Here is a 57,671-nt window from a genome sequence, read left to right on the forward strand (position 1 = left end):
TTGAAGGTTAAATTCCAATGAAGCAAATTCGATTTCCAGACTGTTGTGGTCGTAATCCAAATTGATCTTGTCTTGATATGCAATCTGCTTTTGTAAGATAACTTTGTCCAATACTATGTCTTGTGGGGATATTTCCTTATTCAGCACCTTTAATTTTGTAAATACAGGTGATTTGGGGCTAGTATAGGCAGATATTTTTTCAGGATAAAATGCATTCATTCCGTTGGTTCCTCCAAAATAAAGCCTTCCCTGATTGTCCTTAAAAGCACTTCCAAGGTTGAATTCATCAGATTGAAGGCCATCTTCTTCTCTGTAGTTTTTGAAAACTTCTGATTTTAGGTTGAATGCTGCCAGACCATTTAAGGTACTGATCCATAATTGACCATCACCATCTTCCAGAATTCCTTTTATAACATCACTGGGTAATCTGTCTTTTTCTCTGTAAACCACTGTTTGATGAGATAGAGGATTAATTTTATTCAAGCCACCTCCAAAAGTTCCCGCCCAAATAAAGCCATTCCTATCTTCGAGGATGCATGTAATAATGTCGTGACTGATGTTTTTTTGTGAATTATTACTCTGGTAATATTCAAACTCACCAGTGTCAAGGTTCATTTTATTGAGGCCACCACCATATGTTCCTATCCAAAGGTTGTTTTTACTATCAATTAATAATGATCTGATATCATTGAAACTTGGGGTATTCGCTAAATTAGTTCCAGAAAGGAAATGTGTAAAAACTCCAGTTTTTGGGTTATACTTGTTAAGACCGCCACCATTGGCTGTACCTATCCATATATTACCATTTGAATCTTCAGTGATAGCCCAGACTTCGTTTTTGCTCAAACTGTTTTTTTGACCATCATGAATCAAATAACTGACTTTTCCAGACTTGGGCTCAAATATATTAATACCACCTCCATCTGTTCCGATCCATATTTTGTTGTCTTTGGCCTGGAATATCACCTGAACATTATCATGGGATAATCGCCCGTTTTTTGTTGTGAAATACTGGAATTGTTTTTGTCCATTTTGAAGCAAGTTCAGACCACCATTAAAAATTCCTACCCAAAGATTATTGTCTTTGTCCATTAAAATGGATTTAACCATTCTTCCAGATAGTCCTTTTTCCGATCGGGGGTCAAAGCGGTAATGTTCAAAATACTGTTGGCTTGTATTGGTTTTATTAAGGCCTTCCCCGGAATACATTCCAAGCCAAATTTGATGGGACCGATCTTTGAAAATGGAATATACTGAATTACCCTTAATACTGTAGGGATCAACAGGATCATCGCTGTACTGTTTCAAAGATTCATTTATCGGATCATAAATAAAAAGTCCATTGCCTAAAGTGCCTATCCAGATATTTCCATATTGGTCCTGCTCAAAATCTGTGATATTAAGTTTGGGACTAAAACCATTTTGATAAAAGTGTCTTAAATTGAATGGTTCATAATAATCTTTTCCCTTGTCTTTTTTCCAAACGCCATTTTTTTCTGTACCGACCCACAAAACCCCATAACTGTCTTCATAAAATGCCTTTATGGAAGAAATCCCTTTTTGAATAAAAAAAGAAATTCTTTCAGGTTTTCCAGTGCCAAGGGGTATAAAGTAAGCACCTCCATCTAATGTGCCGATATAAATATTTCCCTTCCGGTCTTCAGTTACTGTCCAGATTTTATTATCTGTAAAACTTGAGTTTTTTGTATTGAAAAATTCTGTGTTTAGTTGGTTGAGATAATCTTCAAGATTTGAATATTTCAAATCCTCAAAACCATTGACCTGAATTAGACCATCGCCTTGAGTGCCAATCCAAAGTCTGTTACTTCGGTCCAAAAAGATACTTGAAACTTTATTGATCAAAAGATCATTCTTATTTGGATCATGAAAATTGAACCTTTGGAAATTTTCTGTTGTCGGGTCTAAAACATTTATTCCTCCTCCTTCAGTCCCGATCCACAAAAAACCGTTTGGATCCTGCACTATAGCTCTGATCACGTTATTGTTGATACTGTTAGGGTTTTGGGGATTGTGCCTGAAATTTCTAAATCCATATCCGTCAAATCTGCTCAGACCATCATCAGTTCCCATCCAAAGAAAACCCATATAATCCTGGGTGATGGCCAATACCGAATTTTGGGGAAGTCCGTCTTTGGAACTGTAATGGCTAAATTTAAATACTGATTCTCCTGGCATTTCCTGGGCTTGAATGGTGGAAATAGTCAGGAGTGTAAATAGCAATAGGTAAAGTTCCCTAATGCAAGGATGATTTTTGGATATTTTATAAGCGGGCAATTTTTTCACTGATTTTAATCTTGCGTGTCAAAATTAATTGATATAAGTAAGTGGGTAATGCAAAATCTTTTTAAATCGAAATTTTGGATGATTTTATCCCAATTTACGGACAATTTTTTACCTCATGGACAGATGTGGTCCTCATTTTGGATTTTTATTATACCGTTGATTATCAAACAGTTTTGAGATTTGTGACAAGAGTATGTCCCAGGTTTAGATGCTCATGTAGCTCTAAGACTGTATGTGCTTTTAAATACAATTATCTATAAACCTAACATAAACATTATGAAGAAATTCGACCCAATAGCTTGGTTGATTCTGTCCTTATTGTTGAGCTTCTCCATTATGGTCCAAGCCCAACAGCCGATCCAGATATCGGGAAAGGTAACAGATGAGAATACAGGGGAATCAATCCCCGGTGTAAATATATTGGTAATGGGGACCAATAAAGGTACTGCGACTGATATAGATGGAAACTATAGCCTGACTGCAAATCAGGGGGATAGGTTAAGATTTAGTTTTATAGGCTACTCTGTTCACGAGGTGGTTCTTTCCAACCAAACCTTGCTGAATGTTGCTTTAAGGTTGGACTCTCAGACCCTCAATGAGGTACTGGTTATTGGTTTTGGTGAACAGTCCAGGGAAACATTGACCTCAGCAGTATCCAAGGTGGATAAAAGAGTTTTGGAAAATGTTCCTTTTGCCAATGCTGCATCAGCTCTTCAGGGTACTGTGGCAGGGGTGCGGGTACAGACTACCTCTGGTCAGCCCGGTGCTGCCCCAAGAGTTATTGTTAGGGGGGGAACCTCTATAAATAATCCTGATGGGGCTCAGCCACTCTACATCATCGATGGGGTGATCCGTAATAATATGAATGATTTAAACCCTGATGATATTGAAACATTTCAGGTGCTCAAAGATGCTGCTGCTACAGCCATTTATGGCGCCAGGGGATCAAATGGTGTCGTGATTATTACTACAAAGACTGGAAAAGCAGGTAAGACATTAGTTAATTACAGATATACTGCCGGGGTTTCAGAACAATGGAACCAATATGAAATGGCTTCAGCTAGGGATTATATCTACTTCAACAGAATGGGGATTTTGAGACTTTCTGAGAAAACCTCAGGTCAATTGTTCAGGCTAAATCAGGCAAATGGTTTTGGTGTAGGTAATAACCTGCTCAATAATACGGCTTTCACTCCTCAGTATTTAAGCCCGGAAAATGAGCATAAGCTAAATGAAGGTTGGCAATCCATGATTGACCCAGCTGACCCTACTAAAACCATTATCTTTGATGAGGTGGATTGGCAGTCTATCTTGTTTAGACAGGCAGTAACGCATAACCATAATATTCAGATTTCCGGCGGTTCTGAAAAAGCCAGGTTCGATATGGGACTTGGATACCTTGACAATCAAGGGGTAGCGATCAACACAGATTTCAAGAGATTTACTGTGCGGATGAACGGTGATATTGAAGTCAACAAGAAATTGTCGGTTTATGGAAGGGTAAATTTCACCAATTCATCTAACACGCAAGTGTTTAATGAGAATGAAATCTTCCAAAGGGCATTAGGTTTGCCTCCAACCGCCAAATTCAGGTATGAAGATGGAAGCTTGGCACCGGGCCAAAACCGTTCCATGGGAAATCCAGTCTATCATTTGGGGAGATCAGATGCTTTGAATGCCACCAATAGACTGACCTTATTGGCAGGGGCAAATTGGGAAATTTTACCGGGCCTTACATTTGAACCAATAGGTTCTTTGTTCTTGGTACAATCTACAAGTAATTCTTTCCTGAAGTCTTATTTCAATACACCTACCCAATTCATAGACAATAGACCGGCTTCTGCTTCAAATTCATTATTTTGGCAAAAGCAGTTTGATGGTGTTTTTACCCATAAAAAGTCCATAGGATTTCACAATTTTCAGACAAAAATCGGGGGCTCATATTTTGATAGAGTCAGCTATGTAGCCTCAGCTTCAGGCAGAGGGGCTGCTTCTGATCTAATTCCTACATTGAATGCCTCTGCGGAGCCTACGGCTGTTTCTTCCTCCCACACACAGCTGAGAATTCTAGGATACTTTGGAAGGTTTAATTATGACTTTGATCAAAAGTACCTTTTCTCTGCATCTGCCAGAGTGGATGGAGCTTCCAATCTTGGGAAGAATAATTATTGGGGAATTTTCCCTGGTGTATCTGCGGGCTGGAATATCCATAAGGAAGATTTCTGGTCAAATGTACCATCACAGATTTCTTCATTTAAGGCAAGGGTAAGTTATGGTGTCAATGGAAATGTGGGCAATCTTACCGATTTCCATGCCCAAGGTCTGTACGCTGTCGGTGAAAGGTACAATGATAGGGCAGCCATCCTTAACAATAGAATGGCGAATCAGGATTTAAGATGGGAAAGATCCAAAACATTTAATGCAGGATTTGATATGGGCTTGTTCAATAATAAGATCAACCTGACCGCAGAATTTTATAACAGGTTAACAGATGACCTGCTGACAGATCTTCAACTTCCCCAATCAACAGGTTTTTCGTCAATTCTAACCAATCTTGGAGCATTCAGAAATGAAGGCTTTGAAGTAGAAATCGGTGCGACGCTGATGCAGAAAAACAATTTTAACTGGTCAGTAAGTGCCAATGCGGCTTATAATATCAACACTATAGTGAGGCTGCCTGATAATGCTAACGAAAATAACAGGATAGGAGGTGTGTTTGTATTTAATCCAAGGACGGGTAGATATGAATGGCTTGGAGGTCTTCAGGAAGGAGGCAGATTGGGAGAAATGTTTGCATACCAGCATTTGGGTGTATATCCAACTGATGAAGCTGCGGCTAACGGACCATTGGATTTATTGGTTCCGGGCAATAATAAGTCAAAGTTTGGAGGGGATGTTATTTGGGCAGATCTGGATAAGAATGATACAATTGATAGCCGGGACAGAATCAGGGTTGGCAATATGTTCCCCAAATGGACAGGTGGGTTTACCAATATTCTGAATTACAAAAGACTTAGCCTTACAGTAAGAACTGATTTTGCTTTGGGGCATACGATTTACCATGAAACCAGGGCAAGGTTCAATGGCCAATATCAAGGGGATATCGGAATTTTAAAAGAAACTACCAAATCTTGGCAAAATCAGGGAGATATTACAGATTTTCCAAGATTTATGTGGGCAGATCAATTGGCACAAAACAACTCTTTCCGAGGAAGTTCTTTCTTCCATGAGAAGGGGGATTACCTGGCCTTAAGGGAGGTTACACTCAGCTATAATTTCCCACAAAGCATTTTAAGACCTCTAAGGTTACCGTCTCTTCGGGCCCATTTCACCGGATCCAACCTTTATTATTTTACCAAATACACTGGTTTAAACCCTGAATTGGGGGGTACGGATTCAGGTAGATATCCAATTCCAAGGAGCTACTTGCTAGGGATCAATGTGTCATTCTAAAAAAATTAAAGCAAGAAAATCATGAAAAATTTAAAATACAGAATTTTCTTCCATTTTGTTTTGGCAATGGGTTTACTGACAGGTAATTCCTGTACAGACATGCTGGAAGTGGAACCGATCAGCACCATTACTGCAGCAGGTTTCTGGGTCAACGAAGACAATGCCATTGGGGCTTTGAGCGGGATGTATGTAAGGTTCAGAGAACAGGCCAATACTAACCTTTTCATTTGGGGAGAGGGTAGGAGTGAAACCTTGAATTATGGTCTTCAAGGTTCCGAAGGTTTGGAAAGATATTTTCTAAATGATCTTGATCCCACATTCTCAGGGCCAGTTTGGTTAAGGATGTATACTGTGGTGCATGATGCAAACCTTATCATCAAATATGTACCCAATATCACTTTCAGTAATGCAGCCAATAAAAACCGGATGTTGGCTCAAGCATACACCATGAGGGCCTTTCTTTATTTTACTATGGCCAAGACCTGGGGGGGAGTTCCACTTATTACTGACCCTACAGAGGGATATAATGCAGAATTGACCTATAGGCCAAGAGCAACAGTGGAAGAAGTCCTATCGCAGGTCAAAGAAGATCTTGATAGGGCAATACAATTGTATCCTAATAATGCACTTGCCACGGGAAAGGCCTTTTGGTCAAAACCTGCCGCCAATGTATTAAAAGCAGAAGTTTACCTCTGGACCGGTAAGGTAATGGGCGGTGGACAAACTGATTTTTCTACTGCACTGACAGCACTCAATGAAGCCCAAGAAGGCAGTGGACTTTCTCTACAGAGCAATTTTGATAACATTTTCCGCTACAATAATAAGGGAAATAGTGAAATCATATTTGCAGTAAGATATTTGGATCTGGAAGCCGGTGCCAATTACAATGCAAACATGTATATCCGTGACGATGAAATTCCACCTGCTGCCTCACCCGCTGTCAAAGCAAAACTTGGCCAAGGTGGGGGACTCAATAGGTGGGCTCCATCTCAAACCCTCAGAAGCCAGTTTGATAGCAAAGACAGCAGGAAGGATGCAACGTTTGTGGAGATTACTATTCCGAATGCCAATGGTATTCAAACCTATTACGGCTCTGTTGTAATGAAGTATAGGGGATTCTTAGATCCTTCAGGTAGAAGGTTTATTGATGATATCGTGATTTATAGGTTTGCAGATGTATTGTTATTGAAAGCAGAAGCCAAGAATGCTTTAGGCCAGGATCCAAGTCCGGAAATAAACCTCATCAGGCAGCGTGCTTATAAAGAACATTTTGAGGAATTCAGATTTGTAAACGGAACAAAAGAGCAAAATGACGAGGCAATTCTTCAGGAAAGACTCAGAGAATTTGCATTTGAAGGAAAAAGGTGGTGGGATTTAGTAAGGTTCGACAAAGCTTTTGAACTAGTGCCATCTCTAAGGGGAAGAGCGGGTCAGAGGCATCTGCTTTTATGGCCAATTTCACTTTCAACGATTAGTTTAAATTCTAAAATAGTACAAAATCCCGGCTATGGGAATTGATTGGGTAATAGTTGTTTAGAAAGGGGCCGGTAAATCCGGCCACTTTTCTCCATATACTGAATACCTCACAAGTATTGTACTTCTTATGAATTAATAGCAATACCATCAATTGCAGTCCTTTATCTACAATAATATGAAATTTGAAAAAATAGAAGGGTTGATTGCTGCTACATTTACACCATTTGACAAAGATGGGGCACTTCAGCTTGGTATAATTCCGGAATATTACAGCATTATCAAAAAGCACAAGGTAGTGGGTGCATTTATCTGTGGAACAACAGGAGAAGGAGCCGCCCTTACTTTTAAAGAAAAATGTAAAGTACTTGAGAGTTGGGCCCCTTATTCAAGCCAGGATTTTAAGGTAATCAGTATGGTCTCCGGAACGAGCCAAAAAGAAGCCATAGCTTTGGCTAAGCTTTCATCCGAACTTGGTCTTTATGGCATTTCAATGAATGCTCCTTATTATTTTAAACCCTCAAATATCGATGCTTTATTGGATTTTATAGATCCAATAGGTGAAGCCGCACCAAATTTGGCCTTATATTATTACCATATACCACTTTTGACCAATGCTTACCTTTCTATGTTGGAGTTATTGGAAAAAGCTGAAGGAAGGATCCCAAATTTTGCTGGAATTAAGTATACCCATAATGACCTTATGGATTTTAACCGCTGTTTGCGATTTGGAGAAGGGAAGTTTGATATCCTTTGGGGGTGGGATGAAACCTTTTTGGCGGGATTGACCATGGGAGCAAAAGGAGCAGTAGGAAGTACTTACAATTTTGCCGCACCTCTTTACCATAAAATTATAGATGCTTATCAGAAGGGGGATTTTACAGCTGCCCTCAGTTACCAGGAAAAATCAATTGATTTTGTGTCTTTATATGGAAAATATGGGGGCAGTGCTACAGGAAAAGCCATTATGAAACTCTGTGGCCTGGATTGTGGATCTTTTAGACCACCAATCAAAATTTTAAGTGAAAAAGATGAAGTCAGCCTTTTGAGTGAACTTAATCTGCTCAAATTTTTCGAATACGCTATAAGAAACACTATCCAATAAAATAATTTCCTCAATTAGCCAAAATTAAACCTGTGAAAAACCTATTGTTGTTCTTTTTGTTATTGCTGTATTTTTCGACCCGGATTTTTGGTCAGAATTCAAGTGATAATTCATTGCTTTATTGGGGTGTTCCATTAAATCTGCCACCAATAGAAGGATCAGACCATTCACTTGGGTATGCGGGAATGTACGCCGGAATCCATAATGATGTGGTGATTTTGGCGGGAGGCGCAAATTTCCCTGAGAAGCTTCCTTGGGAAGGTGGGCAAAAAAAATGGTGGGATGTTATTGAAATACTCCAAAAAGATAAGGATGGATATAAATGGAACCACCAAAAAGTAAGATTACCAAAGAATTTGGCCTATGGCGCAGTAGTATCTACAGAAGAGGGTGTGATCGTATTAGGCGGAGAGAATGAAGATGGACCCCAAAAGGATGTTCTTCGCCTTTCTTGGATCAGTGACAAAAAGGAAATTTTCATAGAGAGATTACCTGATTTACCAAAGGCCATATCTCATGCAGCAGCAACCTATTACAATGGGAAAGTCTACCTTGCCGGAGGAATTTCTGATGAAACTTCTGGGGATTTTTTTGTGCTTGATTTGAAAGGCAGTGAATTGAAATGGGAAAGCTTACCTACGTGGCCAGGGCCGGAGCGCTCTCATGCCCTTTTGTTGGTTCAGACTGGAGGTGAATATGAAAATCTATATTTTTTTGGAGGAAGGAGGAAAACGCCTGGTGGCATCAGTGAGGTATTAAGTGATGTATACAGGTTTGACACAAGAAAGAACAAGTGGGAGAAAATTGGAAATATAGAGGATGGAGCGGGTAATGTATTGCCATTATCAGCCTTTGCAGGCACAGCAGTGGGTTCTGGACATATTCTACTATTTGGAGGAGTGGAGGAATTGCCTTTCAATTCATTGGAAGAAATTGCCGTTTTGCTATCTAGGGATAGCCTTGGATTTTCCGAAAGAGACTCCCTTTTGTTGGAAAGGGACCGAATCATCAATTCGCATCAGGGTTTCCAAAATCAAGTACTCGCATTCCATACGGTTACCAAAGCCTGGACAGTATTAGAGGAACTTCCATTTCCTGCCCCTGCGGATTTTAATGTCGTCAATTTGGGAAGTGATATCCTTTTGGTTTCAGGAGAAACATCGCCCGGAGTAAGAAGCTCAGCTATTCAAACCCTTTCTATACAAAACCATCAAAGGTTCGGCACCCTCAATTACATTGTGCTTGGAGGTTACCTTACTATACTGGTGATTATGGGCTTTTTTATTTCCAAAAAGCAACATAATGTTGCTGACTTTTTCAAGGCTGGTGGAAGAGTGCCTTGGTGGGCAGCCGGAATCAGTGTTTTTGGCACCCAGCTCAGTGCCATAACCTTTATGGCAATACCTGCTAAAACATTCTCCACTGACTGGACACTTTTCTTCCTTTTGATGACCATAATAATGATTTCACCTGTCATAATTGCTTGGTTTTTGCCCTTTTTTAGACGCCTTAATTTGACGACAGCATATGAGTACCTGGAACTAAGATTTAATAGGACTGTCAGGAATATTGGAAGTCTTATTTATGTAACCTTACAGTTCGGTAGGTTGGGAATTGTTCTGTTATTGCCTTCATTGGCTCTATCTGTGGTCACAGGTATGAGTGTGGAGCTTTGTATATTGATCATGGGAGTCCTTAGTATCCTTTATACTGTCCTTGGTGGGATTGAGGCAGTTATATGGACAGATGTGGTTCAGGTCTTAGTCCTTTTGGGTGGAGCATTGGTTTCTTTGGTTTTGATGTTGTATTCAATGGACATGGACTGGGCCACTTTTCAAAAACAGGCTTGGAATTCAGGAAAAATGAAAGTTTTTGATACTTCATTTGATTTTTCTGGTACAGCAATTTGGGTAGTGTTGATTGGAGGGTTGGCTTCCAACTTGGTACAGTATGGGAGTGACCAGACTGTAATCCAACGATACCTTACTACAAAGGACGAAAAAACTGCAGCAAGGGGCATTGTAACAGGTGCCTGGTTGGCATTGCCCTCTGCCCTGATTTTCTTTGCCATTGGCACTGCTTTGTACCTCTTCTATCTACAGCGGCCAGAAGATCTTTCTCCCGTCATTCAAAATACAGACAGTATTTTTCCTTGGTATATCATTACCCAATTACCGCAAGGCGTTTCAGGATTATTGATTGCTGCTGTTTTTGCGGCAGCCATGTCAAGTCTTGATAGCAGTATGAATTCTGTAGCTACAGTGATCACAACAGACTTTTATAAGCGCTGGTTTCCAAAACAAGAAAAAGAAGGAAAGCAGCTTGGGTTTGCCAGATGGACAACCATTGTTGTTGGGTTGGGAGGAACAATATTAGCTTTAATGATGGCAAAAATGGGCATTCCTTCCTTGTGGGATCAGTTCAACATGCTTATAGGATTGTTTGCAGGTGGACTGGGTGGAATTTTCCTAATAGGCATTCTATCAAGATCAGCAAATGGCCAAGGTGCTATATTGGGTTTTTTGTCAAGTGCAATTGTGCAGATTTTAGTCAAATATCAAACCGCACTCAGCATTCATATGTATGCATTCACAGGATTGGTAAGTGCGATGTTGTTTACCTATCTTTTCAGCATGCTTTATCAGAAACCTAAAGGCAAAAGCTTAGAAGGATTGACGATTCATTCTCTAAAAAAAGGAAAGGAAGAAAAGGAGTTTGAAGGTGTGATGGCTTATAGAGGGAAATGATCAATACAATTGAAATAAGTGGAAATAAGTAGAAATATATAGAAATAAAGGAAATATGAAAAAGCATAAGGCATTTGGATTGTTGACGATGATCATAGGCATGATGCTCAGCATCTCTTGCCAGTCTCAGAAACTGGAAAGTGGAAAGGCTCTCTCTTACGAACCCCGCTATGTGCCGCTCCTTCAGGGAGGGTTCAGCCATGTGGGGAGTATTCTACTGGAAGAAAATACCCCTGCTGACAAAGGTCAATTGACTTTGACAATTGTTGGGAATCAAGCGATGGACAGCGTAAAGCTTGTAGCGAGAGTCGGAGAAAAAGAAACGCAAGTGCTGGCCAAAACGGCTAAGGTCAAAGGCAAGACTACTTTAGAGTTTGAGGACTTACCTTCCGGAACACAATTCTTGGAAGTTCATGTCAAGGCCAATTCCGCACATGACCTGAAGGACAAGGTCACTATTTCGGTAGATAGTATAATGCTGGATAAAAAGAAGATTGCTATAAACAGCACCAAACAAGTTCCTGCCTACAGACTTGCTACAGCCTTGAGAAGTTACGGTTTTGAAGGCGTACATTCTTACAGGATACCTGGACTGGTTACTACCCCAAAGGGAACTATGTTGGCTGTGTATGATATCAGAAGAAAAAGCTCTGTGGACTTGCAGGGGGATATAGATGTGGGACTTAGCAGAAGCACGGATGGTGGAAGAACTTGGGAGCCCATGAAAGTAATCATGGATATGGGTGAATGGGGAGGCCTGCCTGAAGATCAGAACGGTATAGGTGATCCGGCCATTTTGGTAGACCATGAAACTGGCCATATCTGGGTTGCTGCTTTATGGTTGCATGGCAAGCCCGGGAAAATGGCCTGGAATTCATCTGAACAGGGTATGAAGCCAGAGGAGACCGGTCAGTTTATGCTCGTCAAGTCTGAAGATGATGGTCTTACCTGGTCTGAGCCCGTCAACATCACCCAACAGATGAAAGACCCTAAATGGCACCTATTTTTCAACGGCCCGGGTAAAGGCATTACCATGCAGGATGGCACCTTGGTTTTTCCGGCACAATACAAGGACGAAAATAATATGCCTCACAGTACCATTATTTACAGCAAAGATAAAGGCAAGACCTGGTCTGTAGGTACAGGAGCAAGATCCAATACTACGGAGGCCCAGGTGGTCGAGCTTGCTGACGGTACTTTAATGCTCAATATGCGGGACAACCGTGGAGGTTCACGAGCTGTTGCAGTTACCAATGATTTTGGGAAAACCTGGACAGAACATGCTACTTCCAGAAGAGATTTGATAGAGCCTGTATGTATGGCCAGCATCATTGATAATCCTTACATAGACCAAATGCTGCTATTCTCCAATCCTGCACATGAAAAAAGAAGGGTCAATATGACCATCAAAGCAAGCAAGGATGAAGGCAATACCTGGCCGGAAGGCATGCAGCTGCTGTTGGATGAAGGACAGGGCTGGGGCTATTCCTGCCTGACCATGATCAATGAAAAAGAGGTAGGGATTCTTTATGAAAGCAGTGTGGCCAATATTACTTTTCAAATAGTGGATTTGGATGATGTTTTGAAGCAAAAATGAACCAATACGCAAGAATATACAGAGATGCCCTTTTGAATGATGTGGTACCTTTTTGGGAAAAGCATTCGCTGGATAGGGAATATGGAGGGTACTTTACCTGCCTTGATAGAGAAGGGAAAGTCTTTGACACGGATAAGTTTGTGTGGCTGCAGGGCAGACAGGCCTGGACCTTTGCCATGTTGTACAACAAGGTGGAAAAGAATCCTGCCTGGTTGGAAAGTTCGCGTTTGGGTATAGATTTCCTGAAAAAACATGGGATGGATGAGGAGGGGAATTTCTATTTTTCTTTAGATAGAAAAGGATCTCCTCTGGTAAAGCCTTACAATATATTTTCAGATTGCTTTGCGGCCATGGCCTTCAGTCAGTATGGTCAGGCTTCCGGAGATCAGGAAAGTTTGGATTTGGCAGTAAGCACATTCAACAATATCCTCGAAAGGCAGCATAACCCAAAGGGTAAGTATTCCAAAATCATTTCCGATACCCGGACTCTGAAAGGCTTCAGCCTTCCGATGATATTGAGCAATCTTTGTCTGGAACTCGAGCCTCTGCTGGAAAAAAGCTTGGTGGAAAAAACCATTGATGCCTGTGTCAAGGAAGTAATGGAGGTGTTTTTGGACAGAGAGAGCCTGATGGTCTACGAAAACCTGCTGGAAGACGGCAGTCTGAGTGACAGTTTCGAAGGCAGGCTGATCAATCCCGGACATGGGATAGAAGCCATGTGGTTTATGATGGATATCGCAAAGAGACGGGGAGACAAAGCTTTAGCTACTCTGGCTAAGGACGTTACCCTGAATTTATTGGATTACGGATGGGACAAGGAATTTGGAGGGATATTTTATTTTCTCGATAGAAAAGGCCATCCACCGCAGCAATTGGAATGGGATCAGAAACTCTGGTGGGTCCACCTTGAAACACTTGTTGCCCTGGCCAAAGCGTATCAGATGACAGGAGACGCTGCCTGTATGGATTGGTTTGAAAAAGTTCACAATTATAGCTGGAAGCATTTTGCAGATCCTGAATTTGGGGAGTGGTATGGTTACCTGAATAGGAGGGGAGAGGTCCTGTTGCAGCTCAAAGGTGGCAAATGGAAAGGATGTTTTCATGTTCCAAGAGGGATGTTTCAAGTATGGAGAACTTTGGATAGCTGTGATTAGATCAAGCGATCCTTAATTCTTTCTACATAGGAACCTAAGTCTGAAAAGATGATTTGGATCACCTTTGCTTTATTGGAAGTTAGGTGGAAAATCAGGATAAAATTTATTGGACATTATAAATCCTTTTTATTGGAATCACAAGGCCTTTTTTTATAAGGACACTTTCATCTGTAACAGCCCAGATAGTGGTATTGATAAAAAATTTATTACTAAAATCTTCAAAGAAAATCTTTACTTTCACTTGCTCCAAATTACCTAATGACATTGCTCTTTCTAATTCAATTTGCCTTTGGATTTTTTTCTTTTCAGTATAGAGAACATCCTGATCTGGAAAGCTTAACTCACCTACAAACTCTTTATCAATCTCCTTGAATTCCGGTTTCATAATTAAATTTTCATTAAAGGTTAATGGTCATTTCAATTTTGCTTTTACCTGACTTTTTTATTCCATAATTGATTAGAACAAATTACCACTGGCCGGTGGAGTAAGAACTATTGCGCTTGCCACTTACTGGGTTGGTTCTTTAAAGTTTCTAAGGTTTTTCCTCCAGTTGCTATTGTTGAAATGTTTATTTCCATTACAATGTGATTTAATAATACCAATTTGATGATAAGTTTTATTTGAATTTTTGATTCTGGCCTGAAAAACTGTTTGTATGTAATAAGGCGGTTAAAAACTGTAACAAATAAGATTTAGAACTTTCTGAGAACGGAATCTTGAATAATGAATGTATTTTGACCAATCGGCTAAATTTATATTATGGATTTACTTTTTGATAAGTTTTCTGGTACATCCTATGGAATACCCGTTTATTCTTACTTTAAGCAGATCTGCTTATTAACTCACATGCATAACAAATGCTGGCTAAATCATGATAAATGGTCAGAGAAATTCATACTTAGCCCAATGTCTAATCAATTGTTGAAGATGAAAAAGCAAAATTGATGTCAGGTTAAAGGAGATATTTGGGTTATACCTATGTAATACAATTTGATTTATTCCAGATTATGCTGAAAGGAAAGAAATTTTCGAAAAAGAATTGCAAAGTAGGCCTGCATCCGGGCTGATATAATCTTATATAGCTCAGCTGAACAGGTCAGTTATTGTATTTCACTCTCAGGAGGGGGTATTTTGATATTTGATACCTCTGAAAGGGACGCAATCTCCTTATGCTTTTTGATAGTTTCGATTTTTTTTTCGTCAATGGTACCTGTAATGACACCAAATTCATAAATATCAACTATGTCCAACCCTTCGTTGCTAAGCATCTTGGCTATTTTTTCTCTCTGGCCAATGTATTCTTCAGAAAGCGTAATTATTAAATTCTTTTTCATAGTTAACAATTTATGGTGCAATAGACAAGCCCACACCAACGTCAATGCTTTGTAGAGGTAACCTTCTTGCGATGTTCTTTAATTCATTTGATATTTGATAAGCAGTCGCATTGGGATATTTTTCCCAGAGTAAAGCCACAATTCCTGCAACATGGGGCGTTGCCATACTGGTCCCTGAAATTGTCCGATATCTTGTAGGCATTGTCCAAGACGAATATACCATTACTCCTGCAGAAGCAATATCAATTTGGCCACTTGGGTTAATCGAACGATTTGAAAAATCAGCCACATTTAAATTTAAATCTAGTGCTGCAACAGCAAGGATGGATGGACAGTCTGCAGGGCTACTTACAGGACGGAACTGATTCAATGATCTCCTGCTATCATTTCCTGCAGCGGCAACCACCACAGTTCCGTTGGAGAGTGCAAACTGTGCAGCTCTTTCATAAGCCAAATCATAGGATTGTCCTGGAAAAACACGGGAACCCAATGACATGGAAATTACTTTACAGCCATTGTTGACAGCCCAAGTCATTGCATTTAATATCCAGGATTGTGCACCGCTTCCCTGATTGTTGAGCACCTTTCCAACATAAATGATAGCATCTTTTGCCACTCCATACCTCAGATTGTTATTGTCTATATCTCCACAGGCAGTCCCTATACAATGGGTTCCATGTCCATGGAGGTCTTGAACTGCTTCATTTGGAACAAAAGAGCAGGAAAAAATATTTCTATTATTGAAATCAGGATGGCTTAAATCAAGTCCCGTATCCAAAACAGCAACTTTGACATTTTTCCCGGTGTATTTGGAATTAATGACATTTGTTACATTAATGCCCCAAGTTGAGGGAGAATTTAATGATGCAGGTGCATCATCTGGTATATACACGATTTTTTCGGGTTCTAGAATGAAACCATTTGATGTTGATTCCAATAATCTGATTTGCTCACCTTCTCCACTCACTAAGGCGACTCCAAGTTCCTCGTAAATAAATGCATCAGCATCTTTTATTTTCGCTTCTGTTATTTCTTCGTTTTTGAAATCAGTTGAATTTGCAATTTTGAATCCCAATTTTGATTCAAATAATTTTTTGACATTTTCAAAAGTCTTACCTTCAGTCAGACAAATCAGGTACCTCCCAGTATATAATGGCTTTTCATCATTTTGACTCTCATAAACTTCCTTCATGAATTTTTCAAATGACTGTACATTATTGTTGTTTTCTTTGAGAAAAGTCTGCTTTCCTAGTATGGGCCTTTTCATGACTTTGAGTTTTGAAAGTTAGAGCACTTTACTTTTTTACGGGGTCAATTTTTTCAATATAGCTTAGGTCAGGTTTCCATGTGATTATTCCATTCTTTGAGCCTAAATCATAATTTATTAACTAAAGGCTAAAATAACTTATGTACTTCTATGAACGAGTATGGGCCAAGAAATGGTATCCAAATTAATTTTAAATCACCCATGGCAGGCTTTTCTCGGAAATTAGTGGTTTATAAACTGAATAAATTATTCTGGAAGTTATAATGTTATTTTTTTTGGTGCATGTTGTCTTTTATAGGACTAAAACCATATGCCTGCCCTTGAAATGTATTTGAGGAGGACTTTTATTGATTTTTATTCAAGACTGGAAAACTTATTCGGTAAATAATTTTTTTGACGGGTATTTTTTAATTCATTATCAGCATTAGATTAATCTTTCAAAAGTTTATTCTTATCCAAAAGAAAAATTTATTGAAAAAATTAATTTGGACCAATTCTGAACTTCATCGAAAAATAAAAAAATAAAATTCAGAAGATTTGGTCATTGATATATCAATCTTGCAGGCGGTGTTAATTACCAGGCTCTAATTGCAAATATTCATTTATCTCCTGAAAATATATGAAATTTTATTAGCCTTAATCCTTTTACTTAATTCCAATCGACAAATAATCTACTAAGCCCTTATGTTGACTAGGTAGATACTAGGAAGCTTTTTGAGAAAAGAAATTTTGAGAAACTCTTAAACTCATTAGTTTATTAGGGTTTTTGAATAATTCGGCCCTAAAAGGAACTAAAGTTTTTTCCTCTTTAAGGTAGTTAGTTTGAATTTGGAAAAAAATCACCTGTACAGGGGATTGTCCTTCTAACATATTTTTTAAAAATTACAAATCATAATCAATTGCAGAAATTTTGACAATTGGTGTCAATTATTTGATTTCCTAATTCATAAAATATAGATTGCCTAAAACATATTGTTATGAGGTTCAAAATCAATCTTTTCAAAACAGGAAGCCGGAATTTTCTTCCTATCAATTATCAATATGAGTTGTCCTCAGTTGTTTATAAAATCATCCATCAGGCGGACAGTGATTTTGCAAAATTTCTACATGGGCAAGGTTATCTAATTGGAGGGAAAGGCTTCAAATTTTTTACATTTTCCCACCTTAAGTTTGACAGATTCCAAGTCTATCCAAATGAGCAGCGAATTGAACACCATGGTGATTATGCCTATTTCTATATCAGTTTTTTGATCGATAAGGCTGCGGAAGAGTTTATCAAAGGTCTTTTTATCAAACAAGCTTTTGGTTTGGGGGATAAAATCTCCCAAGTGGACTATGAAGTCAGCAGTATAGAGGCATGTGCGCCACCGGTTTTTAAAGAAAAGATGATTTACCGCTGTCTTTCTCCTTTCCTTTTAAAGGAAAAGAGGGCAGATGGAGGCGAAAATTACCTACATCCTGAGCATGCAGACTATCTAAGATTACTAATAAATAACCTTAGCAGTAAAGCGCAGGCTTTGGCTCTGGCTGTTGACACTATGCCTTTGCCAGAAGAATTACCCGATGCATCCATTCAGGTTTTGAGCAAGGTGTACAAAAAAGGCGTGCGAATAAAGCAGCATACCCCTCAAGCCACCCAATTGATTGGCTATATGTATGAGTTTGAACTCAGTGCCCCGGTAGAACTGCACGAAATAGGCTACCATGCCGGTTTTGGGCATCTGGGTAGTCAGGGATTTGGCTGTGTTGAGGTGAGAGGAGGTGGAATATGATGGAGTTAAATGGATTTTTTGATGATGAGGGCAATAAAATTGACCCAATGACAGTGAAGAAGCCGAGTCTTTGCTTGCTATGCAAAAACAATGATACATCGGATAAAATCGAAAATACACTTTGTATGATGACAAGGTACGACCAAAGAAATGAAGAAAATTTTGAATGTGGAGCTTTTGACGAGGCTCTTAATTAATCTATATCCTTATGATTAAAGAACTAACACAATTCATAGATACTGTTCCAGATGTAATTAAAGAACGTGCGCTTGAGCCCAAGGCAGGTCTTCATATTCTCATAAAATTTGATCAGGAAGGTAATGCTGATATTCTTGGTAGTGAACGCTACCTAGGGAAAAAGCACGGTGAAACATCGCAATTCTTAAAGGAATGTACTAGAAAGCAGGAAGCAGCGTGGATGATAGATACTAATAAGTGTTTTGACTTACCTGCCAAAGGCATTCACTCTGCTAGCCCTTTTTGTGTAGCATTTAAAAGAGAATCTTGGATTGGTGGTGAGAAATACCCAACTGATAGTTCGAAACCTAATGTTTTAGAGCGCTTGGAAGGGTACTTTGCTAAAACATTCGATGAAAAGTTTAATCTGGATGATGCAGAGAGACAAAAGGCTATACAGTTCAAAAATTTCCTACAAAAGCAGTTAGATGAAATTATAAATAAACTACCAGCATATAAGGAGCTGGATGCTAGTGATTATATAGTTTTTTACAAAGATGAACCAATTGGAAAGTACATTGAATTTAAAGAACTATATATTGCTGACGGTCTTTTCAATACTTCTGAGTTCAATATTGAAGTAGAAGGACAGATATTGGGTACAAGTAATTTTTATAATGGATTTAATAGTAAAAAACCTTTTTTGACACATCAAACTGCAGCTTTCGATATCACCTGTAGAATAAGTAACCAAGAAGCCAAAGCACTTACGGAGTTCCAACTTTATGCCAACAAAAGGTTGTTACCTAATCCATTACCTATATTTATTGATGAACCAGAATTAACTCAGGATGCCATTAATATTTTCCACCGTGATGAAAACATTAAGCCTAATCATAGAGAAATCATTTCCGAACTATGGAAGAGAAAGGGAGACCTTGGTAACTACTATCTAATTTATTTTGCAGGAGGGGCAATCAAAGATTTTGATTTTGTTTCCAAGTTTAATTACCACCTCAATAAAGAAAAAGAAACTGATGGTAGCAATAAGCCTTGGAAGGTTGAAAATGTAACGGAAATAAAAGATAAAAACAAGTCGATGCAATCGACCATTGAGTTGCACTCAGTTTTTGACTTTGAGCGGGTGGTAATTCGGCAGCTTTTCAATAACTCGTTGGTCAAGGTGGATGAGAAGAAAAATGAAGTCTCTATGAGATACTTTGATGATATTGATGCAAAGTATTATCGTCCTGCCCTTTACACTTTAATTTTAAAATACAGAAAACCCATATACGATTTCATCTACAAATCCATGCGCAATGGGATTGGCAGAGTACAATTCGAAGATATCTGCATGACAGGTATTATGGATGACCTCAAGGAAAACAAAGACTATTCAATCAAGGCTAAGCTAAATTTATACTTTAGTCTGTATCAATATTTTGACACTAATAAAACAACTCAAATCATGCCAAGTAAGATAGAAGATTTAAAGCATCAACTGGCAAAAACACTAGATGATGTAGATGCCCATATTCAAACAGATGACCAATATGCTTTTGGGGCAGGGCAATTAATTTATTATTTATTATCAAAAAGTGAGGCTGGTGAAAGGACACATGCTGTGCTTGAGCCCTTCCTGCAAAAAACGAATCATTCACATTTTAATGAAGCAATTGCCAATACCTTAATGAGGTATAAGCATGCCATTGGATTTGACCAGAAAAGATTTAACAAGTTATCTTCTGAGATTTTGGGGTACATTCCAGAAACAGGGTTGCAAGTATTAAGACCCTTATTATTGGCAGGCTATTTCTGTCCAAATATTTTCTACACTAAAAAAACTGAATCACAAAACTAAAAATGTAAAATTATGAGCAAGTTTAATAAAAGAGCCTACGGAGCTGCCGTAATAAAAAGCATCAACTCCAATTACAATGCTGATTTCACCCATCAACCAAGAACTTTGCCTGACGGCCGTGTATATGCAACAGATAAAGCCTTGAAATATCTAGTAAGAAATTATCTTCAGCACGAGAGTGGGGAAAAAATTTTCTATTATAAAACGCTAAAGGAAGACACTCTTAACCCAAGATCTCTAGATGAAACCTATGTGAAATATTTTGGAGAAATTCCTAAAGGTGAAGGGAAAGGCGCAGAAAAAGATGCATCGGTAAAAAGGAAAATGCTAGGTAACCTGCTCCAATGTCTTGATGTAAGGCTTTTTGGAGGAACCTATGCTGGAGCTACTAATCTATCCATGCACGGACCTGTGCAATTTACACATGGCATTAATCAATTTGTAAGGGGAGAGATTTATTCTGAACAAATCATGTCTCCTTTTAGAAATTCTAATGATGACAAAGCAGACTCTGCTATGACTACCCTGGGTTCACAGTCAAAACTTAGAGAAGGTCATTATGTACATGGTGTATCGGTTAATTCAAAAAACCTTGAAATGCTTACACAGCTTTCGGGTACTGAAAATCATTTAAGTACGGATGATATTGAGAAACTTAAACTTGGACTGAGATGTGGAGCTACTTACTACAATTCCTCCGCAAAAGCTGGTACCGACAATGAGATGCTTGTGTGGGTTGAACTAAAAGAAGGTTCTAAACTGGTACTTCCTTCTTTTACTGAGTTGATTCAAGTAAAAGATAATGACAAAAGGGATATAGATTTAGCTGACCTATCCGGTTTATTAGAACAAAAGCATATTCTATCAGAGATTGAAAAAATTGAGGTTTTTTACAATAAAGCGACTACCTCAGTTATTAACCTTCCCAACGGTTCTATTGAACTAGATCTTTGATTATGGAAAAATTAGTTTCTATAGATTTATATGCCGATTTTGGATTCTTAAGGAAGCCTGATACCAATGACGGGATAGCAATGAGTTATAATATGCTCCACAAACCTGCTGTTATTGGGATATTTGGTGCTATCCTCGGATTGGAAGGCTATCAGAAAAGAGGTGAACTGCCCCAATACTATCAAGTACTTCATGACCTAAAAATAGGAATTGAGCCAATTGGTGCTGAAAAAGGAAATTTCCCCAAAACTACCATAGTATATACCAACACCGTAGGCTATGCAAATAGGGATGGGAATTTTATTGCCTATGAAAATACTTTGATAAAGCCTTGCTATAGAGTTTATATTTCTTTACCATCCGATCATTCGCTATATGACTACCTTAAAAGCGGTAAATCTGAGTATATCCCCTATTTAGGGAAAAATGAATTTCCAGTATGGTGGTATAAGGATAGTTTCAAGGAATATGACCTAAAACCTTTTGGCTTTGATCGAGAATTTCAAGTGAAATCACTTTTTCGTAAGCATGAAGGTGATATAAGCCAAAAAAACCAAGCAAAGTCTGGAACTTTCAGCTTGATATCAGAACTCTCTGCAATTAATGACGCATTTTTCTATTTTGAGCGCTTACCCATTGGTTTTCATGAATTTAAAACCAAAAGAGGTAAAGAATATCAATATGAAATGGCTTCATTTGTATTCTCAAATGCGAAGTTTGCTTCAGATTACAAACTCGAAAATCTCTACTCGATTAATTCGAGTGAGGTGGTTCAATTAAACTGATATGCGATCTTTCTCAAAATTGATATTGGAGCTAAAAGTCAAATCGGTATTGAAGGATTGGGAAAAGTATTTGGCTCACACTCCGGATGAAACATTGAGTGACCATATGGAATTGGTCGCACAATATTTTCAATTACTTATTGAAACCCATGGATTAGAACCCTTATTAAATAAGCAGTTTTCTAAGTTGGCAAGCAATGATGAAAATGTTGCTCAAATTGCTAAAAATTTATTTTGGCAAGCTATTCTGTATCATGACTTTGGAAAGGTAAATGAAAATTTTCAACGAAAACTTGAAAACATTGATTTATTCCCATCACAAAAAATTAATGGCATACAAAGTCAACACTCCGTTTTGAGTGCGTTTATTTTTGTTGTTCATCAACTTTCGGAATTAGCAAAAATTGAAAAAGAGTTAGGTGAACAAAATTTAAAATTACTTATTAAATGGATTATCGCACTTGCCCATAATATCATAAGACATCATAGCCCTCGTCTAGATGACTTGTCCAAAAAAGAAACCTTTTCCTCCTTGAACTTTGAGCTATGTACAAAATTAACTACATACTTAGATTGTTATCAATTCGAATTCAATCAAAGAATAATTGAAAACGTACCGCTAATTACTAACCAAATTGTTTCATTCCAAGAGTTAGGATTTGAGTGGTTTTCATTGATTCGCTTAAATTTTTCCCTGCTCACGGCATCTGATTATTATGCTACCTCACACTACTGCAATAAATGGTCAAAGTTATATAGTGAGTTTGGAGTACTATCTACTGAACAAAAAAATCGGCACTTTCAAAATTTGCAAGAAACCCAACCCCATAATAGGAATCTCTATTTAAAAAAGAAAGATTTTTACAGCCAACTATTGGATGAACTTCAGGAGCCTTCAAATACCAACCTAAACAAGCTGCGCTCTAAAATGGCTGCTGAAACGATTGAAAATATACGAATAAATGCAGATAAGAAACTTTTCTACATTGAAGCACCAACGGGAGGAGGAAAGACCAATATGGCTTTTATAGCCACTCAAGAATTACTCCAAGTGAATCCAGAATTGAATAAGGTTTTCTATGTGTTTCCTTTTACAACTTTAGTCACTCAAACACAGAAATCAGCAATTCAAACACTAGGACTGCAATCAGATGAATGGATGGAGTTGCATGGTCGGGCTGTATGGAAACAAAAAGAAGATCCTGAAAAAGATAAAGATGGACTGTTTGGTAACGAGCGACTTGACGATATCCACAATCAATTTGTAAACTATCCATATACCTTTCTCAGTCATGTTAGATTTTTTGATATTCTAAAAGCCAATGAAAAGAGCAGTATCTACTTAATGCACCGACTTGCAAATAGCATTGTTGTAATTGATGAAGTCCAAGCGTACAACCCTATACTTTGGGACAAAATGGCATATTTACTTCGAGAGTATGCAGAAGCTCTTAATATAAGATTCATTGTAATGTCTGCAACTTTGCCAAAGATTGGTGAACTAGCTGCTTCTGAATTCTGCTACCTTATTCCCAATGCCATCAAGCGTTTTTTTGTGAATCCAAATTTCGCTGGTCGGGTATGCTTTAGTGATGAACTACTCCAAAAAAAGCGTCCTGAGAAAGAAGAAAGGGAATCATATCTTGATTGGTTGGCAAAGGTAGTTTTTGAAAAGTCGGAGCAATACAGACAAACTAATGGTCAAGTTCGAACAATCATTGAGTTCATATTTAAAAAATCTACAAGTGAATTTGCAGTCATAGCAGAAAAATTTTTTCAAGATTATGAAATCAAAATTTTGAGTGGAACTATTCTAGAGCCGAGAAGAAAACAAATTATCGAAGAGCTTAAAAACGAAGAAAATAAAAGCAAAAATGTTCTTTTAATTACAACTCAGGTAGTTGAGGCGGGAGTGGATATTGATATGGATCTCGGTTTTAAAAACCGTTCCATTATAGACTCAGAGGAACAATTGGCAGGCAGAGTCAACAGAAATGTTAATAAGAAAAACTGCATTGTTTATCTCTTTGAACTTGATGATGCCTCAGTTATTTATGGTAAGGATAGAAGGTTTAAGGAAACAAGATCACATCTTGAAGATGAATACTTCGATATTCTTAAAAACAAGAGCTTTGATAGGCTTTATGAAAAAGTTAAGGAATGGCTAGGTAGTACCAATCAAGTAAGTAATTTAGCCGGAACAGCCTCTTCATATGAGAAAGAGTTAATAGGGAAACTAAATTTCCCAAAGATTGATGAAGAATTTACGCTGATTGGACATTCGAATACAAGTGTCTTTGTTCCACTTGATCTACCTGATGCATCTTCAGTTTTTTCGGATCAACAATTACAATTTTTAGAAGAATTTGGGGTAGAAATTTATGAGGATAAACTTTCCGGAGAAGCGGTTTTTAATCTTTACAAAAATTTGATTATCAGTTACTCAGAAAGTTTAACTTCTAAAAAAAGAAATCTGAAAATCCTTCAATCAATAATGTCTATGTACACATTCTCTCTCTTCTCAGAAAGTAAGGTGGTGAAAGAACTTATATCTGGCGGGAATCAGGAAGAGTACGGATTCCTATATTTAACTTCACACAAAGAAGTTTATGACATTCAAATGGGATTACAGGATCAAAAATTTAGTGAAATGATATTCTTGTAATAAAGTCATCATGATTATTATCCAAAATAATTAATCGGTTGTAAACATATGCAAATCAACGCCACCCTTATTAACCTTTATCATGTTTGCAAGCGCCAAATGTGGCTACATGCACATGGAATCAGGATGGAACACAATTCAGAGGTGGTAGCCGAAGGCAAACTTATAGGAGAAACCACTTACCAAGATCGGTCGCAGAAATATACTGAACTGCAAATCGGTAAAATTAAAATAGACTACTACGACAACAAAAACAAGGTTATTCATGAAGTGAAGAAGTCTAATAAAGCGGAGTATGCCCATATCGCTCAAGTGAAATTTTATAAGTATGTATTGTTGCAGCATGGTATTGAGGGAGCATCTGCTATATTGGAGTATCCAAAATTGCGCCAACGACACGTAGTTGAATGGGAAAAAGGGGATGAGTCAGTGGTGCAAAGTTGGATGATGGAAATCCAAAAACTTATAGCACAAGAAAACTGCCCTCCGTTAGAAAAAAAGAATATTTGCCGCTCATGCAGCTACTATGATTTTTGCTTTTCAGGGGAGTAGAGTACTGAAATGAAGGATGGGCTGGGCAAAATCGCTAATTAAAGGTTGTAATTTCATCTACTCAAGGATATCCATAAACTGTATGAAAAAAACCTACTATCTTTTTAACCCAGGACGACTAACCAGGAAAGACAATACGCTAAAATTCACGCCTGTTGATGAATCAGGAAAGGAAGGAATGCCCAAGTATATTCCAATTGAAGGGGTATCAGATCTTTATTGCTTTGGGAGCCTTGATGCAAATAGTGCTTTGTATAACTTCCTTGGCAAGGCGGGCATCAGTGTTCACTTTTTTGATTATTACGAGCATTATACAGGAAGTTTCCAGCCCAAAGAATATCTCCTAGCAGGAAAGATGCAGATTCAGCAAACCCTTCACCACTCAAAACCTGATAAAAGGCTCAAAATTGCCAAAAAATTTGTAGAAGGAGCCTCATTTAATATCAGTAAAAACCTGAAGTATTATCTCAACAGGGACAAGCCTTTGGAAAATCACCTTGAAAAAATAAATGTCCTAACAGAGAAAATAAGTTTGTGTAATCTAATCCCAGAATTGATGGGAATTGAGGGAAATATTCGACAGGTTTACTATGAGGCTTTTGACATTATACTTAATGAACATTCCATGGAGGGCAGAAGCAAGCAGCCTCCTTTAAATGAAGTGAATGCCTTGGTTTCTTTTGGGAACATGATGTGCTACACCATGTGTTTGGATCAGATTTACCATACCCAATTGAACCCTACTATAAGTTTTCTTCATGAACCAGGATACAGGCGTTATTCCCTTGCCCTTGATTTGGCAGAGATATTCAAGCCTATTTTGGTTGATCGGGTGATTTTTAGGGTATTGAATAAAAAAGAAATCCAATCTAAAGATTTTGATATCCATGTCAACAAAGTTATTCTAAAGGAATCAGGTAAAAAGGCCTTTATCAAAGCATTTGAAGAACGCTTGAATGAAACAATAAAGCACAGAACGCTTAAAAAGCATGTCAGTTACAAGCATTTAGTCAAACTGGAGTGTTACAAACTGAGCAAGCATTTGTTAGAAATTGAAACTTATCAACCATTCAAAATTTGGTGGTAAATCCAGTACCCAATGAAAATAAAAATTGAAATTAGTCAATAAGTCAGTTTGATATGTATGTTATTTTAGTATATGATATTGGTGAAAGGCGTGTGATCAAAATGCTGAAATTATGCAGGGAATACTTAAATTGGATTCAAAATTCTGTGTTTGAGGGAGAAATAACAGAGGTAAAACTTAAAGAGTTGATTTCAAGGGCCAAAAAATTCATGAAAGAGGAAGAGGACAGTTTGATAATATTTAAAAGTAGGGAGGAAAGATGGCTTGAAAAGGAAATAATTGGTCAGGAAAAAAATGATCTTGATACTTTTATTTAAGGGATTTGGTCGTCAACCTTCAAGTTTTTTTAAAAAGGCAAATGAAATCTTAGAATTTTTTTTCAAAAAACAGTGATTTTGTAGTGCAATCAAGGTTGTCAAACCCCAGTCAAAATCGAGGTATTTGAGGTCGACGATTAAAGTATAAAAATTTCTTTAGCAATAGGCCTAATTTTTAAAAATTAGACCTATTTTTATTGCCAAGGCCACGGCCATCAATCGCACCATACAGGAATTGAAATATTGAAGGAAACCAAAAAGACGCTGCAGACGGATGCCATCAATCGCACCATACAGGAATTGAAATATATTTATAATCATGTAATGTTAACAGGGAATAACCCATCAATCGCACCATACAGGAATTGAAATGGGATTATAACCGATAAAACACAAGTGGATGGATGGCCATCAATCGCACCATACAGGAATTGAAATTAACTGAGCCATCTGTTTCCAATGCTAAGTTCAACCATCAATCGCACCATACAGGAATTGAAATAGATCTGTCAGTCCTCCTGTGGATGGGCCTGGGCCACCATCAATCGCACCATACAGGAATTGAAATCTGATATCCTGTAATCTCTCCACCCTGATGTCCTCTCCATCAATCGCACCATACAGGAATTGAAATAATTTTTCTTAATGGCCGGCTGATCACCGAGCGGCCCATCAATCGCACCATACAGGAATTGAAATAGGCTTCTGAATCTCCATTCTTTTACCGCCCTTGTCCCATCAATCGCACCATACAGGAATTGAAATATGGTAATAGATGTTCCCTCCTCTATCCATATAACACCATCAATCGCACCATACAGGAATTGAAATTTTCTTAGGATTCTTACAGATTTAGCCATGGCCTCAACCATCAATCGCACCATACAGGAATTGAAATCCGTAAACCAGGTGCAGACATTCCCGAACCCCCCAACCATCAATCGCACCATACAGGAATTGAAATGTTCAAAAAAGGAAACCTCTATGTGCCAACCGAAGCCATCAATCGCACCATACAGGAATTGAAATACGATTTCAGCCGGGCTGTTTTTTTCAGAATCAACCCATCAATCGCACCATACAGGAATTGAAATCTGCATTTGCCGCAATTGAAAAACTTCAAGATGAAACCATCAATCGCACCATACAGGAATTGAAATTCCAGATACCTATCGATCTGTTGCTCAATTTGCCGGCCATCAATCGCACCATACAGGAATTGAAATTGTGTACTTTTTAATCAGATCCTTAACAGCGGAAACCATCAATCGCACCATACAGGAATTGAAATCCGATGGGTACTACTATGTGGTTGGCACTGACATCACCATCAATCGCACCATACAGGAATTGAAATAAGAAAAATTCGCCCAATCGCTGATTTTCGGAAATACCATCAATCGCACCATACAGGAATTGAAATTTGAAAAAGCAAACATTAAATTAAAAGAAGATGAGCCATCAATCGCACCATACAGGAATTGAAATTGGCATTAAGCATTTCCTTAAGAGCAATTTCGGACCATCAATCGCACCATACAGGAATTGAAATATCTTAGAGGCAATTTGTAAAGAACGCCCCCCTTTCCATCAATCGCACCATACAGGAATTGAAATATCGGAGATGGCGCAACAACAATAACTGACTTAACCATCAATCGCACCATACAGGAATTGAAATAAAGGATATATGACCCTTGATAAGTCAGACTTACAGACCATCAATCGCACCATACAGGAATTGAAATAGGTATGCAGAATACAAGTTTCTAAACAACCGTGTCCATCAATCGCACCATACAGGAATTGAAATAAGCCAAAATACAGTGATATTACGGCAAATGGATTGCCATCAATCGCACCATACAGGAATTGAAATACTTTTATTGATGCTTCTTTCAATGATAAGTACTTTCCATCAATCGCACCATACAGGAATTGAAATAGAATTGGATAATGAGATAAAACAATTGGATGCAACCATCAATCGCACCATACAGGAATTGAAATTGCTTTGCAACCGATCCAGCAGATGCCGAAGCAAAACCATCAATCGCACCATACAGGAATTGAAATAAGCAAAGAAGAATCTGGAAGCTGCCGATGCGATTAACCATCAATCGCACCATACAGGAATTGAAATTTGTTTTGTTTTCAGCAGTCTGCCCGGTTTGGGCTTCCCATCAATCGCACCATACAGGAATTGAAATACAACATCCAGCGCATCGGATTTATCATCATAACTTCCATCAATCGCACCATACAGGAATTGAAATTACACAATCAATGCCCCCGTACTATTTATAGTACACCATCAATCGCACCATACAGGAATTGAAATGAAACGCTGTAGAGAAAAAGTAATGACAAACCTAGACCATCAATCGCACCATACAGGAATTGAAATAAGCATCATGCAAGGTGCTTTCATCCCTCTTGGTGCCATCAATCGCACCATACAGGAATTGAAATATAATCGGATACCTGCTTCATTCTTACAAGACAAGCCCATCAATCGCACCATACAGGAATTGAAATAATCGTATTAAAATAAATTACAAGTCAAGATATTTTGCCATCAATCGCACCATACAGGAATTGAAATACACCTAAGATAAACATATTCGAAATCGGGGAACAGCCATCAATCGCACCATACAGGAATTGAAATTTGTCCACAATATTCCAGATCCTGCCCTTGTAGCCCCATCAATCGCACCATACAGGAATTGAAATAGTTTTTCCCGCACCTCTTCCACTTTGGCCCTCCCGCCATCAATCGCACCATACAGGAATTGAAATGCAATAGCGGCATTCAGTATGCCAATTGATGCCCAGCCATCAATCGCACCATACAGGAATTGAAATAGGTCAACCATGACATTGAGATCAATTTTCTAATTGCCATCAATCGCACCATACAGGAATTGAAATATGGCTAAGCTTATTTACATTAAAGTCATAGAGGACGCCATCAATCGCACCATACAGGAATTGAAATATGGCATGAACCAATTGTCCAAGGGAGGAAAAGAACCATCAATCGCACCATACAGGAATTGAAATATCTTTAATCTTAACCCTTATTTTTTTTGTCTTTACCATCAATCGCACCATACAGGAATTGAAATGGAGTTAAGGGATGCGGCAAAACAGGCCGGATTGGGCCTTCAATCGCACCATACAGGAATTGAAATAATATTGCCCTTGAAGGTTTCCTCGATTTTCCCGAAACCATCAATCGCACCATACAGGAATTGAAATCCAGCTTTAGACATTCTTACCCCAACCCAAGATGACCATCAATCGCACCATACAGGAATTGAAATTTTTTGTGTTTAGGGATTTTTCCTTCTTTCATGATCCATCAATCGCACCATACAGGAATTGAAATAGGGTAAACAATGGAGGGGTTGCGGCTGCAACAAGCCATCAATCGCACCATACAGGAATTGAAATGTTAATCTCATCTTCGCCTCCTCTTTTTGCCGGAACCATCAATCGCACCATACAGGAATTGAAATCAGTAATAGGAAAACTGCTTTCCAGAACCTACACTTACCATCAATCGCACCATACAGGAATTGAAATTGAACATTACCTTATTGGCGAAATTTGATTTTCCTGTCCATCAATCGCACCATACAGGAATTGAAATTACATTTTTTCCGACCATTTTCGGCTTTTTCGGTTCCCATCAATCGCACCATACAGGAATTGAAATACTCCCACCCTATTTTGAACCTAGGATCCTTTGCTCCATCAATCGCACCATACAGGAATTGAAATGTAGTCCATGGCTAATAAGAAGCTTTTAAAGGAAATCCATCAATCGCACCATACAGGAATTGAAATTTATCACTTAATAATGTTTGGAGTCCAGAACGCCCAGCCATCAATCGCACCATACAGGAATTGAAATATAACCTGGAGTGCATTTTCATAACTTCCGATTGCCCATCAATCGCACCATACAGGAATTGAAATAGTGATTTAGATAATTATCCGTTTCACCCGTAAGCTCCATCAATCGCACCATACAGGAATTGAAATTAAGCAAAGCCACCACTATAATCACTAACACAACTCCATCAATCGCACCATACAGGAATTGAAATACGTAAGGGCGAAGTTTACGGTACTTCCCGAACCATCCATCAATCGCACCATACAGGAATTGAAATATAATCGGCGAATCCCTTTCCCAACTTGGCCAGAAACCATCAATCGCACCATACAGGAATTGAAATATCTTTTTCTGGAAAAAGCCGCTTAGAGCGTCGATGCCATCAATCGCACCATACAGGAATTGAAATATGCCAAATCAGGAAATAGAACTCAGCACAATAAGCCATCAATCGCACCATACAGGAATTGAAATTATATTACAACACCCCGGCGGAACTCGAAGCTCTGGCCATCAATCGCACCATACAGGAATTGAAATAACTTATCCAATTTTTCCAACTGATCTATAGGAAACCATCAATCGCACCATACAGGAATTGAAATGCCTCGGTTGCACGATTGTCATTTCCACGCGTTCTACCATCAATCGCACCATACAGGAATTGAAATTATATTTCGTCCTTGTTATAAACGTGCCTTACATATCCATCAATCGCACCATACAGGAATTGAAATGTGAAAATCTGAACCTGTCTTTTTTGCGTCTCGATACCATCAATCGCACCATACAGGAATTGAAATCCGCATAATGTTGATGAATGGCATATTGGAGATGCCCATCAATCGCACCATACAGGAATTGAAATTATTTATTAAGGCCGTGTTAAGGTCCGAAGCGGTTTCCATCAATCGCACCATACAGGAATTGAAATACGCCATGACTATATTACCGGAATGGGCGAAGGGGCCCATCAATCGCACCATACAGGAATTGAAATAAGAAAAGACAGGCCCCAACAGTTGGGAAATAATTAAACCATCAATCGCACCATACAGGAATTGAAATTATTTAAGGTCCTGGATCTTGTTTTCATTCTCAATGCCATCAATCGCACCATACAGGAATTGAAATATGTATTTTGTTGATGAAAATGGTAATAGAATAGCCCATCAATCGCACCATACAGGAATTGAAATATGTAAGGCCTCAGTTTACGGTACTTTCCGAACCATCCATCAATCGCACCATACAGGAATTGAAATAAGAGTTTTATAAATTGGAGATAATTAGACTTGGTCCATCAATCGCACCATACAGGAATTGAAATATCCCTATGGCCCCAACGACCTTGCCGGAGCACTGACCATCAATCGCACCATACAGGAATTGAAATTTGATAAACTTCCGTAAAGCAAGATTTTTTGGAGTAGCCATCAATCGCACCATACAGGAATTGAAATAAGACAAACAATGGATATTAATAATAATTCAAGTGTCCATCAATCGCACCATACAGGAATTGAAATGTGCATATAGCTTATACAGGAGGAATGCATCAGGACCATCAATCGCACCATACAGGAATTGAAATCCTGTTCAGAATCAAGCATATTCATCTGGTTTTTTGCCATCAATCGCACCATACAGGAATTGAAATAGTACGCCAGCTAATAGATTTGCTTTACCCGGAGCACCATCAATCGCACCATACAGGAATTGAAATTTTTGCACCCGGTTAATATCGCTTATTTTAGCTACACCATCAATCGCACCATACAGGAATTGAAATTTGGCAAGTACCGCAAGGGTGCCAATAGAGCCTACTCCATCAATCGCACCATACAGGAATTGAAATTTTACTATAATAGATTATACAAGTGTTGAAGCTATTCCATCAATCGCACCATACAGGAATTGAAATGCACTTGGGAAATAAGCGCCGAGGAGCTTATAAAACCATCAATCGCACCATACAGGAATTGAAATTAAGTTCGTTTTCTGTCTCCGCCTTGTCGCTTAGGCCATCAATCGCACCATACAGGAATTGAAATTATATTTTGCCGTGCGTTGCAAATACATCTAAGCGCCCATCAATCGCACCATACAGGAATTGAAATTCGGTTAGGTTGAATGCCCGTATTACAGGCAGCTCTCCATCAATCGCACCATACAGGAATTGAAATAAGCTTTCGCTAGCTTCTTTTGCTTTTTCGATTTTTCCATCAATCGCACCATACAGGAATTGAAATCATAATCCTCGTCCACAACCGAATATGTTTCATCGGCCATCAATCGCACCATACAGGAATTGAAATACCAATATCTGCCTACCAACAAGGAACCCCACGTCCATCAATCGCACCATACAGGAATTGAAATAGTCTTTTGCCTGCATTTTGTCTGATCTTTCGGTTTCCATCAATCGCACCATACAGGAATTGAAATTGGAATGGCAGTTGCAGGATTGGGAACAATAGGTGCCCATCAATCGCACCATACAGGAATTGAAATAACTTACAAAAGATAAATCCATAAATCAAGGCAAACCATCAATCGCGCCATACAGGAATTGAAATTGGATTATACCTTTTGCGAAATTAACATAGGTGTTTCCATCAATCGCACCATACAGGAATTGAAATGAGTCATATATCCTTTTGGACTGATCGGGACCGAATCCATCAATCGCACCATACAGGAATTGAAATGTTTCTTCCAGGGGTTAACATAGTGTCGCCCACTCTCCATCAATCGCAACATACAGGAATTGAAATTTTTTAGCACCTGACCCTCCGTAAATTTCTCCTACTCCATCAATCGCACCATACAGGAATTGAAATTTATTTTGATTTATATATTAATAATGAGCATGGCCATTAACTACAAAAAATTATTTTAAATCACTAAATTCTAGATTTAAAACTTCTTCATTTAATTCCATTTTAAAATAATACGGAGTCCACATTTAATAGATCATTCTTATTAAGTGCTAAAACCTCATTTTCTAATCTCCAGAAATCCGAATTATATCTTAATACCGTTAAAATTATTTCGAATGTTATTGACTTTGATCTATAATTTTGAAAATTATTATTGAAAAATTAAATGTCATTTTACTAAACCTAAAGGCATGGAATTTCAAATTTCTCCTATCTTATTTAACAAATTTAATCTTGTTTTTTTGTGTCAGATTTTTGTACTAGAAACAAAATCAGGAGAAGTATTTTCCAACCTTTTGCTCCTAGTTTAATTTATTAAATGCTTTTCCAAAGCAACAATCCATTTAAAATAACCTTTAAGAAAAATTTAAAAAAGGGGGGGGGAGCTTACAGCTGTTTTGTTCTTTTTTATCGATTGTCCTATCAAGTTTTGACAGAAGAAAAATAAAAAAGCCTAATGTTATACATTAGGCCCTGATTCCGCAGAGAGTGGGGGATTCGAACCCCCGGTACGGAATTACCCGTACGACAGTTTAGCAAACTGCTGGTTTAAGCCACTCACCCAACTCTCTATAATTTTATATTCTGCCCGTACGACAGTTTATCCGCCGCGGCGGATGGTTTAAGCCACTCACCCAACTCTCTATAATTTTATATTCTGCCCGTACGACAGTTTATCCGCCGAGACGGATGGTTTAAGCCATTCACCCAACGCTATAACTTGATGCAAATATAAATCAATATTGAAGAATTAAACAAAATGTGCCAGCCAATTAATCAACTATTTTTAACAAATTATTGGAAATCCTTGTAGTTCAATAAGAAATATTTGTGGAGTTTTCAAAGAAAAGAATTAGGAGTGATAAGGATAGTCTCCTGCTGAAATGTAAAATTTAATTTTTTCTTTTTTGTTCAATCCCAAGCCAATATTTGAAATTCAATTTAGCTCATTCAAATGGAAAAAAATGATATTCGAAATTTTTAACATAAAACATCTTTATGTAAAGAATAAAATTCTGACAAAAAATGATATTCAATAATTTATTTTATTGTTCCTAATTGTTATTTTTACAGCTTCTGGTCAAGGTCAATTGATCGGAATCACCTAATATTGCGAACACAATAGGATGTTAAAAATAAAAGAGTTAGAGTTTCTAGTACCTGATTATCTAAAAAATTCAGACTTATTGTATGTTGGAATTCTCGACATTGAAGGACAGATATTTTTTGCAGGGAAGCAGTTTATAACGCTCTTTGAGCCTAACGGCGCTGATATATTTGAGAAGAATTTCAGAGAAACCCTTCATGAAGGCAACAAATTTGATCTGAATGATTTTTTATTGCAAGTCAGTGAAAAACCTAATCATCAGACCCAGATACAGCTCATACATGGCAATAAAATGATCAAATGGGAGTTTTCTGTATTGAAAAATGCTGAAGGTGACTTCTCAGGTATTATGGCTGTAGGTCATAAAATTTCTGCAGTTCTCCCTCAGCCAGACTTTTTGTTATGCTCTGATAATTCTGATTCACAGACTGATATTTTTATTCAGTTGAACAGCAGATGGGAAATTGTACATTTAAACTCAAAGGCTGTTGAATTTTTTGATCGGAAAGCAAAAGAACTTATAGGAAAAACCATTTGGCAGGTTTATCCGGACCAGAGTTTTTATAAACATGCCCTGGAATTCAAGAATGCAAAAGAATCTAAGAAGCCGAGGATTTTTGAAGAGTTCAACAGTATGAATGGCAGGTATTACAAAATATTTGTAAATCCTAAATCTTCTGGTATCGATCTGTTATTAAAAGATGTAACAGATATCCAAAAGGTTTCTGAAGATTACAGAATGGTTAATTTAACCCTTCAAACCGTTTTGGATTTTTCTGATGAGCATATTTTTATTGTAAGTAAGGACCTCAGAATTTTTGGTTTTAATAACAAAGCTGAGCAATTGATTAAATCTATTTTTGGTAAAACGCTCAAAAAGGGGGATAAGTTTTTGGCCTATCTTATGGATGACATGGATGAGTTCTTTCTGAAGCATGTAGAAGATATTCTTCAAGGGAAAAAATTTTATTTAGAAAGGGAAATTCATTTAAACAAATTGGGTCAAAAAATCTGGTACAGCCATAAATTTCATCCATTAAAAGATTTGGATGGTCAGGTCAAAGGCTTTCTTTATTCCTGTAAAGATATCCATCAGGAAAGAATTGGTTTTGAAAAACTTGCCAAGCAGAACAAAGTTATGCGGGAAGTTTTATACCAACAATCCTCTACCCTGAGGTCTCCATTGTCTTCCATTTTGGGGCTACTTGAGCTGATTGATAAAGAAAAATTGGATAAAGAAAACCGCAAATATTTCTCTTATTTGAAACCATTGGCCCAGGAATTGGATCAATTGATCAGAAACAATTCAAAGCAGATTTCAGATTTGGATTAATACAGTTGAGGAAAATCCAAAAAACAGTAGTCTCATGACCTGATTTCCTGCCATCATAATCCAAATAGTATTCCTTTTATTGTTTATCCTTCAGATTTTTTTCCCGGGTCCAGAATTACCTTTTCGTATTAATATTCTTAGCTTTTTGATTTTTAAGCCAATGTTCAGGCAGAGATGCAATGACAAAGTTCAGGGTTATCTTAAACAAAAACCCGATCAAACTGTTTCCATTGTAAAATAAAGAGTCATGAAAGATGTTTTAAAAGCTTACAATGGAAAGTCCAATGGAAACAGCAACGGTAATGGGACTCTGGAAAATGAAAACAAACTTTTGATCAAAGACGCGCTTTTTGTGAGATATAAAGGCAATTTGGTAAAAGTGAAGTTCACAGATATTATCTGGATGAAAGGAGATGGTAATTATACCACTTTGGTTACCAATGATAATGTTTACTCCTTAAGAAATATTTTAAAGGAATTTGAAACTGTACTCCCGGGAGATGATTTTATCCGTATCCATAAAAGTTATATTGTCAGATTGGATCAAATCAATACAATCAATCCCAGGGAAGTGACAGTAGGTAAGGATACGGTCCCAGTGGGTAGGACTTATTTTCAAAATTTACTGAATGGTATCAATAAACTGGGCTCAGGAAACGGTGATTGAAATCACCGTTTCCAAAGCAAACTGCTATCTCCATAACTGAGGAATCTGTAATCATTACTTAGTGCTTCTTCGTAGATTTTCCGCCAATTTCCTTCAGTAAAGGCTGCTACCAATAAAATCAATGTGGAGGAAGGTTGGTGGAAATTTGTAACCAGTGCATCGCAGACCTTAAAATCATAGCCCGGCATAATAAACACTTCAGTAGAACCGGTAATTTCTTTAAGATTACTTTTTTTCATCATCTCCAGTACAGCCTTGAAACTTTCCGTTCTTTCAGGAAGGTTATAAGCTTTGTGTTCGTATGGGTATAATTTGGGGATAAAAAACTGCTTATCACCTCCTCTAATCAACTTAACGCCATACCAATACAAGCTTTCTAATGTTCTCATGGAGGTTGTGCCCACTGCAATGATTTTTTCGGGATGGGCAGCCAGCCTTTCCAAAGTGCTCAATTCAATGACTACCTGCTCACTGTGCATGGCGTGGTCGGTAACTTTTTCACTCTTTATGGGTTGGAAGGTTCCAGCACTCACGTGAAGGGTAAGGAACTCCTTGTTCACGCCTTTGTTTTCTAAGTTGTCCAGTACTTCTTCTGTAAAGTGCAGGCCTGCAGTTGGCGCAGCTACTGCCCCTTCCTTTTTGGAATAGACTGTCTGATACCTTGGTCTGTCCTCTTCAGTAGCTTCCCTGTTTAGGTAGGGAGGAAGTGGGACTTCCCCAGAGGCCTCCACTATCGAAACAAAAGGTATATTGTCACCTGTCCAAGAAAAAGATACCACTTTGTTTTCCCTGTCTGTTAGCTTAGCGCTGATGATGATACTTTGCCCTTGGATATCAATTTGCCCCTGTAGGACTTCTCCATCTTTCCATTTTTTAAGATTACCTATCATGGTTTCCCAAGACACTTCATCTGTACAAATCATCACCTCATTGATAACCGGACTCGGAGCAAGAGGCTTTAATAGAAAAATCTCTATTTTAGCTCCCGTATCCCTTTGGAAAATCAATCTGGCAGGAATTACTTTCGTATTGTTAAAAACCATCAAACTTCCGGAGGGAAGCAAATCAGGAAGTTCAAAAAACCTGTGGTGTGAAACATCACCATTTAAATATTGTAATAATTTGGAATGATCCCTTTTTTCCAAGGGAAATTTGGCAATCCTCTCCTCCGGTAAAGTATAATCGTAATCAGATAATCTGATTTCTTCAATGGATGAAATTTTAAACATCAGGGTTCAGTTTTCAATTAATTGGCAAATATAATCCCAATGACAGAATATTTTCACATACCAAAATTCAACTATTTACCTCATCATTTAAGATTCCGATTTGATGCAGGCACCTCAAGAGGGGTCTTAAAAAGCAAAACCACGTTTTTTCTGAGTGCTCATGAAGCAGAAAACCCAAAGGTCAAAGGCTGGGGTGAGGCCGCACCACTTCCAAAATTAAGTGTGGATGATATCCCTGACTTTGAAATTCAACTTAGTAATTTATGTGCTAAGTTTTCAGGAAATGATATTCCAAAGTCAGAGCAGGGGATATTGAATTGGGTTTCAGATAATATTCCAGCCGAACTTCCAAGTATACGCTTTGCGTTTGAAGTGGCATTGTTGGATCTCTTTTGGGGAGGTAGAAAGAAAATATTTGAAAATGCATTCTTTGATAATGAAAAATCAATTCCTATCAATGGATTGATTTGGATGGGGGATAGGGATTTCATGCTGCAGCAGATTGATAAAAAGATAGCCGAAGGTTATGATTGTATCAAAATGAAAATCGGGGCTATTGATTTTGATCAGGAATGTGAACTTTTAGAATATATCAGGAATAGCTTTTCTCAGGAAAAAATAACGCTTAGGGTAGATGCAAATGGTGCTTTTTCTGCTGAGGAGGCCATGAAGAAATTGGAAAAGCTGGCCCAATTTGACCTGCATAGTATTGAGCAGCCCATCAGACAAGGTCAATCAAAAGCTATGGCCGAATTATGCAAGCAAACGCCTCTTCCAATTGCATTGGATGAAGAATTGATCAATTTATCGGAATATGCGGAGAAGAAAAAACTGTTGGAACAAATAATGCCCCAATATATCATATTAAAGCCGACCTTATTGGGGGGAATCAAAGCCTCAAAAGAATGGATTGATCTAGCAGAGGAACTTGGGATAGGTTGGTGGATGACTTCAGCTTTGGAAAGCAATATAGGACTCAATGCCATTGCCCAGTTTACCTCAACTTACCATATCAGTATGCCTCAAGGTCTCGGTACAGGCCAGCTGTATCATAACAATATTGATTCTCCGCTTAGGATTGATAATGGATTTATTTTTTACGATCATAACAAAAATTGGTCTGAGGGGATGTGTTATTGAGGATAGTGTAAAAAAAGTAAAGCCCCGTTTACCGGGGCTTTTTACTAATTGTCAATGTGTAATATATAGATTAAACTACTTTTACATTCACTGCATTTAGGCCTTTTCTTCCTTCTTTAAGGTCGAAAGTAACTTCGTCATCCTCTCTGATTTCGTCGATCAAACCTGTAACGTGAACGAAATACTCTTTGGAAGACTCGTTGTCAATAATAAAACCGAATCCTTTGGACTCATTAAAAAATTTTACTTTTCCTGTGTTCATGATAATTGTATTGTAATTGAATAATTTCCCCAAAGGTAAGGATTGTTTTTACAATATGATGGTTTTGTGTAAAATATTTTTTAAGTTTTCCTTATGCTTGACAAAAAAATATTTTATGATTTTTTATGAGAGCTAATTTTTTTTCAATTTTTACGTTCTAATCCAGTCCAAACAAGTAAACAGGTTTATTGAATTCCGCCTCTATTTCCAACTTGTGGAGTTTGCCGGATTTTAGTTCTCTTTCAAACACCGTGATGTTATTTGAACCTTGATGAGCAACTAGCAGGTAATTGCCATCTTTGGTAATAATAAAGTTTCTTGGCATTTCTCCTCCTGTTTTGACCCTTTCAATGAATTTAAGCGATTCATCTTTTTGGATTTCAAAGACACTTATTTCATTGGCCTCTCCTCTGTTGGATGCATATACAAAACGGGCATCCGGCGAGATGCGGACCTCTGCTGCACCAACCGTTCCAATAAAATCAGGTGCTGTCAAGGGTAGAATTTGTTTTTTGGACATCTTTCCCTTGTCAAAACCATAAACCCCCAGTTCAGCACTCAGCTCATGGACCAGGTAAACAGTATTTCCTTCAGGATGAATTGCCAAATGTCTTGGTCCTGCCCCTCCGTCCACCTCAAAATATTGGATTGATGCATGGTTAAATGGAACCGCAAATCCGGGATTGAAGTTGTAAAGATGGATTTTGTCAGTACCTAAGTCAGCTACCAACAGAAAGTGGCCATCAGGATGGAAAACAGTACTGTGGACATGGGGACCTGCCTGACGGTTGCTGACTATGCTCTGCCCTTCGTGCTGTATTGTCTGAACATGTTCTAGATTTCCCTGATTGATTTTATAAGCTGAAAAATTTCCTCCGCTGTAGTTTCCAACTACCAAAAACTCCTCCTTTTCATCCAAAGCGAGATAGCAGGGATGGTCACCGAAAGAATCCTTTGTGTCCAATAAAACCAGTTTATTGTTTTCCCTTTCAAATTTAAAGGACTTGATTTTCCCTCCATTTTCTCCAGCAGTTTCCTCAACAGCAAATACCAATGTTTGGGCTTTGTTACTGATGACAAATGAGGGATTTGTAATTCCTGCTCCGATAATCTTGGTTTCCAGTTTCTTATTTTCATGATCAAAAACCAACAATCCTATACCCTGACTGTCATCGTTGGTATAGGCTCCCAATAAAAATGAATAGTTTTGGTTAATCATTTTTTCACTTTGGATTTCCTGTTCACATGAGCCCATTAAGATGCCCAGGAAGAGGAATAAATAGCTTTTAAGTTTGAGGGCTGTTTTTGTCATAATCCACAGGAGGTTCAAATGAAGTGTTTTTTTTCTCACTGTAAAGTACTTTACTTTTTGGATCATATTGACCTGCAAGGTCATCTATTTTCATCCCTTCCCATTTTTTTGTTTTGTTAAGGTAAGCTGCTCTGGCCAGCATATGGCCCCCGATAGGAGCGGTAAGTATGATGAAAATTATAGTGGCCAATACCCTGGTAGTCACCGAATACTCCTGAAAGAATATTGCGGCAGATGCCAGCAGCAATCCCAGACCCAAGGTTGCTGTTTTGGTGGTGACATTTATCCTCAAGTAAACATCTCTCTTTCTGAACATGGCCACAGAAGTTGATAGTACAAATAGAGAGCCGATGGTGCTGAGAACCATGATAATTAACTCATTCATTTCTTTTTCTCCTTTCTTCCAGATAATAAGCAAATGCTACTGTACCCAAGAAAGCAATCAGTGCAAAAAGCATGGCAATGTCCAAAAAGGTGCTTTGGTCATAAATGATGCTGTAAATCACCACTATACCTATAGCCATTAGTATCAGCATATCCAGGGAAATTACCCTATCAGCTAGGCTTGGGCCTTTTAAGAACCTGATAAACACCAGGATTACGGAAATCCCTAAAATGGGAATGACCACATATTGATAATATTCTACAAGTGTCATCTTACCAGATCTAATATGCGTTTTTCAAATACTTCCTTTAATTGCTTGACATAAGCCTCCTTGTCATCACAGTGTACGACATGCACAAACAGGGCCTTTTTATCATCCGAAATATCAATTACGAGTGTTCCTGGTGTAATATTCAGGAGGTGTGAAAAAAAGGTGATTTCACCATCGGTTTTTACACTAAGCGGAACCTTTAATATCGCAGGCGATAATTTTGATTTAGAGTATAAAGACTCTATTAATGTCTGTATATTGGATTTAATGATCTGATACAAAACAAAAACTGAAAAAGAAATCAGTTTAGGTACTATCGTGAAATAGTTGTTTTTCCTTCTGTCAGGAGAAATGATCCACAAAATCCCGAAACTGATAAGAAATCCAAATACAAAATTTTCCTGAGTTAAAGTTCCAGTTGCCAAAACCCAAATTGTAGCCAACAAAATATTTGCTAAAAGAAGTGCCTTGATCATGGTAGTTGGTTTTGAAGTACAAGCTGAATATACAATGAGGGATCTACTAATTCAGAAGCTATCTTCTGGGACAATGTAATGATGCGGCCGGCCCCTAAACCAATATACAAAGAAATTATCGAAAGTAGCAGCATTGGTACGATATAGGCCCATTGCTGAAGATTGGATAAGGCATCAAAATAGACTCCATTAGCTTGTTTGGGTAGGTTTTCCCCCTTTTTCCAGAAAACTTCTGACCATACCCTGGCAATTACCCAAAGAGTAAGGAAACTGCCAATTACCACAGAGCCTACCAAAAGGTAATTCTGTGCGGATAAGGCACCCTGGATAAAGAAGATTTTGGCCCAGAATCCAGAAAGGGGCGGGATCCCCACCAGCGAAAATAAAGGTACTGCCATCAACAAAGAAAGCAAAGGATGGGATTGGTATAATCCCCCCAATGCTTTTATGTCCTGGCTTCCATTGATTTTCATGACCAATCCCGAAACCATAAATAAGTTAGTCTTGACAATAATGTCATGGATCAAATAAAACACAGTGCCTACTAATACCGCTTCCGAAAAAATAGAAATGCCAACCATCATGAATCCAATATGGGAGATGATCAGGAAGCCAAAGATTTTACTCATATGCTTTCTGCTCATGGCACCAAAAGCACCTGCCAAAATGGTAAGGGCAGCAATGATGGAAGTTATAAATGTCATGAATTCATCCCCACCAAAAATCAAGGAGAAAGTCCTCAGCATAGCATAAATCCCAACTTTTGTCAAGAGTCCTCCAAATATTGCAGTTACAGCCGGGGGAGGGGTATGGTAAGATGCCGGCAGCCAAAAGTACATAGGAAAAATGGCGGATTTGATACCAAAGGCTACTAGGAATAAACTCCCCGTAACATTGACAAGTCCACTGTTTTCTATCAGTTTCATTTTGACAGCCAGGTCAGCCATATTGAGGGTTCCTGTCAGGCCATATAGAAAACCTATTCCTGTTAGGAAAAAGGAAGATGCCAATAAGTTGAGTGAAACATACTTTATTGTACCTTCCAATTGGGCCTTTTTGCCACCAAGAGTCATCAATACGAAAGAGGAAATGATGATGACTTCAAACCACACATATAAATTGAAAATATCTCCTGTAAGAAATGCTCCCTGCAGCCCCATCACCAGGAAGTGGAAAACCGGGTAATACCCGAATTTCAACCTTTCTTCCCTCATGCTACCTGCTGAAAAAATGGAGACACCCAAGGCGGCGATGGATGAAATGAGGATCAATGTCATGGCCAATAAGTCCGCCACGAATGTGATTCCAAATGGGGCTTTCCAATTGCCTGAGTGGGTGATCTGGATGCCATGATGCCAGACAGAATGGAGCATATACACTCCAACAGCAACTGCCGCGGTTGAAAACAGGATGCTTATAGTTTTTTGGGCCTTGGTCTTTGTCCAAAAGAACATCAAAACCACTGCTGCAACCAACTGCAATATGATCGGTAATACTATATACGGATTACTCATATCTCTTCGTCAGTTGAATTAAGTTCATCCAGGTCGTCAGTCTTTAGGACCTGATATACCCTTTTGATCAAAATAATAGCGAATGATTGAAGCCCAAAGCCAATTACAATCGCTGTCAAAATCAAAGCCTGTGGAAGTGGATCTGCATAAATCTCAGTAAAGATTTTGGCACCATCCTCAATAACCGGAGGATGGCCTTTTGTAAGTTTTCCTAATAAGAAAATAAGCATATTGACCCCATTGCCAAGTAATATCAGCCCGATGATCATTTTGAACATGCTCCTTCTAAGAAGCATGTATATGCCTGAAGCGTGAAGGAGGCCTATGATAAATATCAGCAATAATTCCATTTCAAATAATTTCTCTTATTGAAAACATGACTGTCAAAACCGAACCTATAACCACAAAATATACCCCAATATCAAATAATAAAGCAGTACCTACCATCCCTATCATTCTTAGAGGTTCACCATACCAAAGTCCGGTCATAAATGGCTCCTGGTAAATCCATGGTGCTAGTCCTGCTATCAGGGCAAACACCAGCCCCATGGGCATGAGAAATCCGGGATGTATTTTGATGATGTTCTTGGTTTCTTCAAGCCCAAAGGCAAACGAATGGAGAATAAATGCCAATGCAGCCATTAAACCTCCGACAAAGCCTCCTCCGGGTAAATAATGTCCCCTAAGTAGGATAAAAACCGAAAAGATCAACAAGATCGGTAGTAAGTATTTGGATGAGGTTCTAAATATAATTGATTTCATGTCAGTCTTTCTTTTCAGGGTTAAGGTTCAGGTACATAAGGCTAAATACACCGATAGCTGCAATTACTAATACCGCAGTTTCCACCATGGTGTCAAATCCCCTGAAATCCACCAAAATTACATTTACCACATTTCTACCTTTTGCCAAGATATAGGCATTGTCTGCATAGTAATCAGAAACCTCCCTGATACTTGATTCTTCAAAAACCTCTAAAGCCAAAATAGCAATCAAGGCCCCGAAAAACAGGGAAATAACGGCATCCCTTATCCGTATAGGAACGCTGGAAAATGTTTTGTTCAAGGGAAGTTTGAAAAGTACCAGCATAAATAACAATACGGTTAGTGTATCTATGGAAAATTGGGTCATTGCCAAATCCGGAGCGGAGTAATACAAAAAGAAAAGACAATTTGAAAAACCGATAACTCCCAGGGCAACTATTGCAGCAGTCCTGGATTTGGAAAAGACAACAAAGAATATAGAAGTCACCATCAAGAAGACCACAACGAATTCAGAAGTGGTGATTTCAGAAATCTGATTCCAATCTAGATAAATCACAACTCCCGAAAAAAGGCGGTAACCAACCATAATGCTCAAAAATAAAAGGATGGTAATCACATAATTTCGAAGGTATCCATTTTGAAAAAAGGAAGTCCATTTTTCAGCAAAGGCCTGAAAACCTTTTCCCAGAACATTTACCAGATTTTCAGGTGAAAGTGATGCATATCGTTCGATTGCCTTTATTTTGCCAGGACTTGGTTTCCAATAAATGAAAAGCAGGGTACCTAAAACCAAGGTCAAAATACTTAGTCCTAAAGCTAAATTGAATCCATGCCATATGGCCAGGTATGTGTCAGCCTCATATCCGGCTATACTGTTCAGAACAGGCAGTATCAGTGTTTTATCTATCAGTCCTGGGAAAATCCCGAATGCAAGACTAAGGCATCCCAATAATATTGTTGGAATCCACAGTTTTGGAGAGGGCATTTTGGCTGAAATTGAAGCTTCTGAAATCTTTCCTGAAAAAGGTTTGAACCCTGCCCAGAGCCCTGCTACCAATAAGCAGATTTTGGTTAGAACTACCAGAAATGTCAATAATCCAGCTGCCGTGGGAAGCTGTAATGTAGCATCATACATTGCCTCCTTGGAAAGAAATCCCAATAAAAAAGGAAGGCCAGCACTTGACAAAGCAGCGATATAGCCAGCAATTGCAACCGGCATCATTTTGGTTTTAAGGCCGGAAAGTTGGAGGATTTCCCTTGTACCTGTCTCATGGTCAATAATTCCCGTGATAAGGAATAAGGCTGCTTTATAAAGTGCATGGGTAAGGATAAATAAGGCAGCAGCCAATAAGGCACCCTCGGTTCCCAGACCGATCAGAAATACCAATATCCCTAAAGCTGAAATGGTAGAATAAGCCAAAATACTTTTGAGGTCCGTTCTAAATAAAGAATGGACAGCAGCATAAGTCATAGTTACTGCACCAATAATAGTCAGTGTCCAATTCCATTCCGGGCTGTCTCCAAGGATTGGGGTAAAACGGGCAAGGAGGAATATGCCTGCCTTTACCATAGTTGCTGAATGGAGATAAGTGCTCACTGGAGTAGGGGCTTTCATGGCACCAGGCAGCCAAAAATGAAAGGGGAATTGGGCAGATTTGGTAAATGCCCCGATGAAAATCAGAATAATAATCCAAAAATATGCAGAGCTGTTTTTCAGTACCTCTGGCTGACTCATCATTTCTGTTAAGGAATATGTACCTGATATTGCACCTATCCAGATAAAAGCCACTAACATGAACAATCCTCCCAAACCTGTGATACCTAAAGCAGTCAGTGCAGACTTGCGGGAAGATTCTTCCTCATTGTTGAATCCAATCAGAAAGAAAGAACTGATACTGGTCAATTCCCAAAAAATAAAAAGTGTTATCAGGTTATCAGAAAGTACCACGCCCAACATCGAGGCCATAAACATGGATAAATAAGCATAAAACCTATCCAGGTAGTTATGACCTTTGAGGTAATAACTGGTGTAAATGAAAACCAAAGAACCAATTCCTGTGATCATCAGGGAAAAAAGCATGGAAAGTCCATCCAATCTAAAATTCAGATCAATTCCCAGTTGGGGAATCCAACTGTTTGTTTCAATAAGGAAGTTTGATCCATTTATTTCTGGGAGCTTTGATACAAAATAAATGAAAAGCAGTACGGGGACCGCTGAATAGAGGTAAGGGAAAGTCTTAAATAGGATTCTACGCCATAAGGGAGTCCCAATTGCAAAAATAAACCCTAACAGAACGGCCAATATCATAAAACAGAATTTATGTTTTCTAAATTAGAATATTTATTCCCGAAATTATTCAAAGCATGTAACTTCTACGACTTTACGCAAGAGAAAAATTTTGGTTTTTCTTTGTCTTTTTGTTAAAAAAATGCATTCCTTTTAATTTTTTTCACGGAGTTATGGGTTTTTGTTGACAAAAAATTAAACATAAATCGTATTTGTTGTTTTTTTGTTAAATTCAGCCTTTCAAAACCTTAAACCTATCATGTCAAAAAATAATTACGAAACCGAAGTAGCCAAAAGATTTACCATTTACAACAGTCTGTTTTTGGATTTACCCTTTAGTGATATCCACAGGACTGGAACCTTGTTGCCGATTTTGGCTTCCAAATGCCATGAAGGATTTCAGAATAAGAAGACACCAAAGGAAATTATTCATGGTTTTTTTGATGAATTGATGGCCAAAAATACCGAGGAAGAAAGGCATGAATTGCTATTTAAGATGGTGCAGTACGTAGAGCGGCAAGTAGTACTATTCGATTCTATAGAGGATGCGGCCTTTGACAAAATTCATGATGTCAAGGGAAAAGGAAGTCTTCAGGCATTGGTGGCAAGGGTAGACAATGACCGAAAAAGGGAAGAATTGATTAAGAAACTGAAAGATTTTTCAGTGAGGCTTACTTTGACTGCTCACCCAACGCAATTTTATCCAGGCAATGTATTAGGAATAATTACAGACCTTGAATCTGCTATAAAGGAAAATGATCTGGGTAACATCAATCTGCTTTTACAGCAATTAGGGAAAACCCCTTTTATAAATAGAGAAAAACCAACACCATTGGATGAGGCAGTAAGTTTGATCTGGTTTTTGGTCAATGTTTTTTATGTGACTATTCCTGATATTCTTACCCGCCTGCTCAATATGTTGGAATTCCCACTCCATGAATGGGAAAATACCGGTTTGTTAAAAGTTGGGTTTTGGCCAGGTGGAGATCGGGATGGAAATCCTTTTGTGACCCATGATATAACCATAAAGGTAGCCGAAAGACTTCAAAAATGGATTTTGAGATGTTATTACCGTGATGTGAGAAAAATACGTAAGAGGCTAACCTTTAAGCATGTAGAGCCGATTATGCTGAAGGTTGAAAATGGACTCTTTAATTCCTTATTTGAAAACCAAAATTATTATAAGAGCAAAGAGGAGTTATTGTTTGATCTGATGGAGGCCAGAAAAGGGCTGGTCGAGCATCACGATGGCTTATTCTTGGAACAATTGGATGAATTTATCCTGAAAGTTAAAATCTTTGGTTTTCATTTTGCCAATATGGATGTCCGTCAGGACAGTAGGAAGCATGATGGGCTTTGGAATGAGATCATTGGTATCCAGTTAGGGGAGGAGGCATTGGAAACATTTCAACAGCTTCATGAAAAAGATAAAGAAAAGTTTATTCTGGATTTTGAATCCCTTCCGGATATCAGCCTGCTGAAGGATGAATTTCATCAGGAAATGTTGAAATCTTTTGATGCTATACGTACGGTCCAGAAGAACAATGGGGAAGATGGTCTCCACCGTTACATCATTTCCAACTGTCAGTCGGCTTTGCATGTGATGGAGGTATTCCAATTGGGAAGGCTTACCTTGGGCAAAGACCATGAAGAGCTTTGTTTGGATATTGTTCCTTTATTTGAAACCATAGATGATCTTGCGGAAGCCCCAAAAATCATGGAGCTGCTTTACCAAAATCCTGCTTACAAAAAGCATTTGCTCAACAGAAAATCCAAGCAGACCATTATGTTGGGCTTTTCTGATGGGACCAAAGACGGAGGGTATATACGTGCCAATTGGTCTATTTTGCGGGCCAAAGAGGAATTGACCAAAATATCCAGACAATATGATGTAGATGTGGTCTTTTTTGACGGGAGAGGGGGACCACCTGCTAGGGGAGGGGGTAACATGCACAATTTCTATGCTTCCCATGGCCCTCAGGTAGAAAACAAGGAAATCCAGGTAACCATTCAGGGACAGACCATTTCTGCCAATTATGGAAAGCCTGTCTCCTGTAGTTACAATCTTGAACAGCTTTTGTGTGCGGGGATTGAAAATGAGCTTTATTTAAATTCAGATAAAACACTCAATGCCTATCAGAGGGCACTGATTGATGAAATGGCAGATGTGTCCTATAACTTTTACAAAGACTTCAAAAGCCATCCCCAATTTCTAAGCTATCTTGAACATGTCACGCCTCTGAAATATTTTGGTCAAGTCAATATCGGTTCGAGACCACTTAAGCGTGGTAAGGATTCCGGTTTGAAATTCGACGACCTTAGGGCCATACCTTTTGTAGGCTCCTGGGCGCAGATGAAGCAGAATATACCGGGATTTTTTGGGGTTGGAGCAGCTTTGGATGCCTTAAAAAGAGAAGGGAAGTTTGAAGCGGTCAAGCAGTTATATAATGATTCGCTCTTCTTCCGGTCCCTTCTTGGAAATTCCATGCAGTCATTGGCAAAGTCTTTTTATGAGGCTACGGCTTATCTGAAGAAAAACAAAAGGTATTCAGAGTTTTGGCAATTGATGTTTGAAGAGTATGAAAGGACCATTAGATTGTTGCTTGAAGTATCTGGAATGGAGACCTTGTTGGAAGACAATCCAACTTCCAAACAATCCATTGCTATTAGAGAGAAAATCGTATTGCCAGTGATTACTATTCAGCAATATGCCATTCAGACTATGCTGGAAAAAGGGGTGGATGATCCAGTTTTACAAAAACTCATCCTGCGCACCATGTTTGGCATTATCAATGCTGCTAGAAATGCAGCTTAATAATAGAAAAACGGCACTGAATACCCAGTGCCGTTTTTCTAATCATCCCCAAAATCAGGGGTCGGTAAATTCAAAACTTCATATACATTTTTTAAGTGATCGTAATTTTCTGCCAATACGATCAAGGTGTCGTTACCAAGGATTTTCGTAGTTCCATTTGGTGTTATGTAATTTTTATTTCTCTTGATCATTGCTATGATGGCATTCTTGGGAAAACCTAATTCAAGGATTTTTTTTCCTACGACTACATTTTCCTCAGGAATATTGATTTCCACCATTGCCGTTTTAGGATCTTCTTTGAGAAAGCTATCCAATGGTGACACAGGTTTGGCTTTTTCCGGTAAAGCCACTTTAAACCAAGTTGCCACTTTCGAAAGTGTTGTACCTTGAATAAGCACAGAGCTTACTGAAATAAAAAATACGACATTGAAAATTACAGGTGCTTTTTCTATGTCTGCAATCAAAGGATATGTTGCAAAAACTATTGGCACGGCTCCTCTAAGACCTACCCAAGAAATATACCATCTCCTTCTGTTTTTCATATTGAAAGGTAAAAGAGATAAAAATACACCTAGTGGTCTTGATACAAATATCAAAAATAAGGAAGCAGCCAGACCCAAGCCAGCTAAGGGAATAACTTCATTTGGGTTGACCAAAAGTCCTAAGGTCAAAAATAGCACAATCTGCATGAGCCATGCCGCTCCATCGTATATTTTAAGTATTGTTTTTTTATGGATAAAGTCATGGTTGCCTATATAAACTGCGCAAAGGTAGACAGCAAGGAAACCATTTCCACCTACAAGATCTGTAAAGGAAAAAGTTATAAACATTAAAGCTATCACCAAGGCAGGGTATAGGCCATCAAATCCAATGTTGATTTTATTGATGGTATGGATGCTTATCCAGCCAAAGAGTAAACCTAAAGTTGCTCCCAGGATCATTTGTAAAAAAAATGTAGAGATAAGTGAAGCAAAAGAAGTCTCTGGATTAGTGACAAGTCCAAGAAAAGCGATGGTCAAAACATAGGCCATAGGATCATTACTTCCACTTTCTAATTCCAGAACTGACCTTAATTTGTATTTTAATGCGACGCTTTTTGACCTCAAAATAGAAAATACAGCAGCAGCATCTGTTGAAGATACAATTGCCCCAAGCAGTAAAGCCTCGTATACTGTGAAATCAGAAATTTGCCAAAAGAAAAGGCCTAAGGATACTGCTGTTATCAGAACTCCAAGAGTAGAAAGCGATATGCCCTGCCAAAGTACGGGTTTGATGGACTTCCAGTTTGTATCTAGTCCACCTGAGAAAAGGATAAAATTCAATGAAACAATTCCTATAAACTGAGCTGTAGAGGGGCTGTCAAACTGAATTCCAAGACCATCACTTCCTGCCAACATTCCTAATCCCAAAAAAAGGATAAGGGTAGGGACGCCAAATTTATAAGAGGTTTTTCCTGCTAGGATACTTAAAAAAAGCAGAATAGACCCAATAAACAAAATATTTTCAGAAGTAAGGCTCATGCTATTTTTGGCTTTGTTATTTAAAATTAGTTTTTAGCGGGTTTTTTTTCCAAATCATTGACATTTTTAATACATTTTAGGTAATAAAATTCATTATTCCATTCCCTGATTTCTTATATTTAATTCTTATGCTTGTTAATTTGATTTTATGAAAAGTAACTCAGGTGAAAAACCCAAATTATGGGTTTTAGTGGATTTCTCAGATTATTCCAAAAAAGTATTACAGGTTGCAAGGCGATGGTCAGAAAATTTAGAGCTGGAAGTCCAAGTTTTTCATGAACTGGATTTTCAGGTTCCTACCTTAGCAAATCATGAGTTGAGGTTAAAAATGAAATATGGACATATTCATGAAATCAACAGGACCTGGTTAAGGATGAAGAAACTGATTTTTGGAGAAGAAGCTCGGATCGGTTTTGAAATCTTAGAAGAACCTATCATTGAATTTCTTAAGAAAAATCATCCCTCTGTTCCTGCATTCATATTAATGGGATTAAAAGGTGGGGGCTTGTTGAAACAAGTTTTTCTAGGTAGCATGGTCAATGAGGTGGTTGAAAAAATTAACCAAATCACAGTGGCAGTTCCAAAGCATTTGCATGAATTCCAGCCAAAAAAGATAGTGATAAGTGTTCATCCGAAATATGAATTGAATCTCAAGGAATTGGAGCGCTTGCTATTCTACCTACCAAATACCGTGACCTCCATTCAATGGATTAGTATTGCTATGGAAAATGATAAAGTAGAGGAACTGAATGATTATTTAGTAGCTATTTCAAAAAAAGTGGATACCAATCTGATGGTTGAAACTGCTGTTTTTTCTGGTGAAGACCTTTTTACAAAGTTGAAATCCTTTGTCTCAGGAGATAATAGTCAGATTTTGGTTGTCCAGAGGGGAAGCCGAACATTCAAAGATAAACTCTTCAGAAAATTTCTCGTCAATGAGTTGGTTTATGATGGTTCAATTCCTTTGATAATACTTCCTTTTTGACAATTGGTGATTTAGAAACATTTATTGCCTTATACTGATTCTTAAAGTATTATGAAGTAAGTTCAAATTCAGAGTAGATGAGCAATTTATTACACAAGACCAAAAAGTATTGGGAATCCGATGTTTCCTTTATTTCCTTATTGGTCATGTTACTGATCATTGTTTTTATCCTGCCTGTGATAATTGACAAGTGGGAAAATACTTTCCTTTTAAACTTCATGTTCATAGCCTTATTTTTTATAGGTACTTTTTCGGCAAGAGAAAAGGTCTTTGTAATTTCTTCTATGATCATGCTTTCGCTCCATCTCGGACTAAGAATTATCAGGTTCGCTAATAATCCCTATGAATTTTATGATCTTGAAAGAGTTGTCATTATTCTGAATCTCATTCACTTTATGATTATCAATTTACGCTTATTGTTCAGGGATGAGGAAGTCAATGCTTATAGAATAATTGGAGCGGTCAATGTATACCTTTGCATGGCATTGGTGGGAGCCTTTGGGATGGAATTGATCCAATTATATTCAGGGTCTTCCATAGAAGGAAATATTCAATTGTCGGGCGCGGATCAGGATTTTGGTGATTTTATGTATTTCAGCCTTGTTAGTTTAAGTACTGTGGGTTTTGGGGATGTTCACCCAGTAAATACTTTGGCAAAAATGTTATCTTCCTTCCTTTCTGTTGTTGGTATCCTTTACCCTGCGGTAGTTATTGCCAAACTGGTTTCTTATGCTTCAAAATATCAAAACAATTAAATTTCCGTATTTCAAAACTTTTTCAAGGCAACTTTATTTTCTCCATTTATAGAAATAGGCTTTTGGAAATTTATTATCCAAAAGCCTAAATCGATTATTTAATTAAGGGTGTATTCTACCACAATTTCCGTATTCAAAAGCCTGGAAATAGGACAGTTTTTTTCAGCATCTTTTACCAATTCCGCAAATTTATCCTCAGCGATTCCATCCACTTTTGCCTTCAAAATTAATTTGGACTGTTTTACAGTTCCTTCTTCAAAGGTGATAATACATTGGGTTTCCAGTGCCTTAGGAGGGAAATTTGCCCCACTTAGGTTAAAACTGAGTTTCATTGAAAAACAACCCGCATGGGCTGCTGCAATCAATTCTTCCGGATTGGTGCCGGTTCCTTCTTCAAATCTTGAGCTGAAAGAATATTGGGTTTTATTCAATACTCCTGTTTCTGTGGTCAAGTGTCCCTTGCCCTCTTTTCCTGAACCTTGCCATACGGCAGTAGCTTTTCTTTTCATATGTTTTTTTGTTTTTTAGTGGTCATCCCGACAATTCAGTTGGGGAAGTATTTGAAATCTTGCATGAAAATATCCCTGAGTGTGGTTTAATTCATTCCCGATTTCATAAATTCATTTGTTTTTACAATCCTGCGATCAATAAAATATCAATTTGTTGATCAATCCTAAAAATAAGATTTAAATTCAAGGAATGGAAGATTACGAAGACTTAATTATTGTTCAATTATCGGATGCCCAAATGGCACTTGCAATTGAATTGATGGAAATGGTTTTTTCATTAGAGCAAAATATTCCCTCTTCTTACCTTCCTGTGAAGTTTTTACCACAAAAAAGTTGGGGAGCTTTTCATAAACAAAAGCTAATTGCACTGGCCACAGCTTGGTGGGAAGGCAATATCTGGCATTGGGGCAGGTATGCAGTCGCACCGGACTGGAGAGGAAAGGGCATAGGTAAAAAACTAGCAGAACAGAGCATTAAAGAGCTTTTAGATGATGGGGTTAATGAAATCCATATTGATGCAAGGGATATTACAGTAAGCCTATTGTCAAAGTTGGGAGCAAAAATAATAGGAGAAACCTTCGATTTTTATGGTAATGTGACTCCGATGAGGCTAACAAACCAAGACTTTGTGAATAGATAAACAGAATGTATAAAAAGTCAAATGAAGGCCATTAAATTTGGCTAATTGAAATTTGATTCAGATGCCAACCTGTAAAAAAAGAGGCTGTTCCATAAATGGACAGCCTCTTTTTTTACCAGTTTGATTTTCTTTTAATTCAAGAATTCATCAAAAGTTAAGGACACAAAGTACATTGTACCTACAGTTGGGTTACCCCAAGCCTGACGGTATCCTGAACTGTTGAATAGGTTCTGTCCACCCAATTTGACGATTGATTTGATGCTTTTCACCTTGTAACTTACCTGGGCATCCAAAGTACTGAATGCAGGCATTACAGAAAGCTGTTGGGTATTTACAGCAGGTGATACGAAAGAAGACTGCCATACAAATTCACCTTGCCATCTCCATGCTAAAGCAAAACCGATGTTTTTGTTGTTGATGTTTCTGTTGGCAAAGGTTAGGTTGGTTCTGTAGTCAGGGGTGTTGAAAGAAGGAATAAAGCCCACTTCTGCCAATTCATCCAAATTAGCCAATTTGTTGAAGGAAACGTTACCACCAATAGTGTAGTTTTTAGGCAACTGATAATCAGCTCCTAAAGCCCATCCATAAGATTTGATTACTTCTTCCCTGTTAACAGGCATAGAATAAATATTTCTTGAATTTGCGCTCAGCAAATTCAGGCCTAAATCTGAAGCAATTCCAGAACCTGGGAACCTATCCTGCACCAATATCTGACCTCCAATAAAATTCTCAAACCTGTTGTAGTAGAAATAACCGTCTATAAGCAAACGGTTATTTGCCAATAAACTTTTGTAACCTACTTCATAAGACCTTACAATTTCCGGTTGGAATCTGGTGAATCGGTAAGGAGTTTTAAGTCCCTGATTTTGCTGTGCAGCTACTACTGGTATAGCTTGTGCTACAGCTGCCAACACAGCAGGATCATTTGGAGGTGTTCCTTGAGGGAACTGGCTATAAACTTGTTGGAATACCTGTTGTTGGAATTGAGGATTAGCAGCCAAGGTTTGGATTGCAGTTCCAAACTGGGTAACAGTAGCTAAGGAATAAGCAGGATTGTTGTTCAGATTATATCTTTCTCTAAATAGAGGAAGACCACCGATCAATCTTGCCTGAGGGGTTAATAAATCTATGTATTGATCTTGAGTAGTCGGGATGCGGAAACCTGTCTGATAGGAAGCTCTGAAATTATGCTTTCCTGCTGTGTAAACAGCCGCAACCCTTGGTGACCACTGACCGTCAAAATTTTCGTTTTTGTCATAACGTACTGAAGCAGTTACTTTCAATTTATCCGCAATGGTTTTGCTACCTTGGGCATATCCACCAAATTCTCTGATATTGAACTCATTGCCATCGTCATCAGTTGCAAATAACGTTCTTTCTGAGTTAAGAGCATATACTCTGTAGTTGGCTCCCACTACGAAATCAGCAAATTTGATGTCTTTGAAGGCATAAGATCCTTCCAAGTGGTAGAGGTTGGTTTTGTCAACAAATCTTGCTCCGACGCCCTGAGCATTACCTGGAATAGGTCTGGACCTAACATCTTCAAGAGCTTGATTGAATTGAGGAGTTCCAGGTAAAAACCTTCCTTGGTCTGCAACTCCCCTTGCTGTAGCATGTGCCTGAGCTTCATTTTAACCAAGACTTCTAGCTTGAACAAAAGCACCTACGTATTGACCGAACCATTGTTGGCTAGGTTTCCATGCCTCATTGATACCTTGACCTGCAATTCCGATTGCATAAGAGTCACCTGACCTCTCTTGGGTGGTATAAGCCCTTAAGAACCAATTGGCTCCTCTTAATTCTGCTTTATATTGTCCAATATTGAATCCAGTTATGGAATATCTGTCAGCTCCTGTGTATACTGTAGTTCCTGCACCATAGTTACCTTGGAAAATCGCTTCTACATTATCGTTTAGTCTCCAATGCAATGCAGCATTCAATTTCAATGATTTGGTTCCATAATCTGCCAAATCTCTTTCCAAATAACCTGTCCTTGAAACAAAGGTCTGTGGCACCAAAGCCAAAGCAGCTTGAGGAAGTACACCTGCACCTACCAGACTTTGAGCTACACTGAACATGTTAACATTGGTTTCGTCACCATAAATGTTCACACCGTTGAAGCCTGGGTTAGTTTCTCTTGTACCATTTTCTATTCCAAAACCATTCAACAAAGATTGGTCGCGGAAATCATTGGCCTGCCAATCGTCTGCTCTCAGATAGTTGACATTGAATTTCATGGCTACTTTGTCAGAGAAGGCAGTAGCGTATCTCGCAGCAAAATCATAGAATCCGGTGGTTGGATTGGATCTGGTATTTTGATCCATGATACCACTTTTGATTTGAGCAGAGAATCCTTGGTATTGGAATGGGTTTTTTGAATTCATCAACAAAATACCATTGATGGCATTTGGTCCATAAAGTGCAGATGCAGCACCTGGAAGCAATTCCACACTTTCCAGATCCAGTTCAGAGATACCGGCAATGTTTCCAACAGAGAAGTTCAAACCCGGAGCCTGGTTATCCATACCATCAATAAGCTGAACTGTCCTTACGTTACCATTGGCATTGAAGCCTCTAGTGTTAAAAGATTGGAAAGTGAGTGACTGGGTACTCATTTCTACCCCTTTCATGTTTTTCAGTCCGTCGTAAAAATTCGCCTGTGGAGCCTCCCGGATAGAAATGATATCCATTCTTTCCACTGTTACTGGAGATTGAAGAACACTTTCCTCCACCCTTGAGGCGGATACTACTATCTCCTGACCAAGAATGCTGGCTTCAGTTAAAGTAACCTGTAAGTTGGAGACATTGGATTCAGTGATCTCAATTTCCTTGCTGGTAAATCCGATCATAGAAAAAACCAAAGTAAAGGGAGGGGCTTGGTTGACTCTAAGGTTAAAATTACCATTGAGATCAGTGATGGTACCTACAACCCGACCTTTGACCACAATATTAACCCCTACAAGGGTTTCTTTGGTCTTGTCTTCTGTGACTTTTCCAGAAATGGAGGTCGTCTGGGCAAATGCCTCATGACTACATAAGGAAACTATGACAAGCAATAAAAAAACTACTTGCCATAAACTTTTGGTAAAATTTTGCATAAGCTATGTTGGGTTAATTGTTTTTGATTTTAATCCCTTCAGTATATTCCTGAATACCACGGAAAATTAGTTTAAAATCACAATTATTAATCAAAATGCAAAAAAAAATATTTTAACTTTTTTTAAAACTTTTCAAGAATTTTGGAAACTGCTTCATTATCAAAAGAAAATGATCGTGTATGAGAAAAAAATACACTGAAAAGATGAGCTCAATTCTTATTTTATCTTAGCTAGGATTGAAGATTTTCCAGTATTTAACCTGGATTGGAAAAAATAGATGTTGGTTTTAGATTATGTTAAAAAGACGCATTTTTTTTTCAGAATTACCCTAAAACCAACATCCAGATTGCCAAATCAAAATGTTTATTTACTCATTTTCTTATTTTCCTCATTGACATGTTTGACTAGCCTGTCACATAGATCCTTCATTTCCTCTGCCATGAATTCATCACCGGTACTATTGAGAATGGTTTGGGCCATTCCACCCAAGATGTCAATGTAAAATCTTTTCATTTCAACCACAGACATATCTTCCGTCCAAAGATCAATCCGTAAAGTGTTGTGATTCAGATTATCCCATACATTTAAACTAATGCTTTTGGTAGATTCCAGTCCCTCGGATTCCTTATCAGAAGCATCCCATTGAATGGCTTTTGGTAGATTTTTATCGTCCAGCTGGACTACAAATTTGATTTCAGAATTTTTCATTGATTTTCAGAATTTCATCACAAAACTAGTTAAAATAAATTTTTGTCCATTTTTGTTCCCCAGTTACCTTTCTTTATTTCTATTTTTAGGTCATGCATTGGACAATTTCTTTTGATATTCCGGAGGGTAAGGCCAAAATCAATCATCATTCAGGCCTTTTTTCTATTGGTTCATGTTTTTCTTCTGTGATGGGAGACAAATTGGCAGATAGAAAATTTACTGTATTGAACAACCCGTTTGGTACACTTTTCAATCCGATTTCCATCGCTCAGGTGATGGAGGATTCCCTTTTGGAAATGCCTGTCAATTCTGATTTAATTCTCGTGCGGGATGGCTTATACCTTTATTTTGGAATGCATTCTGATGTTGTGGCCTATTCTAAAGAATCATTGCTGAGGTTGATCCAAAAAAAGCAGGCCCAGGCCAAACAGGTGCTAGAAT

40 protein-coding genes, 1 tRNA gene, 1 pseudogene and 1 CRISPR repeat array (2 of these 43 running past the window's edge) are annotated in these 57,671 nt (G+C 38.2%); of the genes and pseudogenes, 23 read left to right on the forward strand and 19 right to left on the reverse strand.

The genetic code is table 11. From position 1 onward, the window contains the following. Positions 1-2,304 carry the 5' portion of a hybrid sensor histidine kinase/response regulator transcription factor gene (locus tag CLV48_RS00505; protein ID WP_245889438.1) on the reverse strand. Its footprint begins 1,923 nt before the window's first position, so 2,304 of the gene's 4,227 nt are visible here — the first part of the coding sequence; it begins with the start codon at positions 2,302-2,304; its stop codon lies beyond the left edge, outside the window. Positions 2,305-2,580: 276 nt separating this feature from the next. Here CLV48_RS00505 and CLV48_RS00510 point away from each other — a divergent pair, with 276 nt between their 5' ends. From CLV48_RS00510 to CLV48_RS00535, 6 genes are all read left to right on the forward strand, one after another. Next, a complete protein-coding gene (locus CLV48_RS00510; protein WP_106565294.1) occupies positions 2,581-5,757 on the forward strand; it encodes a SusC/RagA family TonB-linked outer membrane protein in 3,177 nt (1,058 codons plus the stop codon). A 21-nt stretch (positions 5,758-5,778) separates the two neighbouring features. Further along, entirely contained in the window at positions 5,779-7,275 is a 1,497-nt protein-coding gene (locus CLV48_RS00515) for a RagB/SusD family nutrient uptake outer membrane protein (protein WP_106565295.1), read from the forward strand. A gap of 133 nt (positions 7,276-7,408) precedes the next feature. Continuing rightward, complete coding sequence (locus tag CLV48_RS00520; protein WP_106565296.1) at positions 7,409-8,335, forward strand: dihydrodipicolinate synthase family protein; 927 nt, start codon at positions 7,409-7,411, stop codon at positions 8,333-8,335. A gap of 32 nt (positions 8,336-8,367) precedes the next feature. Then, the gene (locus CLV48_RS00525) at positions 8,368-11,082 is read left to right on the forward strand and encodes a sodium:solute symporter family protein (RefSeq protein ID WP_245889439.1); all 2,715 of its coding nucleotides are present in this window, start codon (positions 8,368-8,370) and stop codon (positions 11,080-11,082) included. Positions 11,083-11,137: 55 nt separating this feature from the next. Next, positions 11,138-12,679: a sialidase family protein gene (locus CLV48_RS00530; protein ID WP_106565297.1), complete on the forward strand. Its 1,542-nt coding sequence runs from the start codon at positions 11,138-11,140 to the stop codon at positions 12,677-12,679. Further along, a complete protein-coding gene (locus CLV48_RS00535; RefSeq protein WP_106565298.1) occupies positions 12,676-13,833 on the forward strand; it encodes a n-acyl-d-glucosamine 2-epimerase in 1,158 nt (385 codons plus the stop codon). Before CLV48_RS00530 ends, CLV48_RS00535 begins: the two co-directional genes overlap by 4 nt. Before the next feature lie 103 nt (positions 13,834-13,936). Here the strand turns inward: CLV48_RS00535 and CLV48_RS00540 are convergent, their stop codons facing one another. The 3 genes from CLV48_RS00540 to CLV48_RS00550 all read right to left on the reverse strand — a co-directional run bounded on the left by CLV48_RS00540 (position 13,937) and on the right by CLV48_RS00550 (position 16,435). Next, the gene (locus CLV48_RS00540; RefSeq protein ID WP_106565299.1) at positions 13,937-14,218 is read right to left on the reverse strand and encodes a hypothetical protein; all 282 of its coding nucleotides are present in this window, start codon (positions 14,216-14,218) and stop codon (positions 13,937-13,939) included. A gap of 716 nt (positions 14,219-14,934) precedes the next feature. Next, the gene (locus CLV48_RS00545; RefSeq protein WP_106565300.1) at positions 14,935-15,168 is read right to left on the reverse strand and encodes a hypothetical protein; all 234 of its coding nucleotides are present in this window, start codon (positions 15,166-15,168) and stop codon (positions 14,935-14,937) included. A gap of 10 nt (positions 15,169-15,178) precedes the next feature. Further along, positions 15,179-16,435 (reverse strand): S8 family peptidase, encoded by a 1,257-nt coding sequence (locus CLV48_RS00550; RefSeq protein ID WP_211299871.1) that lies wholly within the window; start codon positions 16,433-16,435, stop codon positions 15,179-15,181. A 977-nt stretch (positions 16,436-17,412) separates the two neighbouring features. On the opposite strand from CLV48_RS00550, the gene cas6 reads away from it, so the two are divergent. The 9 genes from cas6 (at position 17,413) to cas2 (ending at position 26,605) form a co-directional block, all read left to right on the forward strand. Then, on the forward strand, positions 17,413-18,207 hold the full coding sequence (gene cas6 / locus CLV48_RS00555) for a CRISPR-associated endoribonuclease Cas6 (RefSeq protein WP_106565301.1): 795 nt from the start codon (positions 17,413-17,415) through the stop codon (positions 18,205-18,207). Further along, a complete protein-coding gene (locus CLV48_RS00560) occupies positions 18,204-18,404 on the forward strand; it encodes a hypothetical protein (RefSeq protein WP_106565302.1) in 201 nt (66 codons plus the stop codon). The genes cas6 and CLV48_RS00560 overlap by 4 nt, the downstream gene beginning before the upstream one ends. Before the next feature lie 11 nt (positions 18,405-18,415). Next, a complete protein-coding gene (locus CLV48_RS00565) occupies positions 18,416-20,245 on the forward strand; it encodes a hypothetical protein (protein ID WP_106565303.1) in 1,830 nt (609 codons plus the stop codon). Positions 20,246-20,257: 12 nt separating this feature from the next. Then, positions 20,258-21,199, forward strand: a complete 942-nt coding sequence (locus tag CLV48_RS00570; RefSeq protein ID WP_106565304.1) for a type I CRISPR-associated protein Cas7 — start codon at positions 20,258-20,260, stop codon at positions 21,197-21,199. Between the two features lie 2 nt (positions 21,200-21,201). Beyond that, the gene (gene cas5, locus CLV48_RS00575; protein ID WP_211299872.1) at positions 21,202-21,984 is read left to right on the forward strand and encodes a CRISPR-associated protein Cas5; all 783 of its coding nucleotides are present in this window, start codon (positions 21,202-21,204) and stop codon (positions 21,982-21,984) included. Positions 21,985-22,033: 49 nt separating this feature from the next. Next, complete coding sequence (cas3, locus tag CLV48_RS00580; protein ID WP_170068970.1) at positions 22,034-24,649, forward strand: CRISPR-associated helicase Cas3'; 2,616 nt, start codon at positions 22,034-22,036, stop codon at positions 24,647-24,649. Between the two features lie 48 nt (positions 24,650-24,697). Next, positions 24,698-25,201 (forward strand): CRISPR-associated protein Cas4, encoded by a 504-nt coding sequence (locus tag CLV48_RS00585; protein WP_106565306.1) that lies wholly within the window; start codon positions 24,698-24,700, stop codon positions 25,199-25,201. 82 nt (positions 25,202-25,283) lie between these two features. Beyond that, on the forward strand, positions 25,284-26,288 hold the full coding sequence (cas1b, locus tag CLV48_RS00590) for a type I-B CRISPR-associated endonuclease Cas1b (RefSeq protein ID WP_106565307.1): 1,005 nt from the start codon (positions 25,284-25,286) through the stop codon (positions 26,286-26,288). Positions 26,289-26,341: 53 nt separating this feature from the next. After that, positions 26,342-26,605, forward strand: coding sequence for a CRISPR-associated endonuclease Cas2 (cas2, locus tag CLV48_RS00595; protein WP_106565308.1), 264 nt, complete (start codon positions 26,342-26,344; stop codon positions 26,603-26,605). 212 nt (positions 26,606-26,817) lie between these two features. Beyond that, a CRISPR array of direct repeats spans positions 26,818-33,355; the repeat unit is 30 nt; unit sequence CCATCAATCGCACCATACAGGAATTGAAAT. 582 nt (positions 33,356-33,937) lie between these two features. Here the strand turns inward: cas2 and CLV48_RS00600 are convergent. Next, positions 33,938-34,026: transfer RNA gene (locus CLV48_RS00600), tRNA-Ser, on the reverse strand. A 555-nt stretch (positions 34,027-34,581) separates the two neighbouring features. Between CLV48_RS00600 and CLV48_RS00605 the strand changes: the two genes are divergently transcribed. Both CLV48_RS00605 and CLV48_RS00610 read left to right on the forward strand, forming a co-directional pair. Further along, complete coding sequence (locus tag CLV48_RS00605) at positions 34,582-35,895, forward strand: PAS domain-containing protein (RefSeq protein ID WP_106565309.1); 1,314 nt, start codon at positions 34,582-34,584, stop codon at positions 35,893-35,895. Positions 35,896-36,142: 247 nt separating this feature from the next. Next, positions 36,143-36,562, forward strand: a complete 420-nt coding sequence (locus tag CLV48_RS00610) for a LytR/AlgR family response regulator transcription factor (RefSeq protein ID WP_106565310.1) — start codon at positions 36,143-36,145, stop codon at positions 36,560-36,562. 2 nt (positions 36,563-36,564) lie between these two features. Here CLV48_RS00610 and CLV48_RS00615 read toward each other — a convergent pair whose 3' ends face one another. Continuing rightward, positions 36,565-37,791 (reverse strand): S-adenosylmethionine:tRNA ribosyltransferase-isomerase, encoded by a 1,227-nt coding sequence (locus CLV48_RS00615; RefSeq protein ID WP_106565311.1) that lies wholly within the window; start codon positions 37,789-37,791, stop codon positions 36,565-36,567. Between the two features lie 39 nt (positions 37,792-37,830). On the opposite strand from CLV48_RS00615, the gene menC reads away from it, so the two are divergent. Next, positions 37,831-38,931: an o-succinylbenzoate synthase gene (menC, locus tag CLV48_RS00620; protein WP_106565312.1), complete on the forward strand. Its 1,101-nt coding sequence runs from the start codon at positions 37,831-37,833 to the stop codon at positions 38,929-38,931. A gap of 70 nt (positions 38,932-39,001) precedes the next feature. Here menC and CLV48_RS00625 read toward each other — a convergent pair whose 3' ends face one another. From CLV48_RS00625 to CLV48_RS00665, 9 genes are all read right to left on the reverse strand, one after another. Next, entirely contained in the window at positions 39,002-39,193 is a 192-nt protein-coding gene (locus CLV48_RS00625) for a cold-shock protein (protein WP_106565313.1), read from the reverse strand. 157 nt (positions 39,194-39,350) lie between these two features. Next, the gene (locus CLV48_RS00630) at positions 39,351-40,505 is read right to left on the reverse strand and encodes a lactonase family protein (RefSeq protein WP_106565314.1); all 1,155 of its coding nucleotides are present in this window, start codon (positions 40,503-40,505) and stop codon (positions 39,351-39,353) included. Beyond that, entirely contained in the window at positions 40,480-40,890 is a 411-nt protein-coding gene (gene mnhG / locus CLV48_RS00635; RefSeq protein ID WP_106565315.1) for a monovalent cation/H(+) antiporter subunit G, read from the reverse strand. Before mnhG ends, CLV48_RS00630 begins: the two co-directional genes overlap by 26 nt. Then, positions 40,883-41,161, reverse strand: a complete 279-nt coding sequence (locus CLV48_RS00640) for a cation:proton antiporter (protein WP_106565316.1) — start codon at positions 41,159-41,161, stop codon at positions 40,883-40,885. The genes mnhG and CLV48_RS00640 overlap by 8 nt, the downstream gene beginning before the upstream one ends. Next, complete coding sequence (locus CLV48_RS00645; protein WP_106565317.1) at positions 41,158-41,637, reverse strand: Na+/H+ antiporter subunit E; 480 nt, start codon at positions 41,635-41,637, stop codon at positions 41,158-41,160. The genes CLV48_RS00640 and CLV48_RS00645 overlap by 4 nt, the downstream gene beginning before the upstream one ends. Then, positions 41,634-43,151 (reverse strand): proton-conducting transporter transmembrane domain-containing protein, encoded by a 1,518-nt coding sequence (locus CLV48_RS00650; RefSeq protein ID WP_106565318.1) that lies wholly within the window; start codon positions 43,149-43,151, stop codon positions 41,634-41,636. Before CLV48_RS00650 ends, CLV48_RS00645 begins: the two co-directional genes overlap by 4 nt. After that, entirely contained in the window at positions 43,148-43,501 is a 354-nt protein-coding gene (locus CLV48_RS00655; protein WP_106565319.1) for a Na+/H+ antiporter subunit C, read from the reverse strand. The genes CLV48_RS00650 and CLV48_RS00655 overlap by 4 nt, the downstream gene beginning before the upstream one ends. Position 43,502: 1 nt before the next feature. Then, on the reverse strand, positions 43,503-43,913 hold the full coding sequence (locus CLV48_RS00660) for a Na+/H+ antiporter subunit B (RefSeq protein WP_106565320.1): 411 nt from the start codon (positions 43,911-43,913) through the stop codon (positions 43,503-43,505). A gap of 1 nt (position 43,914) precedes the next feature. Continuing rightward, positions 43,915-46,221 (reverse strand): putative monovalent cation/H+ antiporter subunit A, encoded by a 2,307-nt coding sequence (locus tag CLV48_RS00665; protein WP_106565321.1) that lies wholly within the window; start codon positions 46,219-46,221, stop codon positions 43,915-43,917. A 238-nt stretch (positions 46,222-46,459) separates the two neighbouring features. On the opposite strand from CLV48_RS00665, the gene CLV48_RS00670 reads away from it, so the two are divergent. Further along, positions 46,460-49,015 (forward strand): phosphoenolpyruvate carboxylase, encoded by a 2,556-nt coding sequence (locus CLV48_RS00670; protein ID WP_106565322.1) that lies wholly within the window; start codon positions 46,460-46,462, stop codon positions 49,013-49,015. Between the two features lie 38 nt (positions 49,016-49,053). Here the strand turns inward: CLV48_RS00670 and CLV48_RS00675 are convergent, their stop codons facing one another. After that, positions 49,054-50,535: a potassium/proton antiporter gene (locus tag CLV48_RS00675; protein WP_106565323.1), complete on the reverse strand. Its 1,482-nt coding sequence runs from the start codon at positions 50,533-50,535 to the stop codon at positions 49,054-49,056. A gap of 148 nt (positions 50,536-50,683) precedes the next feature. Here CLV48_RS00675 and CLV48_RS00680 point away from each other — a divergent pair, with 148 nt between their 5' ends. Together CLV48_RS00680 and CLV48_RS00685 are read left to right on the forward strand one after the other, a co-directional pair. Further along, positions 50,684-51,520 (forward strand): hypothetical protein, encoded by an 837-nt coding sequence (locus CLV48_RS00680; RefSeq protein ID WP_106565324.1) that lies wholly within the window; start codon positions 50,684-50,686, stop codon positions 51,518-51,520. Between the two features lie 77 nt (positions 51,521-51,597). Then, complete coding sequence (locus CLV48_RS00685; RefSeq protein WP_106565325.1) at positions 51,598-52,275, forward strand: potassium channel family protein; 678 nt, start codon at positions 51,598-51,600, stop codon at positions 52,273-52,275. Between the two features lie 98 nt (positions 52,276-52,373). On the opposite strand, the gene CLV48_RS00690 is transcribed toward CLV48_RS00685, so the two are convergent. Further along, a complete protein-coding gene (locus CLV48_RS00690; RefSeq protein WP_106565326.1) occupies positions 52,374-52,784 on the reverse strand; it encodes an OsmC family protein in 411 nt (136 codons plus the stop codon). A 190-nt stretch (positions 52,785-52,974) separates the two neighbouring features. Between CLV48_RS00690 and CLV48_RS00695 the strand changes: the two genes are divergently transcribed. Next, on the forward strand, positions 52,975-53,424 hold the full coding sequence (locus CLV48_RS00695) for a GNAT family N-acetyltransferase (RefSeq protein ID WP_106565327.1): 450 nt from the start codon (positions 52,975-52,977) through the stop codon (positions 53,422-53,424). 131 nt (positions 53,425-53,555) lie between these two features. Here the strand turns inward: CLV48_RS00695 and CLV48_RS00700 are convergent. Together CLV48_RS00700 and gldC are read right to left on the reverse strand one after the other, a co-directional pair. After that, a pseudogene (locus CLV48_RS00700) lies at positions 53,556-56,522 on the reverse strand (TonB-dependent receptor). Positions 56,523-56,885: 363 nt separating this feature from the next. Continuing rightward, positions 56,886-57,230: a gliding motility protein GldC gene (gene gldC, locus CLV48_RS00705; protein WP_106565328.1), complete on the reverse strand. Its 345-nt coding sequence runs from the start codon at positions 57,228-57,230 to the stop codon at positions 56,886-56,888. Positions 57,231-57,322: 92 nt separating this feature from the next. Between gldC and CLV48_RS00710 the strand changes: the two genes are divergently transcribed. Beyond that, positions 57,323-57,671 carry the start of a GSCFA domain-containing protein gene (locus tag CLV48_RS00710; RefSeq protein ID WP_106565329.1) on the forward strand. It continues 638 nt past the right edge of the window, so 349 of the gene's 987 nt are visible here — the first part of the coding sequence; the start codon lies at positions 57,323-57,325; its stop codon lies off the right edge, out of view.

Source organism: Cecembia rubra (assembly GCF_003014575.1).
Taxonomy (GTDB): Bacteria; Bacteroidota; Bacteroidia; order Cytophagales; family Cyclobacteriaceae; genus Cecembia_A; species Cecembia_A rubra.

Bases quoted from the DNA above. Each gene is read 5' to 3' on its own strand.
- CLV48_RS00510 (WP_106565294.1), top strand. From the start codon at position 2,581: ATGAAGAAATTCGACCCAATAGCTTGGTTGATTCTGTCCTTATTGTTG.
- CLV48_RS00515 (WP_106565295.1), top strand. From the start codon at position 5,779: ATGAAAAATTTAAAATACAGAATTTTCTTCCATTTTGTTTTGGCAATG.
- CLV48_RS00520 (WP_106565296.1), top strand. From the start codon at position 7,409: ATGAAATTTGAAAAAATAGAAGGGTTGATTGCTGCTACATTTACACCA.
- CLV48_RS00530 (WP_106565297.1), top strand. From the start codon at position 11,138: ATGAAAAAGCATAAGGCATTTGGATTGTTGACGATGATCATAGGCATG.
- CLV48_RS00535 (WP_106565298.1), top strand. From the start codon at position 12,676: ATGAACCAATACGCAAGAATATACAGAGATGCCCTTTTGAATGATGTG.
- CLV48_RS00540 (WP_106565299.1), bottom strand. From the start codon at position 14,218: ATGAAACCGGAATTCAAGGAGATTGATAAAGAGTTTGTAGGTGAGTTA.
- CLV48_RS00545 (WP_106565300.1), bottom strand. From the start codon at position 15,168: ATGAAAAAGAATTTAATAATTACGCTTTCTGAAGAATACATTGGCCAG.
- CLV48_RS00550 (WP_211299871.1), bottom strand. From the start codon at position 16,435: ATGAAAAGGCCCATACTAGGAAAGCAGACTTTTCTCAAAGAAAACAAC.
- cas6 (WP_106565301.1), top strand. From the start codon at position 17,413: ATGAGGTTCAAAATCAATCTTTTCAAAACAGGAAGCCGGAATTTTCTT.
- CLV48_RS00560 (WP_106565302.1), top strand. From the start codon at position 18,204: ATGATGGAGTTAAATGGATTTTTTGATGATGAGGGCAATAAAATTGAC.
- CLV48_RS00565 (WP_106565303.1), top strand. From the start codon at position 18,416: ATGATTAAAGAACTAACACAATTCATAGATACTGTTCCAGATGTAATT.
- CLV48_RS00570 (WP_106565304.1), top strand. From the start codon at position 20,258: ATGAGCAAGTTTAATAAAAGAGCCTACGGAGCTGCCGTAATAAAAAGC.
- cas5 (WP_211299872.1), top strand. From the start codon at position 21,202: ATGGAAAAATTAGTTTCTATAGATTTATATGCCGATTTTGGATTCTTA.
- CLV48_RS00585 (WP_106565306.1), top strand. From the start codon at position 24,698: ATGCAAATCAACGCCACCCTTATTAACCTTTATCATGTTTGCAAGCGC.
- cas1b (WP_106565307.1), top strand. From the start codon at position 25,284: ATGAAAAAAACCTACTATCTTTTTAACCCAGGACGACTAACCAGGAAA.
- cas2 (WP_106565308.1), top strand. From the start codon at position 26,342: ATGTATGTTATTTTAGTATATGATATTGGTGAAAGGCGTGTGATCAAA.
- CLV48_RS00605 (WP_106565309.1), top strand. From the start codon at position 34,582: ATGTTAAAAATAAAAGAGTTAGAGTTTCTAGTACCTGATTATCTAAAA.
- CLV48_RS00610 (WP_106565310.1), top strand. From the start codon at position 36,143: ATGAAAGATGTTTTAAAAGCTTACAATGGAAAGTCCAATGGAAACAGC.
- CLV48_RS00615 (WP_106565311.1), bottom strand. From the start codon at position 37,791: ATGTTTAAAATTTCATCCATTGAAGAAATCAGATTATCTGATTACGAT.
- menC (WP_106565312.1), top strand. From the start codon at position 37,831: ATGACAGAATATTTTCACATACCAAAATTCAACTATTTACCTCATCAT.
- CLV48_RS00625 (WP_106565313.1), bottom strand. From the start codon at position 39,193: ATGAACACAGGAAAAGTAAAATTTTTTAATGAGTCCAAAGGATTCGGT.
- CLV48_RS00630 (WP_106565314.1), bottom strand. From the start codon at position 40,505: ATGACAAAAACAGCCCTCAAACTTAAAAGCTATTTATTCCTCTTCCTG.
- mnhG (WP_106565315.1), bottom strand. From the start codon at position 40,890: ATGAATGAGTTAATTATCATGGTTCTCAGCACCATCGGCTCTCTATTT.
- CLV48_RS00640 (WP_106565316.1), bottom strand. From the start codon at position 41,161: ATGACACTTGTAGAATATTATCAATATGTGGTCATTCCCATTTTAGGG.
- CLV48_RS00645 (WP_106565317.1), bottom strand. From the start codon at position 41,637: ATGATCAAGGCACTTCTTTTAGCAAATATTTTGTTGGCTACAATTTGG.
- CLV48_RS00650 (WP_106565318.1), bottom strand. From the start codon at position 43,151: ATGAGTAATCCGTATATAGTATTACCGATCATATTGCAGTTGGTTGCA.
- CLV48_RS00655 (WP_106565319.1), bottom strand. From the start codon at position 43,501: ATGGAATTATTGCTGATATTTATCATAGGCCTCCTTCACGCTTCAGGC.
- CLV48_RS00660 (WP_106565320.1), bottom strand. From the start codon at position 43,913: ATGAAATCAATTATATTTAGAACCTCATCCAAATACTTACTACCGATC.
- CLV48_RS00665 (WP_106565321.1), bottom strand. From the start codon at position 46,221: ATGATATTGGCCGTTCTGTTAGGGTTTATTTTTGCAATTGGGACTCCC.
- CLV48_RS00670 (WP_106565322.1), top strand. From the start codon at position 46,460: ATGTCAAAAAATAATTACGAAACCGAAGTAGCCAAAAGATTTACCATT.
- CLV48_RS00675 (WP_106565323.1), bottom strand. From the start codon at position 50,535: ATGAGCCTTACTTCTGAAAATATTTTGTTTATTGGGTCTATTCTGCTT.
- CLV48_RS00680 (WP_106565324.1), top strand. From the start codon at position 50,684: ATGAAAAGTAACTCAGGTGAAAAACCCAAATTATGGGTTTTAGTGGAT.
- CLV48_RS00685 (WP_106565325.1), top strand. From the start codon at position 51,598: ATGAGCAATTTATTACACAAGACCAAAAAGTATTGGGAATCCGATGTT.
- CLV48_RS00690 (WP_106565326.1), bottom strand. From the start codon at position 52,784: ATGAAAAGAAAAGCTACTGCCGTATGGCAAGGTTCAGGAAAAGAGGGC.
- CLV48_RS00695 (WP_106565327.1), top strand. From the start codon at position 52,975: ATGGAAGATTACGAAGACTTAATTATTGTTCAATTATCGGATGCCCAA.
- gldC (WP_106565328.1), bottom strand. From the start codon at position 57,230: ATGAAAAATTCTGAAATCAAATTTGTAGTCCAGCTGGACGATAAAAAT.